We start from the raw sequence: 57,671 nt of genomic DNA, 5'->3' as shown, positions 1-57,671 counted from the left end.
AGTAGCGCTTGCGTTTTCCAGCCCCCCATAGGAGGTAGACGTTCAGCAAGACCCGCCTCCCATTCTTGCTCCGTAAACATAATCTTTCGAAAATTGGCTTCCACTGCGTGTTGATCCTTTAAAATCCCTTTGATCATCTGCCTAACGTATGCATCTGCCAAGCCGCGGTCAAACTCTTCTTTTGAGCGGGTAAAACGAGCCGTTGCACCGAACAGCACAAGGCCATCCACGTAACCTTTAGCCGCTAGTCTGAGCGCCAGTAAACCTCCGAGCGACCAACCTGATATCAGAAGCGGACCGTGTGCTACTCTCTCCCTGCAAACTGACCCTTCAATACCTAACATGTCTCTAACTGCTGTTTCAGTTAAACACAGGATTTCCTCTGGAGAATCCGCAACACTATAATCTACAGACATATGACGAAATTCAGGCAATAACAGGCGAAGACGGTCAAACACCGCATCAGGCATGCTCCATCCCGTTAGCCATAGTATGGTTCCACTTGTCTCCTGCTCAATTTGCAGTGGACTATTATCCAAGGCATTCATAAGCTCAGCACCCCTAACTGCAGCCCGATTTTACAGATTCGTGCACTGGCATCATTCAGTTCCTTAGGGGTATGGTCGGCAGATAAGGAGAAGCGGATTCGCGCTGTGCCATCAGGAACGGTAGGCGGTCGGATGGCAATCCCAGCAATACCGCCTGCTTCAAGTGCCTCACTGAAACGAAGAGCCCTTTCGTTATCACCGACAATTATCGGCACAATAGGGGAGTCCCCGGTCCCAACGTTAAATCCGGCATCACTAAGCGAAGAACGAAATAATGGACTTGCCGAGTAGAGGCGTTCCCGGCGCCAATGATCCGCTTGTACCAAAGTTAACGCTGTTGATATACCAGCTACCAGAGAAGGCGGCAATGCCGTTGAATAGATGAGCGGCCTTGCTTTGTTAACGAGAAAGCGGATTAATGTTCTGCTGCCGCAGACATAAGCTCCATATAAACCGAATGATTTGCTAAACGTCCCCATATGCACATCCACATCATGATGCAGACCAAGCTTAAAGCAAAGTCCTTCACCCCGTTTCCCGTAGATGCCCCCGCTGTGCGCCTCATCCACCATCAGCATTGCCCCGTATTCTTGTTTGAGCGCAACGAGCTCTTCCAAGTGTGCTTGATCACCATCCATTGAAAAGACGGCATCCGTGACAATCAGCTTACGTCGTTTATCCCGATATTTGTTCAATAATAGCTTCAGATGTTCCATATCATTATGCCGATATCGGGCATGTTCCGTGCGGCTCAGCACAATACCGTCCACGATGCTGGCATGGTTTAATTGATCACTAAAAACGACATCACCCCGGCCCACGAGTGCACGAATGACACCAGAATTAGCCATATAACCATTGGCAAAAACAAGCGCGGCTTCACTATGCTGCCAAGTGGCAAGCGCTTCTTCCAGACGACCATAAGGCGGTCGATTCCCAGTAACAAGACGAGATGCGCCCGAGCCTCCTCCTTCGGTAAGAAGCGTCTCGCGAATTGTATCGATGATAGCGGGATGTCGAGCAAGTCCTAGGTAGTCATTGGAGGCCAGGTTGAGGAGCACTCGGCCTCCTCTCCATGTATAACCAGGACAATCTGGAACCGCGGCACTATCACGCAAGTAACGTTCATTGGAGGCATCAGCCAATAACGCAAGTTCTTTTTCCATCCAGTTCATAGTCCGTGCCACCTTAGAGTGCATTTAACTCAATCTCAAAACCCAAATCTTCAATCATTTGATGATCATTTGATATTTCCTGACCTGCTGTCGTTAAATAATCACCTACAAAGAGTGAATTAGCAGCATACAGTGACAAAGGTTGCAATGTACGGAGGTTGATCTCGCGTCCACCCGCAACACGAATCTCTTTAGATGGACAGATGAGCCGAAATAGTGCCAGTACCTTAAGCGCCTTCATAGCCGGAGTGCGTCCTGCTCCTTCCAGAGGGGTCCCCGGTATTGCATTTAGGAAATTAATCGGAATTGAATCCGCATCAAGCTTACGGAGTGCCAAAGCCATCTCGACAATTTCCTGATTACTTTCACCCATACCGATAATGACACCGGAACAGGGGGACATGCCGTATGCTTTTACCTTTTCCACGGTTTCAATTCGCTGGTCATAGGTATGCGTTGTGGTTATGGATGGATAATTGGCCTTGCTTGTGTTCAAGTTGTGATTGTATCGGTGCACACCTGCTTCAGCTAAACGTTCTGCTTGACCGTCCTTCAAGATTCCTAGACACGCACAGATTTTAAGTGGCATCGTTTCACGGATTTCTTTTACCGCCTCTACCACTTGAACCAGCTCCTTATTCGTGGGACCTTTGCCTGAAGCTACAATGCAATAGGTTCCTGCTTTACGCGCCATAGCTTCATGTGCACCTGCAAGCAACGTTTCTTTGTCGAGCAAGCTGTATTTTTGGATGGGCGCCGTGGATACGATGGATTGTGAGCAATAACCGCAGTCTTCGGGACAAAAGCCGCTTTTAGCGTTGATGATCATATTCAGCTTCACTTTTTTGCCGTAAAAATATTGTCTCACTTGGAAAGCCGCGTGCATTAGCGGCAGTACCTCATCGTCGTTTGCTTCAAGCACGGCAAGTCCCTCTTCAATTGATAAACATTCGCCATTCAACGATCGTTTCGCAAGCGACGACCATTCTAGATTAGTTACCGTTGTTTTCAACTTCATTCCTCCTCCATGGATTGAACTGTTAATGCCTGTCTGATTGGTGTTAACTGGATCTTCTCTCGAATGACCTGGATCAACATTTCCGTATTTAATTCGTCCCTCAATCGGGGAAAACGTCCAAGAAAGGGGATGCCGCAATAACGTTCAATCAGCTCCGCGTTTGTTGTGATGCTGGAATCATTATAAATCTCGTCAGATTCACCATCGTTAAGAATAAAACCTACGACCTTAATCCCATGCTGCTGCAGGTATGACACTGTAAGAAGTGTATGATTAATCGTTCCTAGACCTGTCCGCGCTACGATCAGGGCCGGTGTTCGAAGTTCCGAGATCAAATCCACCACAAGAGAGTCTTTGGTCAGAGGGACAGCGACACCGCCTGCTCCTTCAATGAGTACCGATTCGTATCGATTTGCCAGCGGCTGACCCGCACTGATAATCTGCTGTAGCGTAATTTCCACCCCATCCTGCTTGGCAGCTAGCATCGGGGTCAGTGGAGCTTGGAACGTAAATGGCGCCACATGCTCGGCACGCTCATCAATCCCGGTGTATTGCAACAGGCGTTCTGCATCGGTTTCTCCGCTGCCAAGAAGTGCACCAGATTGCACGGGCTTCCAGACGCCTATATTCCGTTTTTCAGCTCGAAGCGCAGCCACAAGAGCCCCTGTAACGATTGTTTTCCCAACCCCAGTGTCCGTACCTGTTACGAATAATCCGCGAATTACATTCATGATTCCAAACCACCTTCGGTGACGTCAAAAATGGATTGCATCAAGATATCAATCATTGCTTCAAGCTCAGCCTCTGTGCTAGCAAGAGGAGGAATGAACACAATAACATTGCCAAGGGGTCTCGTAAGCATGCCAAGCTCTCTGGCCCGCTCCGTTACACGAACGCCGATACGTTCGGCCCAATCGTACGGTTCCCGAGTTGCTTTATCCCGTACAAGCTCAATTCCTAACATCAATCCCTTCTGCCTGATATCACCGACGTGTGGAGAATCTTTAAGTACTGAGAGCTTCTGCTCTACAAAAGCCGCCTTTGCTCTTACACCTTCCACCAGGTTACGCTCTTCAAATAGTTTCAAGTTAGCCAAAGCAACAGCGCAGCCGAGCGGATTACCTGTGAAGGAATGACCGTGGAAAAATGTTTTTTGCTCCTCATAATCGGCATAAAATGCGCTGTACACCTCATCTGTTGCCAGTGTCGCTGCCACAGGTAAGTAGCCTCCTGTAAGACCTTTGCCTATCACCATCAAATCAGGGGACACCTCTTCGAGATCACAAGCAAACATAGCACCTGTCCTACCGAAGCCTGTCGCTACCTCATCGGCTATGAACAGTACACCGTATGTACGGCAAAGTGCTGCCATCTCGCGTAGACAGCCCTCTGGCATAATAAGGATGCCACTAGCTCCTTGCACAATCGGCTCCACGATAATAGCCGCGATTTCATCTGCACTGGTTTCAAGTACATTACGCAATGCGGTTAACGTAGCTTCCATGGCTTCCCGCTCGCCGTCCTCATGTCGATAAATGTAAGGATATGGAATGACGTGAGTAGGAAATAGCATGGGACGGAACACATCATGGTACAACGGAATTGCACCGACACTCACCGCACCAATCGTATCTCCGTGATAGGCTTGATTCATCGTGATAAACTTCGTTTTACCGGTTTCTCCTCGGTTCTTCCAGTATTGAAACGCCATTTTCACTGCGATCTCAACACCCGTTGCGCCCGAATCGGAATAAAATACTTTATTTAATCCCTCTGGGGAAATCTCTACTAGTTTCTCAGCAAGTTCAATAGCTGGCACATTAGCCATTCCGAGTAACGTAGAATGTGCAACACGTTCCAACTGATCCGTTATGGCTTGGTTCAACTCGGGTATGTTATGTCCGTGAACATTAAGCCAAACCGAGGAGAAGCCATCATAATAAGCACGTCCCTGGACGTCATAGAGCATGACGCCTTCGCCTCGTTCAATGATGAGAGGATCAGAGTTATTGTAATCTTTCATCTGCGTAAAAGGGTTCCATAAATGGGCCTTATTTATAGCTGCAAGCCGTTCATAATGTGTCACAAGATATCACCTTCCGTTAGATCATTTCAATTGTTAACCAAAATAATTTATAAGGTTAACAATTGAATGTTGACATCTTATCAGACAAAAACTTTCCTGTAAAGAGAATCATTTCTGAGTTAAAACCCTCACCTCCACTCTGTATGAACGGATTGAACCCGGAACTTCGGCTCGTAAAGGGTTTGGCCTAATACAAAAAAACACGCCTGATTCGGCGTGTTTTGTCTAAAATACATATAAAAACAAAAAAACGGCATCTCTGCCGTTTGTGTTTAAGCTATTGTTAGAGATAACGGGAATAATCGCCAGCAGCGACTTGTTTTCCCTGAATTAAACCCTAACCTTATTACATCTTTCCAGTAAAAGTTGAATTTGGCGCTCCAGCCACTTTCCTAATAAAGGATGTGGAAGCAGTGTCTCACCACTATACGCGTAATCCAGTTCCTTCAGCCGACCCGGGATCGCCTTCATGGTGAAATAACCGGCACTCAAAAACAGCGGCGCCACAATAACCCGGCTCCCCCGCTCTTCACTCCAGTATTTCGCCTTGTCGTACACACTATCCGGATTTAGCAGCGCATAATCGGTATGAGCAACACCGCTTACTTCCTGCACCCGCTGTGCGAGTGAAGAAATGCCCGCTTCCCAGCGCTGACGGAATCCATCGTGAATACTCCCATGTCCGACTAACAGGATCGTCTCCTGTTCTGGTTGCTGCGACAGGGCCTTTACCTTGTCCCAGACCATAACCGCAATATCCGGGTCGTTATCCACAGGATAACCGAAGTGAATTTGTGCATTCACCTCGAATGGTTCCAGATCAGTCTCACGCTCCGGAGCGTCTTTGGCACCGATGGCATACTCAATCTCATCCACATGTGTACTACCGGACGAAACAAACAAAGGTACGACCAATATATCGGTTACGTCCTGTGCTTCCAGTCGGTTGATACCGTCCTGGATCAGGCGTCCCTCCACAAGCTCAAGAAACCCGGCTTCAACGGGCAAGGGTACAGGCAGATTCAACCGGGAGACCGCGTCATCGACGGATTCTACCCAGGTCTTCTCCTGAGAACCGTGACTAATGATGAGTACACCCGGTTTCTTCATCCTTAACGTCCCAGGCGTTCCAGCGTCATTTTATAACCGTCATTACCGTAGTTCAAGCAGCGTTTTACACGAGAGATCGTGGCTGTACTTGCACCTGTCTCAGCTTCAATCTGGTTATAGGTATTTCCTTTGCCAAGCATACGCGCTACTTCCAGCCGCTGGGACATGGATTGAATCTCGTTTACCGTGCAGAGGTCATCAAAAAACACATAACACTCTTCAATATCTTTCAGAGTCAAAATAGCCTCAAATAATTGTTCAATGCTTTTATCATTTAGCTTTTTCAGCTGCATTTCATCATCATCCCCTAGCGGTTACTGTGTACCTTCATTGTACCCAGCCTGAGTTGGTATTTCAAGCGTTAACGATTTCACGCACTACAGAATAAAAATACATGTTACCGCTTTCATATAGCATTAATGTCCTCCCTGCGCGCACAATCCCCCTCTATCTCACGATTTATCCCCTTTTTCCGCGTATATTTCCGATTAATTATGTAGGAATTGTTATGTTTAAAATGTGACAATTTTGTGTCCAAACCATATAATTCCACTGCGAACCTATCATACTCTCCTGCGCCCAAATCCGCAAATATCCCGTTTTACGGGATACTCGCCTACGCCGTCTCTCCGCTAATGACATACAGTATAGCAAAAGGGAGTTCCAACTCGGTCTGTTATGCACGTCCAGCAGCTGAAGGAACGCAATTCCGAAATCCAACATAGAAGGAACGTGATAGTTCATGCCACAGCATTATTATCACCGCCAGCCCGCTCCACGGCAGCGTCCGGCTTCCCATACGCAACGGCAGGCCCATACTACTGCCTATATGCCGCCACGGGCATTGAATGAAGCTCAGGTTCCACCCATGTATCCTGGAGTAGAGCCTTACTACCCTCAATTCCAAGAGGTTGAAGCATCCGGACTTGTGCCTTATAGTCCAGGTGGTCCCGGGGGACCCGGTGGAAACTTTTTCGGCGGGGGAGCTCCTGTTGCTCCCCCTGTTCCGGTGGAAGCGCCTGCGTCTTCCTCAGGCTTTTCCCTGGCCAACATCGGAGAACTGAAAGGAATGATCGACCGCTTCGGTGGAATTGATGGCATCATGAGTGGAATCGGCAAAATGCAAAAGGTCGTTGGCGGCTTCCAGCAGATGGCACCCATGATGAAACTAGTGATGGGGATTCTGCCTTTTGGAAAAGGAAAAAAAGGAAGCAGTGTTGCGGATAAAGATTATGAAGAGTATTCGCCACCTCGCTCACGCAAACGCCGTAAAAAAACGACCTCTGCTCCGCGCAAACGGAACACGAATAGTAAAACTGGCCGGAATAAATCCAATTCTACCAAACATCGTCCTAAAAAAAGCAAAAAGCTCTAACTCTTTTCCCAGGCGCCCTCTTACATAAGGGGGCGCCTTAATCCACTTCCATCTTATTCTCCCCTTCAATCCACTCATTCTTTCATATAAGAGAATATTCATAACCTTTTCTTAAGAACCTATGTTCTTATTCCCGTGAATTGAGGTATACTGTGTTATAGATAAAGGAGGCGGATTATGGAACTGTTTAAAGACAAATATACTCCCGCATTAATCGACCGGACAGGAGAAAGGTTACACCAATTCTACCCCAAGTTGGACAAGCAGCAATTTCGTGAACTTGTATTTGCCGAAGGCTGGGGAGAGCTGGAATTCAAAGCTCGTATCCGCCGCATTACGTCGGTATTGACCGAAGTGCTCCCTGACAACTATGAAGAGGCATTACACGTGATTGAACAGGCAGCACCACAGATGCGAGGGGTCGAGTATTTGTTCGTTCCTGATTTTATTGAAGTCAACGGACTTGCGCCGGAAAACTACGAACTATCCATGAAGTACTTGACCCTCTTCACACCTTATTCCAGTTCCGAGTTCGCGGTACGCCCGTTTATTGAACGCTACCCGATCGAAACGATGAAACGCATGATGGAATGGACGGGAAGTTCCAATGAACATATACGCAGGCTTGCCAGTGAGGGCAGCCGTCCACGTCTTCCATGGGGTTCCAAACTTCGGGAATTCATCACTGATCCCACCCCAGTACTTCCCATTCTGCATGAATTGAAGCAGGACGAGTCCCTGTATGTCCGAAAAAGTGTAGCCAATCACCTGAACGACATCTCGAAAGACCATCCAGAGCTGGTCCTGGATTTGGCCTCAAGCTGGTACGGACAACATGAACATACGGACTGGATCGTTCGTCATGCAAGCCGCTCATTACTGAAAAAGGGACATCCGAAGGCGCTGAGTCTCTTTGGTTATGTCGAGCAGGATGCGACACATATCGAGCATCTTCAGCTTGCAAGAGATACCGTGGCCATCGGGGAAGATCTTCATTTTTCCTTTGATGTCGTTAATGAAAGTGGTCAGTCACAGATGCTGCGAATCGAATATGAAATCGGATATATGAAAGCAAATGGCAAGCAGGCACCCAAGCGGTTCAAATGCTCTGACAAAACCTTCCCTACCGGAAGAACCAAGGTTGCAACGAAGCAAGCGTTCAAAGTCATTACGACGAGAAAGCATTACGCTGGTTTGCATACGCTAACGATTGTCGTTAATGGACAACCTACAGCTACAGCCACATTTGTATTGGAGCAAACAGAGTAACCTGCGAAGGGCCAGTAGCCATCCAACTTATCATAAAAAGGTAGCAAGGTTCTTTTATGATATAAATCCCATGTTAAAATTCAGCTCATAGCATCCATTCCTTGAGAAATTCCCCAAGGCGTCTTCAGTACTGAAGATGCCTATTACTTTTTCCATCCTGTTCGTAACAGCCAAATTCCCCCTCAAATAAAGTTATGCACATGATGCTTCTTCATTTACTTTTATCCACATGTGGACATCTATTCCGAAAATGAATCTATATGTACTCTTATTTGCCCTCTTATGCACATCATACACAGGCTAAAGAAGCGATCTGTGGAGATCGCTAACTCTTCACTTGCTATTCAGTTTCTATTCTTCCTTACTTAAACCAGCCCCGCTTCACGAACCAGGCCACCATGCTTCCGCCCAGAATAAACATCAACAGTAGCACAGCTCCATACCCAAACTTCCATTGCAGCTCAGGCATATAAGCAAAGTTCATACCATAGATCCCTGCAATCAGCGTCAGTGGCATAAAGACTGTTGTTATCACGGTGAGGGTCTTCATAATCTGGTTCATACGGTTGGAATTCAGCGAAATGTAACTGTCGCGCAGGTCAGCCGTCATCTCCCGATCAGCTTCAATCATATCCGTCAGCTTCAACAAATGGTCATAAATATCGGTAAAATATACGGTATGCTCTCCTGTTCTCTGCACATGCTGAGAATTGACTACCCGATAGAGCAGATCCCTCATAGGCACTACCGTCCGTCTAAGCTTCAGCAGTCGACTGCGCAAGTCGAACACCTGATTCATCAGGTCTTCCACCGACTCCTTGCCGCCCCGGTTCTCCAGTTCAGCCAGCTCATCCTCTATGGCAAACAGAGACGGGAAATAATGATCGACCAACTTGTCCATCACCGTATATGCCGCTGCCACCGGGCCTCGGGCCCAGATGGTTCGTTCGTGCGCATGATGCAGCAACCTCTCCCAAGCTTCATCGACTTCCTCCAGTGCCCCGTGATGAAAGGATACCAGGAAGTTCGCACCCAGAAACAGGTCCACCTCTTCCGCTTCCAATGTGGTCGGATTCAGTGCATGCAGCACGAGGAACTGCAAATTGTCATAATAATCGAGCTTAGGTCGCTGCAATACATGCATACAATCCTCAATAGCTAATGGATGAAAATGAAAATATGTATCGAGCAACTGGCTTTCCTCTTCGGAAGGCTGATTGAAATCTGCCCATACCCAAGCGTAATCCTGCAGATCCAGCTGTGTAAGCGGTACATTTACAGATACCTGATGATCCCGTGAGATGGCGAGTGTACGAATCATAAAATAGACCACGTCCTTGTCTTGTATCCTTTACGTTATTGTACAACTTTAACCACTGAACCGTCTCCTGCAACAGCCCATTATACACACGTTATCCTGCAAACGCGACAACAAAAAAAGCCAACCCTGTTGGCTTCTCTCATTTCCCTATCCACAGTTTCCTGTATCCACAGGAATATCTTCTTTTGGTTTATCATTCCACGGATGGCTATCCACATATCCAGCCTGTCCACACGTTCATGCACAGGCGTCTCTTCTTTTTGGTTGTATAATTGTCCACATATCCCGATATTCACATAGTTATGAACAGTTTGTCTGAAACCCAGAATTTGTCCCGGAACAGATTTTCGAATTAGAAAATGATCCAGTACAACAATCCTGCCAGCGCCCCGGTAATCGGAATCGTAATAAACCACGTAATAATGATACGTCCGGCAAGTCCCCATTTCACGGCTGAGAAACGTTTCGCGGAACCAACACCCAGAATGGCAGATGTGATTGCGTGAGTTGTACTCACCGGCAGGTGGAGCAAGGTTGCCGAGAAAATAACAGATGCGGCTGAAAGATCAGCTGCAAAGCCGTTAATCGGTTCAATTTTAAAAATTTTTGTTCCCATCGTTTTAATGATTTTCCAACCACCGATGGAAGTACCGAGTGCCATCGCTGTTGCCGCGGAGATTTTAACCCACAACGGAACATCCAGATGATCCTGTACGCCTGCTGCGACCAGTGCAAAAGTAATAATCCCCATTGCCTTCTGCGCATCATTGGTACCATGCGTAAACGCCTGGAGCGCTGCTGTGAAAATCTGTACCGTACGGAAACCTTTGTTCACATTATGCGGACTGCGTTTGGCAAAAATATATTTGAGAATGGTCATGACCACATAACCGATGGCAAATGCGATCAGAGGTGATAATAACAATCCTCCGACGATGTCAATGAATCCACTCCATTTGACTTTATCAGCGCCTGCGCCAACGAGTACAGCTCCTGCAAGGGCTCCAATCAATGCATGTGAGGAAGAGGACGGAATACCAAACCACCATGTAACCAGGTTCCAGATAATCGCCGCGATCAAGGTGACTATGACGACCTCAATCCCGTTATCTAGCGTGGTGGGGTCGGTTACACTCCCCCCAATCGTCTTCGCAACTCCCGTAAACATCATGGCACCGACAAAGTTCATCACCGCAGCCATAAGAATAGCTCGGCGTGGCGTCAGTGCTCGGGTCGAGACCGAAGTTGCAATGGCATTCGCCGTGTCGTGGAATCCGTTGATGAAGTCAAACGCCAGTGCAAGGAAGACGACTATACCCAATACCCAAATCGTTGTTTCCATTATTCTCTGGCTCCTTAAGAATTACGCATGATGATGGATTCAAGCACATTGGCAACATGTTCACAAGCATCCGTTGTCGTCTCAAGACGTTCATAGATTTCTTTGCGCTTGATCAATTCAATCGGATCAGGCACGGTAGCAAAAAGGTTCTTGATACAGTTGCGCAGCACTTCGTCGCCCTGGTTTTCCAGATCGTTCAGACGAATCGTGTACTCGCGAATCGCCAGCAATTTTTTCTGAGACAGCAAGTGAATGGCCTTCTGAATTTCGTAAGCCGATTGGCGCAAAATTTCAGCGAATTGAACAATATATTCGTCCGGGTCAGTCAGTTGGTACATATAGAAACGGGAAGCCGTTGCTTCAAGCCCGTCCAATACGTCATCAAGTGTTGTTGTCAGTTCCATAATATCATCGCGTTCGATCGGCGTGATAAATGTCTTGTTGAGCTCTGTAATGACGGTATGCACATAATCATCACACTGGGACTCGTACTTCTTCATTTCATTGGCAAAAAGAGTCACATCCTGAAGGTTGGAAACATGTTGGGAGAAATAATCAGCCGCTTGCACGACCGTATCTGCCATGTTCTCTAGTGTCTCAAAAAATATATCCTTCTTCTTCTTAAGCTTCATAGCTCTATCCCCTTTACGAGAAATTGCCGATAACCGATGAAACATGAAATGACAACCTTTGATATCTTATCATAAATGTTTCACGGTTTGTACATAAGGCATGATCCTTTTTTATATTCTTATCACATAAATCTGAAATGAATCTTAATTATTTGGAATGGCTGGAAAAATGATGATGAAATTTTACACTGAGTTTACATTTCTCTTCAAATTGGATTAATTTTCAATTTCGACATGCCCTGCAAAATCAGGCTGATTCGGAACGATACTAATAAAAGTCTTGCCAGGAATAAGAGCAACTTCGGACCCATTTTGCACAAATCGAATAATATCACCTGTTTTTTTGACCCACTGTCCTCGAATCATTTTGCCTTTTTGAAACAGCATGGCTTCACCGCCCTGCTCCAAATTAACGGAAATTCTACCCACATTGTCGAGCACCTTGTGATCTGCACCCGCTACAATAATATTGGCCGCTCCAATGGGATTGCCGTTATCCAGATCCTGATCTGCCTTTCCGTTCACCAATCTCATATATCGTCCGCTAACTTCATCATAATCATACGTGACCCGGTAACTCTCCAATAAATAATGAATATCGAATTGCTTGGCCACCTCTCCCGCGGACGTGGCACCTTCTTCGTTATACGTATATACAGGGGACTTAAAGTCGTGACTATAGCCTTTGGTATCCGCGCCTTCTCTCAGCTTGTCCGCCGACGTATATAGATTGTGCGGTGCTTTGCGATCGGAGGAACGCCAGAAATAAGGGCCGCTATTCGATATCTCATCCATATGCTGTTTCTGCTGCTTTTGTAAAATAGAATAGGCATCCGGGCTGCCACCCGCATGAACCAATACCCCATCGTAACTCTCACCAAGCTCGATCAGATACGGACGGATACTGCGCACGGGTCCAACCGTTTCTGCCCCGCCTTCACTTTGGAAGATGGCAATAAAACGGGTAATGCCTCCCTCAGCGAGCACTTCGATAATAATATCTGCCGCACTCAGACCTGACTGGGGCCGGGCTGCAGGTGCATTGTTAATCATAACTGCCAGCGGACGGCGCGTTACTGCTTCATCAACAGGCAGACCCGTCAGCGGTGCTGTGTAGAGCGACGTGGCAGGTTCTTCTGTCTCTTGTTCTTCCTGTATGGGTGTAGGAACGGACTCCGGCTTCGGAATCTGGACCATCTCCTTATTCTGGCAAGCGACCAGACTCAGGGCCAGAATAAGCAGCGACGCCGCTGACGTCGTTTTGTTCCATTTCAGTTGCTTCAATATATGTACCTCCTGGACGATATGGCTGAAATCTAGGCTGTAGTTGCTCTTATGTAAGTGACCATTTCACGTATTTCTTTCCATTTAATCACACACAGCACCATTTGTCTTCGATAAGGAGAGCATTTTCTACCCTGCATTTCACGTTTGAAACTTGAGACAGGATGAAAAATATGTCCTAAATGTGAACTTCTCAAACCTTACTTAAAATTTGAACTAGATTGTGATAATAATCACAAACAGAATGACTTTTGAACTATACAATAAAGACATCAAAGGTGATCACTTAGAAAAACAAAAAAAAAACAACACACACTAAATTCCATGAAGGAGTGGTTTATATGTTTAGCTTCAACCAATGGCTTAGAGAAAACAAAGTGGCAATGTGGATTTTGACAGTACTTCGGGTGTATATCGGTTACGACTGGATGACACACGGATGGGGCAAATTAACAGGTGGATTCCAAGCTGGCGGATTCCTTGCAGGCGCTGTAGGAAAAGCAACAGGTGAAAACCCAACCGTTCAAGCTTGGTGGGGAACATTCCTTGAGAACTTCGCGGTACCAAACGCAGGACTGTTCGACTTCATCATCCCGCTGGGTGAATTCCTTGTAGGTCTGGGTCTCATTCTTGGATGCTTTACAACACTTGCAGCACTGATGGCGATGGTCATGAACTTCGCGTTCCTCTTCTCGGGAACAGTAAGCACGAATGCTCAATTAGTTCTGATGGAAATCTTCCTTGTAGTCGCTGGTGCAAATGCTGGTAAAATCGGTTTGGATCATTGGGTAATGCCTTACCTTCGCGGATTGTTCACTCGCAATAAAGGCAGTCAGCCTAAAGATACACCAACGATAAATCATACACACAAAACAGCCTAAATATTAAATAGACATTTTCCGGTCCTGCTCCCCTCCCCCTGGAGAGCAGGACTTTTTTTGGTTTTTTATATATGCTTGTAGGTCAACTGACTTGCCCATCGACAGAAACACGTATTATGATGAACATATCGATCGATTACAATCAAAGGAGTACATGACATGCCAACCCAGCGCCGCCTTGAAACCGATGCCGACTTCCAGGAAGCCATGGAAATGAAGCATAAAGTTCGTGTTTTTAAAGATAATCACCAGATTGATTCCGGTGGCGTCATTATCCGTTTTGACAGCAATACCGTTGTTATTCAGTCCAGTGTAAGTGAACTGGCATATCACTCGCGTACAGCATGTGAGCTTTTTGAGATTCGCAAGTGATTATACTAAAATGCAGAATGCTCAGTCATAGAAAAAGGTTCCTGAGGCCCATTACGCTGGCCGCAGAAACCTTTTTTGGTTCAACTAATTCATAACCTAAGTCTGTCTGGTCGATGAACTAGGTGTATTTGCAAAATAAAACTCAAAGACTTATTCACATACTCTTGTTTGTTCCAAGTTATACGCCGTCACCAAACTGCCAGCAGTTTAAACTGATCGTACCGTAAGGATACGACTGGAATAGACGTTTTGCAGATCGTGACATATCAGCCGTACCCATAGCATAGAACAAAGGCGCAATGTGCTCCGTTCCATAAGATGGAACTGCTGTGCGGGCATGGGGCGCTTTTTTGTCATACTGAAACAGCTCTCTCGTATTCCACTGCTCAAGCCGCTCGCCAATCCAGTTATCGAATTCCACTGCCCAGTCTTGCGGTTCATCATTACTGCCAAGCATGCGCAAGTTATGAACCGTTCCGCCACTGCCAATGATCAGCACATTATCATGACGCAGCTGCTCCAGCATCCGGCCTATATCATACTGTTCCTGCGGGGAACGCAACGAGTCGACAGATACCGCAATAACAGGAATATTGGCCTCTGGATACATGTGTAACAGCGGTACCCATACCCCGTGATCCAATCCCCGGCCTCGAACCGGTTGATGTGGAAGATTACTACGAGTGAACAGAGCGCAGATCTCATTCGCAAGGTCTGGCTGACCAGGCGCAGGGTAATTCATTGTATACATATTAGAGGGAAATCCGTAAAAATCATGCAAGGTCTGATGTGTATCATCCATTGTCACAGACGGTTCGGGACGATCCCAATGCGCCGTAAATACAACAATGGCTTTCGGAGCCGGCAGCCTGTCTCCAAGCTGGTTCAAAAAGTGAGTGTAGTCATTGCTCTCCACCGCCAGAGCGGGAGAACCATGCGCAATGAATAGTGCGGGTAATGTCATTGCTGCCAACCTCCAGACACGGATAGGATGCTTACCCTTCTATTTTACCCCGAAGAAGGCGCTTTTCCAAGCTAACATCCCAATCAGATGCAATATGGACGCGCATGTTACCTTATGGACCGATCCATGTTGGCTATAGAATGCTCCAGCCTAATCATAGAGATTGATATTTAGCCCTCTTAGATCATCCAGTGCTGCCAATCCTGTTCAATCTTCTGACGCTCTCCTAGCCATTCTCTCGTACGCGTAATCAGCTGTTCACGCTCTTTACCGGAAGAGAAGGTATGATCGCCCTGGAAAATAATCTCCTTGTCGCAGCGGCCTTCCTGGCGCATCCAGAATACCTTTTGATACAGGAATGCGTAATCGACAGGAATGATCTCATCCGACGTGCCGTGCACCACCAGAACATCTCCGTTAAATTTAACGGCTTCCTGGTAAGGCTGATGTTCAGCCAGTGATTCAAAGAATGCTGGTGTAAACTTGTAGCCAAGATAATCAGCAGACCCCAGTTTCACCCCTTCATCGTACACATCACGTCCGGTAATCTTCACAATATCGTTGAACGGATATCCCACGGATGACCACATGACGAGATTCTTAACTCGTTTGTCGCGGACAGCAGTCAGCAGAGCAACAGCTCCACCCAGACTATGACCAATCAGCGTTACACGGGTTGGATCTACATCACTGCAATTTACCGCATAGTCCAGCACAGAACGTGTTTGGGTAATCATGGATTCAAGTCCTTCAGCTCCATACTCACCGCTGCTCTCCCCGCAGCCGATGTAATCGAAGCGCAGCACCAAATACCCATCTTCGGCCAGCTCACGGGCGGTCTTCACAAACAGACGATCTACACCGATCCGACTTCCTACGAATCCATGGCAGATGACAGCAAGAGGCACGCGCTGTTGGTGATTTCCCTCCTTGATGTCTTTAACGACCGGATAATGAATCGTGGCTGTTAATTCTTCCTGCCCATGACGAATACTGATCTGACGCTCCATGCCTATTTCCCCTTTCCATTCTTCCCTGCTCATGTTCACTTTGTTAATTATATATAAATCCGATAAGTTTAATGTGTATTAAGATGATATTAGTATATTATCATCCTGTGAACCTCAAGTCAACGTGAGGAAATGTCCATTTCCAGACGTACCTTGTCTACATTTTATCGGTAATTCCGCAAAAAAAATGAGCCAAGCTGACAACAGCTGACTCGAGTCATTCCTAATATTTGAGGCCACTACTCATAACTGCGACGGAACATCTCATGGGTCTCTACTCGACCCTGCCATTCATGTTCATGAACCAAATTTGAGCTCCCCCAGAAGCTCCCTGATTGAAAGGTTCCTTCTGAATACTCTTCCGCATACTCCGCATCCTCCAACGTCTCCTCCATTGGCACAACCTCATCCGTTACTCCTCGGGAGTTGCTGTTTAGCAGCAGCTTCCTTGTTAATTGTTCTGTTTGTTGATCCATCCCTGCCACACTCCAATCCCTGGTTTCTGTTGGAAATGCTACTATTGTGGTGGAATCGGGTACACTTTATTCATTCTTCACACAATCGTTAGAACTGGATGAGCACTTACGCATATTAACGGCGGACCACGGAGAACCTAAGCCATATATCATAGCCAACATTTGCCTCCGATTCCTTCTGGCGAAAGGGTTGAATTCATGGAACACATCTTGGAATGGATTCGTAGTCACGGAAAACTGGTGCTGCTATGCACCTGTGTCATTCTGGCCTGCGCAGGGCTATGGTCGAATCGTAAACAGTTGTTTTATAAGGAATGACTTTGCGAAACGAGAGCCCTTCCCGTATACTAAAATACCGTCAGGGTCTCCAGATTCACCGGGGATCAGAACGTGTGTAGACAGGGGGAGCAATCATTGGGGATTTCCTATAAGAAGTTGAAAGAAATACAGAATCGGCAAATGACCGAAATGAGTAAGATGACACCGGAACATGTAAAACTGTTCGATCAGATCAGCACCATTGCGCGTCAAGCACCTGCCGATGAGAGAACGCAGGAAGAATGGATTCTCTCGGCTGGAAGATCCATCGTACAAGCTCAGCGTGACGGCAAGCCTGCTCGCGAGTTATATGGACCTGATATGCAAAAGGATATCTATTCACAACTAGGAGTAGCAGACAATAATCCGGCTGCAACTGCTAGTGAATCTAATATGGACTCATCCAGAGCTTCAAGTACGGCCGTACGGGGCTCCGGAAGCAAATCCAATACAACCAGTACGTCAGCCAAGAAGACAGCAGCAGTTGAAGCCGAACCTGCGAAGACTCCAGATCAAGTTAAGCGGACACCCAAATGGTACTTCATGATCTCTTGGGCAGCTTTGTCTTTTGTCATGCTGATTCAAGGTGCGGTTGGGCTATTTATTGGCTGGACGGGTGGAGATACGGAACCATTTAGCCATATCAGCCTGTTCTCCCTGATCGTTGCGGCGGTTGGGGGTATTGCACTGGTTGAAATGCTTCGTCGCCTTGCTGAGCGTCCAGATGATCAGGGAGCAGACAAGACTGCCAGACCACAGGTCAATCTTCGCGGGATCGCCATCTATATCGTTATCGTTGTGCTTGTCTTATTTGTAGGATATCCGCTGCGTGACAGCCTTCCCGTATTTACGCTGGCTCCGTGGATTAGTCTCGTAATCGGGATTGTAGGATTGGCTACGTTGAGACCACTATTCGGACAAAAGAAAGCATAAGGATGTTGGTGCCCTTTGTGGGCAGAAGCATTGGGTATATCCCAGTTATGTGGTGTGCGAAGATGAAGTACGACAATTCGGTGATGAAATAGAATATCGAGTGTCAAAAAAGGGGCCCTAATGGCCCCCAACCAGCTGTTGAGAAATTCTCGACAGCTATTTTTATTTTCAGACGTAAACCTCATAATGCTTTTTATCTAGCAGAGGTATAAATAATCACTTACCACGCCTTATAATAAATAACCTTATACTATGGCCACTAGCTAGTTTGAAACTGATCCTATCCTCCGAAAGGAATGGCTTGTCATACTCCATACAGATCTTCCACAGGGCCCGTAGAGTCTCTCTCCATTTTGAGCTGAATGCGATGCTTGATTTCCTTGCCCGGAGTCTCTCCGAACTCTCGCTTATACATGCGGATAAAGTAGTTAACTTCCATACCAACTGTCTCCGCAGCCTCTCTTACACTTGCTTGTGGGTGCTTGTCCAACCATTCGGACGCCTTCTGCAAACGCAATCGCTGCATGTACTGATGTCCCGTTATCCCATGCCTCTGGTGAAATAATCGGTTCAGGTGCTGCACCGAATAACCAACGGCTTCAGCTACATGCTTCAGCAGCAGATCATCCTGGTAGTGCGTTTGCATCAGTGACACAGCTCGGGTGAATGCTTCATTTGCCGATTCCGACTCGCGCTCAGAACGTGTTAATGATCCACTCCGTGCTACTCGCTCCCCTGTCTCCTCACGCAGAGGGAGAATGGACCGGGACATGTCCAGAATAAGCTGATAGATGATCGTTGAACTGTTCCACATTTCAGTCATCCCAACGCCCAGCGAGTGCCAGATATCCGTAAGACGTGACCAAAACTGTTCAAATTCGAACAAACGCAGTGGCCCCATCGCCAGTAGCCCCGCCGACCGAAGCACCGCCCCCGCCGCCTCTCCACCAATGCCAATATATCCAAGCTCCCCGTGTGTTTTGGAATGCGGAATATACTCATGAGCCACCCCAGGTTCCATCACGAACAGTTCACCCGCCGATATTGTCCACGCTCCTTCACCTGGAACCTTAAATTCCCCTTTGCCGCTGCGTAATAAAAAAAGCTGATACACCGGAAATCCATCCGGTCTAAACTGAACTTTTTCTTCTTGTGTCCCCACACAATACAGATACAGAGGCAACCGGGAATCCGGCAGGCCGGTCAAGCGAAATGCAAGCATCCCATCAGTCCTTTCGGATCATGCTCTTCTTTCTCCTATTATCCATCGGTTGCCCCGTTGCAGCAACGGCCAAAGGAACCTTTTTGGTGACAGGATTTTATAGTGCAGTATATTTGATTCAGAGAATTCACTACATTAGCAGAACAACCTTTGAGATTAAGAAAAACTCCCCTTCACTTTTGGAAAGGGAGCCTGAGTTGTTAACATAACTGAAAGATAAAATTGTTGGTTCTCGGAGTGACCGTTCCGGTTACGGATCGTTCTTTCGATCGCTCTTGTCTCCAAATTTATTTGATTCAACCTTTATAAGGTTTAAATTCGGAGACAAAGGCGAGCGCTACCGCTTCTTCAGAATCGATTCCGTCCCCTTCACTACTTCTGGCGCTTAACAAAACAAACTACTCATCAAAGCATCAAACTCTTTACAATTATTGAGGTGGAGTTTCTCCAGTAGGAGTTTGACTACCATTATCCGGATTGGACGTAGGAACTGCCGGAATAGTAAATGTAGCTATATCTGACCTTGTGGTTGTATATTTCGCAGAGTCACTAGACACGGAAACCACTCTGATTTTATATTTTCCTGGTTTGAAAACAGCTCCATCCGAATCCATTGAATTACTGGTAATGTTAACGTTCGCTGTTGATGGATTGCCAGCCCCACTATTCACAGTGGCTACTCGACTACCAAGGCCGTTATCGAATGTGGTGCTATCATTTTGGACAATGTAAACATCATAGCCTGCAATTCCAGTTTCATTGCTAGGCTTGGTGAAACTTACACTAATCGAAGTATCGGTTGCCGTTGCCTTCACATCTGCAACCTTCTCTACAAATGTTGGTGACTGTTTTTTAGCATTAATTATGAAAGTAGCTTTAGCTATGCTTGAATCACGTTTGCTGTCGGAGGACTCTGATAAAATATATGCAGTATACGATTTACCTGCTTCAATATTTTTACCGTTAATGTCAAGCAGAGCATTTGAAAGTAAAACCGGACTTCCATTTAACTCTACAGATCTACTATCATTAGCTAATGCAATATTCTTTGCCATACTTAGATTAAATGTGCTTCCAGTCGGGGCAATCATTACAACATAACGACTGATCCCTACCTTTGAAGCTGGTTCCGTATATTTCAAAGTTACATCCGTTGCATCGCCAGCAGCCTGCTCTTCATTTTTAACTTCTACATCAGTGATTTTAACTGCTCCAACAGCACTTGTTACAGACAATTTAATATCAGCATAAGCTGTGGACAGCACATTGGAAGAATTGCTGTTATTGCTTACTGCGAGCACAAATATACGATAGTTTTCATCATTTCGAATATCTGTACCATCTGTTGCTTTTACATCCTTTAAAGTCAAAGTATAATTTCCGCTTCCGCTAGCTTTATTCACAACTTTATAGTTTGGATTCCGATTTGCTTCTGCCAAATCGAACCCACCCAAATTCGCCGTTTTGACTGCGAAAACACGGTAATGATAAACATTAGTCTCATTAGACGATCTATTAAATGTCACCTGCAAATCACTACCGTCTCCATTATCTCCGATGTCCGCTGCATTCACGTAGGTCGGAGCGGCCACAGTCGAGTTCTGTACTAGCGTAATTTGTGAAGAATAAGATGACAATGCATTCTGGCTGGAATTGCCGCTATTGCTTACCGACAGGACGAACACACGATAAGAAACACCATTAGAGATTCGAGATCCATTAGTATCTACCGCGCTGCTCGGAAGAGTAAATGACTGATTTCCACCAGTCTTATTCACCTGATAATAATTGTTCGATGCATTAGCCGCGCTCAGTGTGAAGCTACTTGCATAAGCAGAACGTACCACATATACCCGATACGCTGAAACGTTAGTTTCATCCGAAGCTCTATTAAACGAAACCTTCAGGTCACGTCCATCGTTGTAGTCACTCACATCAGCCACACCGATGTTGCTTGCAACTCCAGCATTACTATTCGTTGTCAGTCTCAGCAGCGTTGACGAGGAAGACAGCGCATTGGTATATCCATTCTGCTGGTTGCCTACAGCCATAACATAGATCCGGTAGTCTTGCAGATTTGTTACGTTATAACCACTTGTGTCCTTCATGGAGGATGGCAGTGTTGTTGTAATGTTGTTGCCTGTTTTGTTCACGTTATAGTACAAGCTGGAAGACAGATTGCTCGCCGTAGTCAGATTAAAGCTGCTGGATACCGAGTTCCGCACTACAAAAATTCGATAATTAGCAACTTTTGATTCATCGGATGAACGGTTGAAGCTCACCTGAATGTCACGACCGTCTCCATAATCCGAATTATCTCTCACAGATGTGATAACTGGTGCCGTTGCTGTGTTTACGCCCAGCGTAAGTGAAGATGATACTGTGGACAGTTTATTGTCTGCTGTTGCCGCATTGGAGCTCACAGATACAATGTAGACGACATAGGATGTGCCGTTTTTGATCAATTCCCCCGATGTATCACGTGTCGAGGAACTTAACTGGGTTTTGACCGCTGTGCTGTTACCTTTGTAAATAATGGTTGAATTCGAACTGGACACATTATTTGCTGTAGTTAGATTGAATGAAGAAGCGTCTTTCGCCTTAACTACAAAAGCACGGTAATACGTAATATTGGATGTGGTACTCGGCTGTGTGAAGTTAATTTCCAAGTCACGTCCATCGCCATAGTCACTGATATCTGCGATCCGCAGACCTGTGACAGGTTGAACCGTCGTTTTCACATTGTTTAATTTCAAAGACTGGGAAGACCACGCCAGCAGATTTTTGTAGCTGTTGTTGCTATTTCCCACCGTGAGTACATATAAACGATATGTTTCATTAGAATTCAACAGATCCCCGTTAACGTCACGGGTCTGTGCATTAAGTGTCAGTCTAGGGTTACTACCATTTGGAGTAACGGATGTATAGTTCGAAGCAGGCACAGCCGATGCCGCAGACTCAGTAAAGCTGTTCACATCACGTGTTTTTACCAGCATAATCCGATATGCCGACACAGCCTTCTCGGACGTCGGACGTGTGAAGCTTACGGTCAGGTCACGACCATCCCCATTGCTTCCTGACACAGCACCGTAAATATTCCATGCTGCATATTGCGTCTCATCCACAGGAGGAGTGGACGTTGTTTTGATATCTACCCGCTGATTACGGGAATTCCAGAATACTTTCTCTCCAAAAGCTTCACTGACAAAACGAATCGGAACCATTGTATTTCCTTTGATGGTGTTCGCTGGCACATCCAGTGCGATCGCTTCGCCGTTGATGTAAGCCGTTTTGGAACCCAGCGTCAGCGAGACTTCTTGGTCACCCCGGCTAGCCTTAATGGTTTTAGTTCTGTTGGTGTACTCTACTGTTGCATCCAATCCTTCAAAGATGGACCGCAAAGGAACCAATACACGTCCACCTTTCATGACAGGTGCCTGTGCGGACGAGAGCTCCGCATCGTTAATATAAATACTGATTCTTGCAGCTGCATCCATAACTGACGTTGGTAGTGCAGACATTAACATGGCCGATACGGCCAGTGCTGACATCACCTTTTTCACTTGACGTCCTCCCGCTTTCTTCATATCCAATATCCCCATTCTCTTCATTATTTAAGTTAAAATGTGATCGTTGGTGAATTTCATTTTATTCCTGTAATTTCCTGTGCACATCTAAGACGTATGAACATCAGTAAAAGTTTCCAATCCCACAAAAAATATTTTCGCAGAAATGTCCTTACACCATCTACCCTCCAAAGGTTAAAAATAACAGAATAATTTGTCATTATTCCGCAACAACATCCTTCCCAAATTCGTTTAATGTATAGTGAATAACAACCTATTATTTTTAAAATTACGGGAGGTTCACACAGATGACATCATCGTATTTATATGGACAACGCAAAGGGATGCGATTCTTCCTCACATTCCTTACCATTGCTGCAATTTTCACAGGAACCGCAGCTACATCCGGAGTTGCTACTGCCGCTCCTTCAAGCCCGGATACCAAAGTAACCACCAGCAGTTCAACCGCCATATATAAAACATTTCAGTCCATGCTCAAAAAAAAGAACGGCTTACCCGCCGCTGACACCTTTCTGGAATCCAATATCAAAAAAGTAACAAAGCATCACGCCACCCTAATGGTGCTTCAATTGGAGAATGCACGCCTGAAGAATCTAACCTCCATGACGGACCGCTTGCTCGTTCCTAACGTTCAGGACAAGATGCTCAAGGCATACCAAACGAACGACAGCTTCACCAAACTCATGGAGCGTACCCAGGACTCCGATCTGCGTGCACTATTAAAAGAAGCCCGAGACAGCGGCTATCGCCTCGTCATGCTAGAAGGCTCTCTCTATCCCATCATGAATTATGCGGCACTCGTGAAATATACCTCTGATATTACAGAGGATATTTCAAGCTACATCATCATCATGATGAAGGAAACGAAAAACTTACCAGCGGATGACGGTGCTCTGGTCATTGGCTATCAGGAAATTCTCCTTCGAGCACTCAGCCAGGAAAGATTCCTGGAGCTTTATCCGAAATCGAATCGGGCCAAGCAGGTGCAGGATTTGTTGAACAGTTATACCCTGTATACCTTTTATGGGCTGAACAATACACCGCTCTTTGATTATGAAACGAACAAAATGGTAGCGAACGCCCAGAGAGGGTACAACGGCGTCTTGCAGCGTCTTGCATCCGTCGATAGTGAATTCCTCACCAAGCTGGATGCCTTTATGGATGTGGTTAAGGAAGCAAAGTATGAGAAAACAGCTGCGGTGGAGAAATGGCTAGAACAGAATGTTCCGACCGGGGCGGATGCCGGCAATTAAATAATTCATGATATTAATCACCTAAAGCACAAGAAAACCGACATAGGATTCGCTCCCATGTCGGTTTTCTTTGGATTCTATCGATGAATTGAATCTCCTATACCAGGCTAACTCAGATTCAAGAACTACAGAATTGGCTTGACCATATGGTTATACTCATGTCCACCAATGACAATTACTTCATCCTTGATATAGCCCTGGCGTTCGTACAACATTAAGGCACGACCATTGTCACGTTCAACAATGAGGGACACCTGGGAGTGTCCAAGTTCCCTCCCCTGCTGCTCAAAAGCAGCCATCAATGCCTTGCCGATACCCTGTCCCTGATACGCTTCGCTTACGGATAGAGTATCTAGATAATACTCCCCGGGACGGGTTTCTTTGACCAACGTATATTTCTCATCTGTACTCCGACCAGGCCGATCCAGTATTGGCTGATCCAGAAGATCTGCTTCACCGCCATCATACGCTACCAGTATTCCAGCGACCTGTTCGTTCTGCTCCATTACCGTTATATTGCGATAACTGATCCGATTGTCTTCCTGTACGTAAAATTGCTGCAATATCTGCATCGCTTTCTCATGCTCACCTTCACCCGCCAGAGCATAGGCAATATCACCAATCGCCTGATAAAGCAGAGGAATGACTTGTGCCGCTTCTTCTTTGCGAGCAGGTCTCAACAGAGGCTGTGCCTCACTACGGTCCGACTTCACATTGGATTGATTCATCAGATTAACATGTTGAACAGATTGAGATTTTTGTTCAGCTCGGTATACGCGAGGCCTTTACGATTCATACGTTCAATCAGCGGCTGGTAATCTTCCTTGTACATCAACTCGATGCCCACCAAGGCAGGTCCATTTTCCTTATCATGCTTCTTCGTATATTCAAAACGGGCAATGTCGTCATTGGGTCCCAATACTTCCACAAGGAATTCACGCAAAGCTCCCGCACGTTGTGGGAAATTGACCATGAAATAATATTTCAAACCTTCGTAGATCAACGAACGTTCTTTGATTTCCTGCATCCGATCGATATCATTGTTGCCGCCGCTGATCACACAGACAACCGTCTTACCCGCAATTTGTTCGCAATACTGCTCCAGTGCAGCAACCGCTAGAGAACCGGCAGGCTCCACAACGATAGCATTTTCATTATATAGCTCCAAAATGGTGGTGCAGGCTTTGCCCTCAGGCACCTTCACAATGTCATCCAACGTTTCACTACAGATGTCGAAGGTCAGGTCACCAACACGTTTCACCGCAGCACCATCCACGAATTTATCAATATCATCCAACGTGACAACCTGCTTACGGAACATGGCTTCACTCATGGAAGCCGCGCCAAGTGGTTCTACGCCAATGATACGTGTTTCCGGGCTAACCGTCTTCATGTAGGTTCCAACACCGGCAGCCAGGCCGCCACCACCGATTGTGACGAAAACATAATCCGCTTTTTCATCCAGACTCTCCATGATTTCCATCGCCACCGTACCATTACCTGCAATGATCTTCGGCTGGTCGAACGGATGGATAAACGTCATGCCCTGTTCATTACAGGCACGCATAGCTTCTTCATAAGCATCATCATACGTATCACCTGTCAGCACAACTTCGACATTATCTCCACCAAATCGACGTACCTGTTTCACCTTCTGATTAGGAGTTGTGCTAGGCATGAAGATTTTGCCATGGATGCTAAGCGCGTTACAGGAAAAAGCAACGCCCTGCGCATGGTTACCTGCGCTCGCGCAGACAATGCCTTTCTCCAGTTGAGCCGGAGTCAGACTACGAATCATGTTGTAAGCTCCACGAATTTTAAACGAACGTACCACCTGCAGATCTTCCCGTTTAAGATACACATTACAGTTATATTTGGCCGACAATACAGCATCCCGCTGTAAAGGCGTTCTTACAATGACTTCACGCAGCACATGATGTGCGCGCACGATATCTTCCATGCCAACACCGGTACGGCCGGGATTGGCAGTTCCCGTTGGTTCTTGTTCCACTGGTTTCATCTCTTATCCACACTCCGCTTATCTTGGTTGGCAATGCAAGCATTGCTTTTTCTTTTTATTGTATCACTTTTGTTCTGTTCTTGCGCCTGAGCTCGCATCATTTACCATTCGCAATATTTCATCAACAATGACTTGGGGATCTGTAAACATGACCATATGGCTGGATTGATCGGCTCCAATCCATTTTGCATTCGTTAAAGTACTCACAGTCCGGCGGTGTGCCTCGATAATAGCGGGTCTTATTTTACGTTCTCCCATGCCCGTTTTCGTACCTGAGATGATGCTAACTTCCAAATCACCAAGATCGAGAGGAGTAACCAGCAAGGAAGCCAAGTCATTCAGAAAAGGTTTCGACTCTGCAACCATAGTCTTAGCCGCCTGTACAGTGAAATCCTCTGAACGGTGATCCCTGACAATATCGTCAGGCTGAACACTTCCAGGTCTGCTGCCTAATAATCTGTACAATCCTGTACGTGCCATGAGTGGAATTAGGAGACTGTTCAAGGCAAAATTGAATTTGGCTGCTTTGGAGAAGTACAATTGGCAATGCTCGTCTGAAGGATCAACCAGGATGATCCCCCTTAATCGTGACAGGTTCGAGGCCGCAGCCGCTCGTACAATGGGGCCTCCCCAGCTGTGCCCTACTAATATGAACGGACCAGGTCCCAATGCAGTCAGCAGATCGTCCAGGTCTTCTGCTATTCTACGAAGTTTGCGCGGAGACGAATCAATTTCACTTCGTCCTGCCCCCGACCTGTCGTACACAACAGCATGTGCATATTCAGCAACTGCAGGTGCTACCAGCCCCCAAGTCGATCGTGAGAAGCCCATACCGGACTCAAATACAACGGTCAGATCGCCTGTTCCTCTGGACATATAATGTAGTTTGCGACCATCCCGTGTCTGAATAAATGCACTTGAACCAAAAGAATGTGAACTATGGTTAGGCTTCATCTTCCCCTCCTGATTACACGCATAGTCATAACAAACCGAATCTAATTGAAAATCATTATCAATTACTTGATTATAGATTATTCCATACTTTAGGACAAGGCATAGTGTCGCTCTGATTCATTAAAAAGTGGATCGTTGGAAATTGGCACGAGTAGCATGCTGCTCGGTTCGTTAAACCTTAAAAACGGCAAAAAAGGGATGTCCCCGTCATTTTCATGACCTATGGGACATCCCTTTTAAAATGCCAGTCAAATTTTTTAAGCCTGAGTCTTAAACCAAGCCGCAGCAGCCTCCGCCTCGGTACGGGTCAACTGATGCCCCTGACCCTCCCAGTGCATGTGCACAGCTGCACCTGCACCGCTAAGTAGTGAGGCCAATTCATCCGTTTCACGTTTCGGCACAATTGGATCATTCTCTCCTGCGCCGATGAATACAGGCAGCCCCTTCAGGTCTGGCAATTCCAAACCACGAAGCGGTACCATCGGATGGTGCAGAATCGCTCCTTTGAATACGTCAGCCTGATGGAAGATCAGACTTGCTGCAATGTTTGCTCCGTTGGAATAGCCCAGTGCGAAGACATTGGCACGATCAAAGCCATACTCCACAGCAGCTGCATCCACAAATGAACCCAATTCCGCTGTCCGTGCAATGAGATCTTCTTCGTCAAACACCCCTTCCGCCAAACGGCGGAAGAAACGGGGCATTCCATTTTCAGATACGTTACCACGCACCCCCAGAATACCAGCTCCTGGGGCAATCATCTCGGCCAGACCTACCAGATCGTTCTCCGTTCCACCTGTCCCGTGCAGCAACAAAAGGGTGGGTGCATTTGGCTGAGAACCTGCTTTATAAATATGTTTCATTGTATTAGTAGTACTCATGATTTGGACTCTCCTTTCCATTCACGTACTTGAATAGGTGGCAGCAACTGTTCAATCTGCTCACGCTGTGGTTCGTACCATTCAGGCAGCATCAGCTTTTGGCCCATGCTCTCCTGTGGTTCATCCCGTGCAAATCCTGGAGGATCAGTAGCCAGTTCAAACAGTATACCTCCCGGTTCCCGGAAATACACAGCGTTGAAGTACTGACGGTCAATGACAGGAGTTGGATGATATCCCGCATTTTGAAGCTCCTGCTGCATTTGTTCGTGCTCGACATAATCTTTTGCACGCCATGCGATATGGTGAACCGTCCCTGCTCCGCCAATTCCCCGCTGGATTCCAGTCGATTGAATGTCGATCAGTTGACCGATATCACCGCTCGCCTGCAGACGAATGATTCCACCCTCTTCCCCTACCTGTTCCAGACCGAGCATCGTTGTCAGCACTTCCGTTGTTTTGTCAGGTACATGGCTGAATAATACAGCTCCACCAAAACCTTTGATAGCATGTTCCGACGGTACACCGTTGAATGCCCACTGGCTTGGCTGGCCTCCTTTTCGCTCGACCAATTCGAGCAACAGACCGCCTTTATCGAAGAAGCGAATGTACTGCTCGCCAAATCTTGTTTTATTTTCAAAAGGAATATCGAAGGAGGTCAGACGTTCTTTCCAGAATGGCAGACTGCCCATCGGAATCGCATATACAGTTACGCCAGTCTGTCCTGCACCGATGACACCTCTTCTGGCATTTTGTTGAGGGAAGAAGGTGATAATAGTACCCGGTGCCCCATCCTCATTGCCATAATACAGATGGTACACATCCGGTGCATCAAAGTTAATCGTTTTTTTCACTAGTCTCAGTGCCAATACACCTGCATAAAAATCAACATTCTTCTGTGCATCATCTACAAAAGCCGTAACGTGATGGATTCCTGAAGTTCTGAACATAATCTCCACTCCCTTAGTTTTATTTGGTTCATTGTTATATTTAGCAGTTTGTTATGCATTGCTTTTTGTTATTTATCTTTAAATTAAGATTCTTTAAATTTATATTAATCCATTGGCCCTAAATAAGCAAGCTTTTGTTTTAAAGTTAAGATATATGCTTTTTTAACCTGCTGAATTACGCCTGAGTATACTGAGATGGACAAAAAACAGGCCCCGATCACTCGGAAACCTGTTTTCCTTAAATCTTATTCAATTGCTTGCCACCACAAAACATCAATCCTTGAAACTTCGTATTACGCTTTAGTTAATTTTAATCGCTTAGACGGTTGAACCAGATCTTTGCCATCATACTCATCCTTGATATCCCCAACAATTTCTTCAAGAATATCCTCCATCGTAACCAGACCAACTGTTTCCCCTTCTGCATTATGCACTGATGCGATATGGGAACGACTTTGCTGCATCTGGACCAAGACATCCTTAATCGGCGATAACTCCGAAAATTTCAACATGTCGTGTACAAACGTATCCATGTTGAAAGCCCGGCCTGCGGCAACACTCGTAAGCATTTCCTTTGTATGAATAAATCCAACGAAGTGATCCTGATTTCCTTTTTCGATCACCGGGAAACGTGTATATTCATGCTGCTTTAGAACCTCAATCATACGTTCCAGCGGCATTTCTTTGTCCAGCGTGACGATTTTTTCTTTGCGGATCATAATCTCCTGAAGCAAACGTTCATCAAAAGCAAAAATGTTTTTGAGGTAGTCCAGCTCTGTTTGATTAATTTCTCCACTCTCATAACTCTGCGCCATAATCAGCTTCAGTTCCTCTTCGGAGTGAACTGTATCGTGACCGGCTGGTTTTATACCGAAGATGCCAAGCAATAGACGGGCAGCCCCATTCAGCGCGTAGATGAACGGATTCATGATCTTACCAAACCAATACAGCGGTGGTGCAAGCAATAGTGTCATCTTCTCTGCAAACTGGATCGCCAGTGTTTTCGGTGCCAATTCACCGATAACCACATGCAGGAACGTGATGATTGCCAAGGCAATCCCGTACGAAAGTACCGTAGACAACGCCGCTGGGACTTCCAATCGCTCAAACAGCGGATGCAGCATTTTCTCAACAGTGGGTTCACCCAACGCACCCAATACCAGTGCTGTGATCGTGATACCCAATTGACACGCAGATAGATAATAATCCAGATTGTGAGCCACTTTTTTGGCCAACACCGCTTTTTTGTTCCCTTCCAAGATCAGCTGATCTATTCGGGACATCCGTACTTTCAGAATTGCAAATTCCGCTCCAACGAAAAAGGCGGTCAATCCTATAAATACGGCTACTAAAAATAAGTTTAAGGCTATTATTCCGTCCAATGATTTCCCTCAATCTGAGGGATTCACCTCCAAGTAAAATTTATATTAAGGTTGCACGAGTGACGTTCCGGTGACGGCTCGTTCTTCCGATCGCCATTGCCTCCAAATTTCCCTAATTGTTGTTTTCAAAGGTTTAAAATTGGTTTGCAAACGCGAACGCTACGCTTCTTCAGAATCGATTCCGTCCCCTACACTGCTACGTTGCCAAAACATTTAAATTCTGAGGGCAGTAGCCAAATGGGCAGTCATACCCTAGATTACAGTCATGATCGAACCAACATCACGCCAGGTCACTGGCAGATTCATCGACCTGAGTACCGTATACACGTTCAAGCAGAACCTGCTTAATGTGAAAATTTTCTGCGTCTACAACGGTCCAGACGTAATCACCGTGTTCTACCGTATCACCTTGTTCCACACCGACACCCTTCTGGAATTGAATCCATCCGGCCACAGTATCCATTTCTTCGTTGCCTTCAAAAACAATCCCAAACTGCCGCTCCAACTCATCCAGCAGCACCCGGCCGTTAATGAGATATTGGTTCTCTCCGGTTACCTGAATGTCAGCAACTTCATCAGCATCGAACTCATCACGAATCTCGCCGACAAGCTCCTCCAGAATATCCTCCATTGTAATGATACCCGAAGTACCTCCGTATTCATCCACGACCACAGCCATGTGCACTCGTTCCTGCTGCATCTTGATCATCGCATCCTGGATACTTGTAACTTCAGAAACGAAGGGAATCTCCCGAACAAAATCGATAAGTTGGTGCTCCCTAAGGGCAACCATGTCAGGCAAAATCTTTTTCACATTCACAACACCGACAATTCGGTCCTTGTCCCCATCCTCGATGACGGGATAACGTGAATAATTATGCTCATCCAATATCGGAATGATATCGTCATAAGTCATATTCTGATTAAGTGTCACAAGCTCTGTCCTCGGAACCATGATATCTTTGGCATCACGCTCATCGAACACGAATACGTTTTCCAGATATGAAAGCTTGGTCTTGTTGTTCTCGTCTCCTTCATAACTCTGGTTCATGATGATTTTGATCTCATCCTCCGAGTAGGCCTGTTCATGTCCGGCAGGCTTCACGCCAAATGCCCTAAGAAGCACGCGGGATGCACCATTCAGCGCCCAAATGAAAGGATACATAATTTTTCCGAACCAATATAGCGGTGGCGAGAGCAACAGCGTCAATTTTTCCGAAAATTGAATCGCCATCGTTTTGGGAGCCATCTCCCCAACCACAACGTGCAGGAACGTGACAAGGATAAAGGCAATCGCATAGGAAGCAACCGCCGATATGGAAGCTGATACGTCCAGATAATTAAATACCGGGTATAACAACCTTTCAACGGTTGGCTTACCGAGCGCTCCCAATCCAAGGGCAGTTACGGTAATACCGAGCTGACAGGCTGACAGATAATAATCGAGGTCCGAGACTACTTTTTTGGCCAATATGGCTTTTTTATTCCCCTCGGCAACCAGTTGATCCACTCTTGATGTACGAATCTTAACCACAGCGAACTCAGATGCAACGAAAAAGGCGGTCAACGCAATCAAGATAATGAGTAATACAATATTTAATATGGTGATTATGTCCAATGATTTCCCCGATTCTCAGGGATTCACCTCCAGAGATAGTTACAGCGTCATCGGTTAACTTGGTTAACCATTCAACAGCTGATTGACGTTCAATATGGCGTATGCCTTATATGAAATCGATAAATGATAAATTGTGTATAGGTTGTACTTTGACCTTGTAAAATTGCAAAACAGGAATTCAGGATGAAGTCAATCACTTATAGAAACTACTTCACTAAAAACAGGGTTCCCCCTCATGCTGTCATTGTTTCTCGATTTACTCCACCAAAATTCTCCATTTGGACAGTTTACAATATCGCCTTCCCAATAGATATCCACCTCCCCTCTTATTCATTCCTGTTTCAGAAAAGTATAACATGTTCTACGCCAAACCATCCAGTTGCACGTTATGGTTTGGAATATAGATTATAAAATGAGTTCACAAAATAAACTTTTATGTATGTGGTCTTTCTCGCATCTACAGTTCATTTTATGTGATATGGTTCACATAATTAGTATAGACCAGTTTATAGAAATGGTACCCTTTACTTTAGTCGATTAAACCTGCTATAGGCCTCTAAGTACAACCATTCTTCTTTGCCTTATCCGGACAGTAACAAGTCCAGCAATGAAACGATAATTATGTATACGTTGAAAAGGACCCGCAGGATGCAAACACCTTTTTTCGGTGTACATCTTTACGGGCCCTTAGGTTTCACTTTATCAAGTTACAATTCATTAGAATTAGTTATACCAACGCTTTGGCAGCAATATCAGAACGTTGATGTTTACCGTCAAAATGGATACGTTCCGCTTGAGCGTAGGCTTTGTTTCTAGCTTCGGCAATATCAGAACCAAGACCCACAACGCCTAGAATTCGTCCACCATTGGTGACCCATTCTCCAGATTCATTGCGTGCTGTTCCAGCATGGAATACCACTGCTTCGTCGACTTGATCCAGTCCTTCAATGACAACACCTTTTGCATATGGACCAGGATAGCCTCCAGATGCAAGCACCACACATACAGCGGCTTCGTCGCTCCATTCAATCTCGATATCCGCCAATTTCCCATGCACAGTTGCCCAGAAAATGTCGAGCAGATCACTCTTCAGACGCGGCAATACAACCTGTGTCTCGGGATCACCGAAGCGCGCGTTGAACTCAATCGTTTTGGGTTTACCATCTGGTGAAATCATCAGCCCGGCAAACAATACACCTCGGAACGGGCGCCCTTCGGATACCATCGCTTTGGCTGTTGGTTTGATAATCGTCTCTACCGCTTCTTCAATAATGGAGGCTGGAATGTGTGGCAATGGTGAGTACGTACCCATTCCGCCCGTGTTTGGCCCCTGATCATTGTCGAATACCGGTTTGTGATCTTGTGCAGCAGCCATCGGACGAACGGTCTCCCCATCGACAAAAGCCAAAATCGACATTTCCTGACCTGCCAAGAATTCTTCGATGATGACTTTGGCTCCTGCTTCACCAAATACTTTCTCCACCATAATGCTGCGGAGTGCCTGGTCAGCCTCATCACGGGAATAGGCTACGGTAACGCCTTTTCCAGCCGCCAACCCATCGGCCTTGATTACCACAGGGATGGCCTGCTCATTCAGATAAGTCTGCGCTTGCTCGTAATTGTCGAACTTCTCATAGGCTGCAGTCGGAATATTGTATTTGTGCAGCAGGTCTTTCATGAACGTTTTGCTGCCCTCAATCTCTGCTGCATTGCGGCGTGGTCCAAATACCGGAATACCTGTTTTATCAAAAGCGTCCACAATGCCGTCTGCGAGCGGATCGTCTGGCCCAATAACAACCAATCCCACGTTAAGCTCCACGGCGAGTGCCGTCAGTTTATCGAATTCATTTACCGCAATCGGATGACACTCGGCGAGCTGCGCAATGCCCGCATTTCCTGGAGCACAATGAATCTTGCCTGCCTTCGGGCTTTTCGCCAGTGCCCATATGATTGCGTGTTCCCGGCCACCGCCGCCCACTACCAGAATATCCATTAGCGTTGTTCCCCCTCCGTGTATAACTGGTTTTGTAATACTATTACGTGTTGAAATATCCTAAAAAAGAAGGGGTGTACCATAAGTCATAAGCATGACAGGCGACACCCCTTATTAAACCTTTTTCGCTCTAGTGTTTGAAGTGACGAACGCCAGTGAAGACCATGGCAATGCCGTATTCATTCGCTACTTTGATGGACTCTTCGTCCTTGATCGAACCACCTGGTTGAATAACGGCTGTAACTCCAGCTTTGGCTGCAAGTTCCAGTGTATCGCCCATTGGGAAGAACGCATCGGATGCCAGAATGGCTCCCTTGGCTAGTTCTCCAGCTTGTTCAATAGCAATCTTGGCTGCGCCGACACGGTTCATTTGCCCTGCGCCGACACCTACAGTCATGTCGTTTGTTGCAAGCACGATTGCATTGGATTTCACGTGCTTAACCACTTTCCAGCCAAACAACAGCTGTTTCAGTTCTTCTTCGGATGGTGCACGATCTGTAACTACCTTGAGCTCGCTTGCTTCAATAGAATGCACATCACTTTGTTGCACAATCATACCGCCGTCGATGGAGGTAACTACGAACTTACTCTCCCGATTACGGGCAGCGTTCAGTTCACCCGTTTTGAGCAAACGAATATTTTTCTTTTTGGTCAGGATGTCGAGTGCCTCTTGTGTAAAGTCAGGAGCCAGTACGATTTCCAGGAAAATTTCACTCAGTTTAGCCGCTGTATCGCTATCGATAATGCGGTTGGCTGCCACGATTCCACCAAAGATAGAGGTTGGATCAGCCGCATAAGCTTTTCCATAAGCCTCGTAGATGCTTTCGCCAATACCCACGCCGCAAGGATTCATATGTTTAACCGCCACAACTGCCGGTTCTTCAAATTCTTTCACAATCTGCAAAGCTGCGTTCGCATCGTTGATATTATTGTAGGACAACTCTTTGCCATGCAATTGCTCGGCTGTTGTCAACGTATCTTGGGCTGCCAGCGGTTTGCGGTAGAATGCCGCCTGCTGATGTGGATTTTCGCCATAGCGCAAATCCTGGAGTTTTTCGTAAGTAACCGTCAGACGCTCTGGCAGTGGATCACCGTTCAGGTTGGAGAGATAATCGGAAATAACTGCATCGTATGCCGCTGTATGGCGGAACACTTTTGCCGCAAGCCGTTTGCGTGTCTCGAGTGTGGTCTCCCCATTGCTGCGGACCTCTTCAAGCACCTTGCCATAATCTGCTGTGTCTACAACAACACTAACATAAGCATGGTTTTTGGCAGCAGAACGAAGCATGGTTGGACCACCAATATCGATGTTCTCGATTGCGTCCTCATACGTTACGTCCGGTTTGGCGATGGTGTCCTGGAACGGATACAGGTTTACAACAACGAGGTCGATATAGTCCAGTCCATTCTCCTCCATCTGGCGCTTGTGCTCTTCGCTGTCACGAACAGCCAATAAACCACCATGCACTGCTGGATGCAATGTTTTAACACGTCCGTCCATAATCTCCGGGAATCCGGTCACATCCGAAATTCCGATGACAGGTACGCCTTCCTTCGACAACAGACTGCTTGTACCTCCTGTCGAAATAATCTCCACACCCATTTGCGACAGCTCGCGGCAAAAATCCACGATGCCTGTTTTATCCCATACGCTGACCAGCGCTCTTTTGATACTCACAATATGCTCCTCCTTTAATGTCCCATGGCTTCGCGTTTCATGGCGAAACACAACCGATTTATTTCCCGAGAAATATCACAAAATGCGTACCAATTTTCGACTTCTGTTATACAAGTTGAACCAAGATGTTTACACGAGACACTCCGATGACAGAACAACCTTCTAATCGCAGTTATCCCCAGATTTTTGATTCCCTTTTCTTAAAGGGAAAATCCGGTGATAAAGCGTATGCTTCCGATGCAGCTTTCTTTCAGAAAGCTTTTAGGCGAACGCTTCGCTTCTTCAGGTTTTTTCTATCCTCTCCGTTAATGTGTAAAAAAATTTTCAACTTATATCAAACCGGTTTGTTAACAGTGACGTGACGTCCGTCTAACTGAACCAGACCTTGCGCAAACCAGGAAACAACCTCGGGGTATAACTGCTGTTCGGCCGCATGAATAGAACGGCTGATTGACTCAGGCGTATCATCTGGCAAAATAGGAACAGGGTGCTGGGCAATAATCGGCCCTGTATCCATTCCCCCATCCACAAAGTGGACGGTAACCCCGGTGATTTTAACGCCATATTCCAGTGCCTGCCCTATGGCATCTTTGCCTGCAAACGCTGGCAACAATGACGGATGAATGTTAATCAATCTTCCTGCATAGCGATCCACGACTACCGAAGTCAACAATCTCATGTATCCGGCAAGAACAACCAGGTCAATGTTTCTGGATTCAAGAACTTCCACGATCTCAGCCTCGTAGGCTTCGCGGGAATCATAATTTTTAGGAGTAAACAGATGGCATTCCACGCCTGCCTCCTGCGCCCGCTGCACCACACGTGCAGCCGGTTTGTCACATACCAGCAGATCTATGGATGCCCCCAGCCCTCCATTCCGTGCTGCATCAACCAATGCTTGAAAGTTCGACCCTTCACCAGAGGCAAATACAGCAATACGGTAGTTCGCCATTAAACATCCGCTCCCGTGAAGGTTACTCGCGCATCTCCTTCGGTCACACGTCCAATGATGTACGCTTCTTCACCCGATGCTTTCAGTTGTTCCAATGCTTCAACTGCGTCAGCTTCATTCACGACCAGCACAAGTCCGATCCCCATATTAAACGTGGTGAACATGTCGCGGTTCGAAACGGAGCCCTTTTCTTGCAACAGATTGAAGATTGGCAGAATCGGCCAAGAACCATAATCAATATCTACATTCACGCTGCTTGGCAGCATACGCGGGATGTTCTCGATGAAGCCACCACCAGTAATGTGGGCCATGCCTTTTACTTTTACCTTTTCAAGCAGGGACAGGAGTGGTTTTACATAGATTTTCGTTGGTTCCAGCAGTGCATCACCCAGCTTGCCGCCCAATTCAGCGACTTCATCCTGCAAGCCCAATCCGGCTTGTTCTAACAAAAGTTTGCGTACCAAGGAGAATCCGTTACTATGCACTCCGCTGGATGCAAGTCCGATCACTGTGTCGCCAGGAGAGATCGTTGTACCGTTAATGATTTTCACTTTGTCCACGATACCTACGGTAAATCCGGCAATATCGTATTCACCCTCACTGTACATGCCCGGCATTTCAGCCGTTTCCCCACCGATTAATGCACAACCGGATTGATGACAGCCTTCTGCGATTCCCGCAACAATGGCTTCGATTTTCTCCGGTATGACTTTGTCACAAGCCAGATAGTCGAGGAAGAACAGCGGCTCTGCACCCTGTACCACTATGTCGTTCACACACATGGCTACCGCGTCGATTCCGATGGTATCATGACGGTCCATGGCAAATGCGATTTTCAGCTTAGTTCCTACACCGTCTGTACCGGATACAAGCACCGGCTCATCATATTTATCTTTGTTCAAACCGAACAGGGCGCCAAAGCCTCCCAGATCTGTCATCACTTCCGGACGGAAGGTACGCTTCACGTGTTTTTTCATCCGTTCAACCGCTTCGTTGCCTGCCGCGATATCGACGCCGGCGTTTTTGTATGCTTCGGACAAGTGGAATCAGCTCCTTATTTTTCGCCCCTCCTAAATCCTCCCGCCCGGGAGGACCCCATAGGACCTTGGCAGGCCCTCTGGACACCCGCCAAACAAGCGGTGCAGGGGTGGCTGGTATGATCTTGCTATGGTTGGTTCGTTCGTGTGCTCGCGTGGTTGTTCGCCGATTCCGCTGGCCGAAGGCCATCGGTCGGCGAACCCCGCTCGGCTGCGCTGCGGGGCAAGCCCGCGGGGGCAGCTGCTTCGCTTGGCTGCCCTGGCCCCTATTGCTCCGCAAGGCGGGGCTAAGGGCCGGGCTGCGCTCGGGGGCAGCTGCTTCGCACTGCTGCCTTGGCCCCTGTTGCTTCGCAAGGCGGGGCTAAGGGCCGGGCTGCGCCCGGGGGCAGCTGCTTCGCATTGCTGCCTTGGCCCCTGTTGCTTCGCAAGGCGGGGCTAAGGGCCGGGCTGCGCTCGGGGGCAGCTGCTTCGCTTGGCTGCCCTGGCCCCTATTGCTCCGCAAGGCGGGGCTAAGGGCTCGGGCTATGCCCGGGGGTAGCTGCTTCGCATTGCTGCCTTGGCCCCTGTTGCTTCGCAAGGCGGGGCTAAGGGCCGGGCTGCGCTCGGGGGCAGCTGCTTCGCTTGGCTGCCCTGGCCCCTATTGCTCCGCAAGGCGGGGCTAAGGGCTCGGGCTATGCCCGGGGGTAGCTGCTTCGCCTGGCTGCCCGGCCCCTGTTGCTCCGCAAGGCGGGGCTAAGGGCCGGGCTGCGCTCGGGGGCAGCTGCTTCGCTTGGCTGCCCTGGCCCCTATTGCTCCGCAAGGCGGGGCTAAGGGCTCGGGCTATGCCCGGGGGTAGCTGCTTCGCACTGCTGCCTTGGCCCCTGTTGCTCCGCAAGGCGGGGCTTAAGGGCGCGGGCTACGAGTTACGTTTGTCTCGCAGGATAACAGCTAGCAGCTGCAGCCAAATTTCTCTTCGCCGCCGAAGTCGAGGCGGGTTGGGTAATCGTTATCAAAACATGCAAGGCAAAGCCCGCCTTTATAGTCATCCTGATTATCTCCCTGAATCGACGTAATCAGCCCATCCGGGCTGAGGAACGACAGGGAGTCCGCGTTAATTTCACGGCAAATTTCTTCCACCGACAGCTGGGAGGCAATCAATTCGCGACTGTCAGGCGTATCAATGCCGTAGAAGCACGGGTTTTTGAACGGTGGTGATGTAATGCGTACATGCACCTCTGTTGCTCCGGCATCACGCAGCATGTTCACGATCCGGCGGGAAGTGGTTCCCCGTACGATGGAGTCGTCAATCATGACCACGCGTTTGCCTTCTACCACACGGCGCACAGCGCTCAGTTTCATCTTCACGCCTTGTTCCCGCAGTTCCTGGCTTGGCTGGATAAACGTACGTCCGGTGTATTTGTTTTTGATCATACCCATCTCATACGGAATACCCGTCTGCTCGGCGTAGCCGATTGCTGCAGAAATACTGGAGTCTGGTACACCTGTTACCAGATCTGCATCGACAAACGACTCAATCGCCATCCGACTGCCCATCCGTTTACGCGCAGCGTGCTGGTTTGCACCATTCATGTCACTGTCCGGACGGGCAAAGTAAATATACTCCATCGCACACAGTGCCTTGCGGTGTTTGTGATGATCGAAGCGGTCTTCATGAAGACCATCCGCATCCAGCACCAACAGTTCGCCCGGTTCAATGTCACGAATCAACTCTGCACCAATCGTCTCCAGCGCACATGTTTCGGATGCAAACAGATACGCATCTCCCAATTTACCCATTGTGAGCGGACGCAGACCATGGGGATCAGAAGCAACCAGCAACTTGTCGTTGGTCATGATCAGAAATGCATAACCACCCACAATCCGTTGGAACGCATCCTTTGCGGCTTCTACCAATCCTTTGGAAGATCTCGCGATTAGATGGGCAATAACTTCGGTATCACTGGTCGTTTGAAAAATGGACCCGCCCTGCTCCAATTCACGCCGAATCGTTGGCGCATTTACGATATTTCCGTTGGTTGCTACAGCCAGATCACCATCGCGGTATTTAAATACCAATGGTTGTGCGTTCGTCAGCTTACTGTCACCACTGGTTGAATAACGAACGTGTCCGATGGAGATATCCCCGGTCAACGTCTGCATCAGGTCTTTGGTGAAAACTTCCTTCACCAGACCCATACCACGGTGGTAGTGAAACTCGTTACCGTCACTTACACACATCCCTGCACTTTCTTCACCCCGGTGTTGAAGGGCATGCAAGCCATAATAGGATAGTGATGCGGCGTCAGGATGTTTGAACACCCCGAATACTCCGCATTCTTCCTTTAATTTGTCGAGTCCTTCCTTGCCGGACCCTTCGTTATAATAATCACCTGTCCACAATGGTCCTGTCGTCAGTTCATGAGACATGGAATCGCATCCTCCCAGACCTGAGCTAAACCTCCTACAGGTTCGTTCACGGCTGATGTTCCGTTCAATTCAATTGTCAGGTTACTTCCTTCTACACGTCCAATAACAGCTACAGGCACACCACGTTCACGTACAAAAGCTTCCAGCTTACCTGCTTGCTCAGGCGAAGCCGACAGCAGAATACGAGATTGACTCTCACTGAACAGGGCGTGATCTGCACGCAATGCCGTCTCAACATTAACCTGTGCACCCACGTTACCGCTGATACAAGACTCTGCGAGTGCAACAGCCAAGCCGCCTTCAGACAAGTCATGCGCAGAGCGAACGAGACCGGATTGAATTGCTTCCAGCACGGTTCCCAGCAATGCTTTTTCCGTTTGCAAGTTCAGTTCTGGTGGACGACCTTCCGTTTGACCATGAACCGCGTATTGCAGCTCGCTACCACCCAGTTCAGCTTTCGTTTCACCGAGGAGGATGATAACATCACCTTCGGATTTGAATGCTTGTGTCGTGATATGATCCGTATCATGAACGAGACCTACCATACCGACAACTGGCGTTGGATAGATGGAGCCTTTGGCGTTTTCGTTATACAGACTTACGTTACCACCGATGACCGGCGTATCCAGCACACGACAAGCTTCCGCCATACCGTCTACCGCTTTTTCCATTTGCCAGAAAATATCCGGCTTCTCCGGGTTACCGAAGTTCAGGTTGTCCGTGATTGCCAATGGCTCTGCACCGGAACATACAATGTTACGCGCTGCTTCACTTACGGCAATCCGTCCACCTACTTCAGGATCCAGATAAACATAACGTCCATTACAGTCCGTTGTCATCGCGAGACCTTTGCGTGTACCACGAATCGTAACTACGGCTGCATCCGAACCAGGACGAACGGCAGTGCTTGTACGCACCATGTAGTCATATTGATCATAAACCCACTTCTTGCTCGCCACGGTTGGGGATGCCAACACTTGTTTCAATGCACCGCCGAGATCCGACACTTCATCATAACGAAGGGTGTCGATAGAGGCACTTTGCTCGTAGTAAGCAGGTACAGAAGAAGGTTTGTCATACACCGGACACTCGTCAACCAGTGCTGTTACCGGCATGTCTCCAACCACTTCGCCATGGTGAATCAATTTCAGACGTCCATCATCCGTTACTTTTCCGACTTTTGCACAGATAACGCCCCAACGTTCAAAGATCTCCATCGCTTGCGCCTCATCCTTAGGCTCAACGACAAACAGCATCCGTTCCTGGGACTCGGACAGCATCATCTCATAAGGCGTCATGCCTTCTTCACGCTGTGGCACCTGATCCAGATACAGTTCCAGACCATTGCCCGCCTTACTTGCCATTTCCGCACTGGAGCATGTCAGACCTGCTGCGCCCATATCCTGAATACCAAGCACGATACCGGTATCGATTAATTCGAGGCAAGACTCCATTACGAGTTTTTCCATGAACGGGTCACCGACCTGAACCGCTGTCCGTTGGGACTCGGATTCTTCCGTCAGTTCAACTGATGCAAAGGTCGCTCCATGAATACCATCCCGGCCTGTTGGCGGCCCTACATAATACACTGGGTTCCCCACACCTTTAGCTACGCCGCGCTGGATTTTGTCATGATCAATCAGACCCACACACATGGCGTTAACCAGCGGATTTCCTTCGTAGCTCTCATCAAACATCACTTCGCCACCAACGGTAGGAATACCGATACAGTTTCCGTATCCAGCAATACCTGATACGACATGCTCGAACAAATATTTAACGCGGTCACTCTCCAGCTTGCCAAAACGAAGGGAGTTCAGTATAGCTACTGGTCTTGCGCCCATGGAGAAGATATCACGGATAATGCCGCCCACACCTGTTGCCGCACCTTGATAAGGCTCAACCGCGGAAGGATGGTTATGGCTTTCAATTTTGAATACAACGGCCTGGTTATCACCGATATCCACGATACCGGCACCTTCACCCGGACCCATCAGGACACGTGGTCCAGTGGTTGGGAAACGGCGCAGCAATGGCTTGGAGTTTTTATAAGCACAGTGCTCGGACCACATTACACTGAACACACCAATTTCCGTGTAGTTTGGCTTACGCCCCATGAACTCACAGATCAGCTCATACTCGCTGTCAGACACGCCCATTTGTGCGTAAAGTTTATGTTCTGCGACCTGTTCTGCTGTCGGTTCCTTAGCGGATAGCTGCTGCGTCATGCCGATCCCTCCATGCTTTCAAAATAGATGTAAACATACGTTTGCCGTCTTCCGAACCCAGCAGTGAGTCCACCGCGCGCTCTGGATGTGGCATCATACCAACCACGTTTCCACCCTCATTACAGATTCCCGCGATATCACCCAGGGAACCGTTCGGGTTGCTGCCATACGTAAAGACGATCTGGTTGTTTGCCTGCAAACTCGCGAGTGTTTCCTCGTCACAGTAATAGTTTCCTTCACCGTGAGCAATTGGAATAACAATCTCTTCCCCAGGTGCATAGTCACGTGTAAATGGAGTATCTGCATTCGCTACTTTCAACACCGTATCGTGACAACGGAATTTCAGCGACATATTGCGGATCAATGCACCTGGAAGCAATCCCGCCTCAGTGAGGATCTGGAATCCGTTACAAATGCCGAGAATATATTTACCTTGTTCAGCAGCCTTAGCTACCTCATTCATTACGGGTGCAAAACGGGAGATCGCTCCGCAGCGCAGATAGTCACCATAAGAGAAACCACCTGGAACTAGGATACAATCATAAGCCGATAGATCTGTAGCCGTATGCCATACATAATCAACCTCTTGTCCAATTGCATCTTCTACTGCTTTGTAACAGTCGATGTCGCAGTTGGAGCCAGGAAACACAAGAACTGCAAATTTCATGGGATTAACCCTCCAATTCGTAGCGGTAATCTTCAACAACGGTGTTGGCCAGCAGCTTCTCACACATGACTTTCAATCGTTTCTCCGCTTCCGCACGATCTGTTGTATCCAGGTTCAGTTCCATGACTTTACCGATCCGTACACTTTCCACTTCGTTGAATCCCATGGAATGCAGGGCTCCTTGAACGGCTACGCCTTGCGGGTCGAGTACGCTTTGCTTAATAGTGACATATACGGTTGCTTTGATCATGATCCTTATGTTCCTCCTCAGTAATGAACGGGATAAATGCTTTACGCTGTTAAAAAAGTGACTTGGGGAGCTTGCTCCGGGGCGGATTGTTCTTTCCGGTCGCTGTTGTCCCCAGGTTTTTTGGATTGTTTTGGCCCGCTATGCGGTCAAACCCCGGGGACAAAGGCGAACGCTATCGCTCCTTTAAGAACAATTCCGCCCCTCCGCTAGTCCATGCGACGTTTTTTAAAGGCCTAAACCTTTTACGTTGCACGGTGTGTAATGGTCTAGTCTGACCATTACGTGAAAACAGTGAATGGTCTATAAAATAGTTTAGTAATCAATGAATTTAATTCTCGTAATTTTTTCAGGCTTCCCTACCTGTGAGAAGCCTCCGCACTTAATTGCCTCATCCCCAGTTTGAAACTGGCGGAGGGAAAGATTTGAGCTGGAGAAACGAAGTGCTCGCCTTTGCAACCGGAATGTTTCCTTTTGAAAAAAGGATTCCAATCAAAACATTCCGGGGGCAACAGCGATCGAAAGCCAAACTTTCCCGTAGCGAGCTCAAACGTCCCTTACTCAAACTTACTTTTCCGTTAGACGGTTATAAATATCGACGTACCTTGCGGTTGTGGCCTCCACTACCTCTTGTGGCAGCGGATCAGGTTTGCTGTTCTTGTCCCAGTCGCTGCCTAACAGATATGTGCGTACCGGCTCTTTATCCATGCTATCGATCTCGATGTCGAGTTCGTAATTCTCTTTGGCCCAGAAGCGAGAAGCGTCTGGCGTGAAGATTTCATCGATCAGAATAACTTTGCCATCGACCATACCGAACTCGAATTTGCAGTCTGCGAGAATGATTCCCCGCTGATCGCAATAGTCGCGAGCAAATTCGTAGAGACGCAGGCTCTTTTCCTGAAGCTCAATCGCCAGAGCATCTCCGACAAGTTCTTTCATTCGGTCCATCGGGATGTCTTCGTCGTGACCGACATCGTTTTTGGCTGCCGGGGTAAAGATGGGAACGTCTAGCTTGGCGTTTTTGCGAAGTCCATCCGGCAGCTTGATGCCGTTGACCTCTCCGCTTTTCTCATATTGTCTCCATCCGCCACCGGTAATGTATCCACGCACCACACATTCAATATCAATGCGCTCGGCTTTGCGGGTCACCATGATGCGGTCTTTGAGCAGTTCAGGATCAGTAATGATATCGCCCAATTGGTTTACATCCGTATGCACCACGTGGTTATCCATCATGTCGCCCGTCAGTTCAAACCAGAAGCTGCTCAGTTTATTAAGCACATTGCCCTTCTCGGGAACGGCTGGGTCCAGCACATAGTCAAATGCCGAAATCCGATCCGTAACCACGATGAGAAAATGTTCACCCAGATCGTACAACTCACGTACTTTTCCCTTATATAACAAAGGAGCTTTAACGAGATCTGCCGCAGTGGACAGCGCCATGGAGGCTCACCTTCTTTCAGGAGATGTAAAATATAAGTTCCATTTCCCTAATCTCGCTAACCACTCCGAATGCAGAACAACCTTTCGATCGCTGTTATTCCCGGATTTTTTGATTCTACTTTTCCAAAGTGAAAATCCGGGAATAAAGGCGAGCGCTTCGCTTCTCCAGGTTTTTTCTGCCTTCTTCGTTCCAAGCGTGATCACATAATCAACCTATATTTAAGTAGTAATTAGTCGTTCAAACCAAGCTTTTTGAAGATGGTGTCTACGTGCTTCAGGTGCCACGATGGGTTGAACGCATCTGCGATTTCATCTTCGCTTAGCACTTCAGTAATTTCCGGTGTGGATTTTACGATATCCTGGAACTGGCGTTGTTCTTCCCATGCTTGCATCGCACGTGGTTGAACGGTATCGTATGCCTGCTCGCGGCTGAAACCTTTGTCGATCAACTTGGTCATCACTCGACCGGAGAATGGTACGCCGAAGGTGCGCTCCATATTACGTTTCATATTTTCAGGGAATACCGTCAGATTCTTCACGATGTTACCGAAACGGTTCAGCATGTAGTTCAGCAGCATCGTTGCATCCGGCAGAATGATACGCTCTACGGAAGAGTGTGAGATATCACGCTCGTGCCACAGTGTCACGTTCTCGTATGCCGATACCATATGTCCGCGAATGACGCGGGACAGACCGGAGATATTTTCACTACCGATTGGGTTACGTTTGTGCGGCATTGCCGAAGATCCTTTTTGACCCTTTGCAAATGCTTCTTCCACTTCACGGAATTCACTCTTTTGAAGCGCACGCACTTCTGTAGCGAACTTGTCCAGAGATGTTGCGATCAATGCCAGTGTAGCCATGTATTCTGCATGACGGTCACGTTGCAGCGTTTGAGTCGAGATCGGTGCAGGTTTCGTACCCAGCTTCTCGCAGACAAATTCTTCAACAAATGGATCGATGTTTGCGTATGTGCCAACTGCTCCCGAGATTTTACCGTACTGTACGTTGTCTGCCGCGTGGCGGAAACGCTCCAGATTCCGTTTCATTTCTTCATGCCAGAGTGCCATTTTCAGACCAAACGTCGTTGGCTCCGCATGTACCCCATGTGTACGTCCCATCATTGGCGTATGCTGATAAGTCTTCGCTTTGTCACGTAAGATTTCGATAAAGTTCACAATGTCACGTTCCAAAATTTCGTTTGCCTGACGCAATACATATCCGAGAGCCGTATCAACGACATCCGTGGAAGTCAGTCCGTAGTGCACCCATTTCCGCTCAGCACCCAGACTTTCAGATACCGTACGTGTGAAGGCAATAACGTCATGACGTGTTTCCTGTTCAATCTCGTAAATGCGGTCGATGTCAAAAGAAGCGTTCTGACGAAGCAAGGCTGCTTCTTCCTTAGGAATGACTCCAAGCTCTGCCCAAGCTTCACATGCACAAATTTCAACTTCCAGCCATGACTTGAATTTGTTCTCCTCCGTCCAAACGGCTCTCATTTCGGGTCTGCTATAACGTTCGATCATAAATTTGTATTCCTCCAAAGATTAGTTTGTTCAATCCATTGTAATCCTTCTTCGACATCCTGACAGAGCAAATTGACATGCCCCATTTTCCGTCCTGTCTTCGCTTCGGTCTTACCATATATATGAAGCTTAGGAATTACACCGAGTTCCAACGCTTCCGCGTCAGCCTGACCCGTTCTGGCAATAATACCTTCCAGATGTTCTCCAAGCACATTGACCATAACAACCGGGCTCAATAATGAAGTATCTCCAAGCGGCAATCCGCAAATCGCACGAATATGCTGTTCAAATTGTGATGTGGCACAGGCCTCCATCGTATAGTGACCGGAATTATGCGGCCTAGGGGCCAGCTCATTCACGTAAAGTCTTCCATCTGCCGCAACAAACAATTCCACTGCCAGCAATCCAACGGCTTGGATGGATTGAGCCACTGCTGCCGCCAACTTCTGCGCCTCAATCTGTATTTCAGCCGCCAATCTTGCTGGTACGATCGAAGCATGCAAAATGTTGTTCACATGAATGTTCTCCGCAGGCGGGAACGTCTTAATTTCCCCATTCGTGCTGCGTGCAACAACGACTGAAATCTCGCAGTCAAATTTAATAAATTGCTCCAATACCAGTTCCGCACCGGTAGCTGCGAGTTCTTCATAGGCAGCTATCGCCTGATTTGTTTCTCGTATAACCCGCTGACCCTTGCCGTCATATCCACCAGTCACCGTCTTCAGTACACAAGGAACACCAAGTTCACTCACGGCCGCCTTCATTGTGTCCTTACTTGTAATTTCCCGATAAGGGGCTACACGTACACCAGCCGCCTCAATGGCTCGTTTTTCTCGTAAACGATGCTGGGTTGTGTACAATAATGCACTTCCTTGCGGTACATAGGATTCCCGTTCTAGGAGAGAAGCAACATCTGCATCTACATTCTCGAACTCATATGTGATTACATCACATTGCCGAGCCAGTTCGAGTGCAGCCTTTTCATCGTCATATCCCGCTTCAATCTGATCGGCAATTTGTCCACAAGGAGCATCTGCTGCCGGATCAAGTGTAACGAACCGATAACCCATCGCTGTTCCGGCAAGTGTCAGCATCCGTCCAAGCTGCCCGCCTCCGAGAACACCAATGGTTGTTTTTCCTGGGAGCAAGACACGTTCTGCTTTGCCTGCTGATCCGGGTTGTATTCTTGTACTATTCATATTTCGTCACTGCTTTCGAGCACTTCTTGTTTGATTCGCTCTCTGCGGGCTTCGCTGCGACGTTGGACATCCTGGTCAAAAGCACCGATGATCTGAGCCGCAAGCAATCCGGCATTCGTTGCACCTGCTTTGCCAATCGCTACCGTTGCGACGGGAATGCCACCAGGCATCTGAACAATGGACAGCAAGGAATCGAGACCATTTAGCGCCTTGGATTGCACGGGAACTCCAATGACCGGAAGCATCGTTTTGGAAGCGACCATACCGGGCAGATGAGCTGCCCCACCCGCACCCGCAATGATAACCTTGAATCCACGGTCAATCGCTTGCTCCGCATATTCAAACATCAAATCTGGTGTGCGATGCGCGGATACGACTTTTTTTTCATACCCAATCTCCAGCTCGTCCAGCACCTCACAAGCATACTTCATCGTTTCCCAATCCGACTTACTGCCCATAATTACAGCCACCTGTACTGACATGAATACATCCAACTCCCGTCTGAGCGTTTTGGTTTCATCCTGTTGCTTCTCGTTTATTGTGAAATGAAAAAATCCGCTACCCTCGAAAACATCACATTTTCTCCGGACACCGGACTCCAAGAAATACGTATCCCGCATTTGGGCATGCCAAAGGCAGGCTTGCTGTCCGCATCTGATTTCATGCGTCTCTCAGCCGTATCTCCTCGTAGTCCGGAAATTTACGGTTCCCGGGTAGATACTTCCGGGCCCTATTCCCGGCGTTATACGAGCAAATATCTATTTCAACAAATTAATTCAATAAAATTGAAAAATCCACATCTTTCGAACCTACTCGACCTTATATATAACTGATCGACACATCTAACATTCTAACAATCCCCTACAGCTAATGTCAACTTAAAGACGAACATTTAACATATTGACAAATTTAATGTTCGGAAATAACCGATCATTCAGAGATACTGCATCCCTTTTATTCCAAAAAAGAAAGCCGACCCCTCTTCAACCTATCGAAGACAGCCGGCTTTTCTCTATTATGTGTATACACACATTCTATAATTATTTCACGATAAGTACCGGAACTTGAGCATGCTGCACTACGTTATGACTAACGCTGCCCAAGACAAATTCCCGAATTCCACCAAGACCACGACTACCAATAATGATAATGTCCGATCCGTTCTCTTTGGCATAATCGAGAAGGACCTCGGCAGCAGCTCCTTGAATCAGATCGACGTTCGCTGTAACGCCAGCAGCCTGAATCCGCTCTTTCGCTTCATCCGTTGTTTGCACCGCCAGATTATAGTAGTCATTATTCAATGAAGGTGGCAAAGGTGCCAATCCTTCCCCGATGAATACACGTGGAAAGTCAAAGGCATGGATAACATCCAAGACAGCACCCGGAGAAACTTTGGCTAACTCAATTGCACGATCAAGTGCTTTATTTGAAGCTTTCGAACCATCATATGCTACTAGTATTTTGGAGAATAACATGTAAATCCCGTCCCTTCCTTTATATGTAGAACATTCGAAGCCAGCTTCGGTCTGACATAAAATACAAGAACCATGTAACTCCTTAAACGTCCCCAGGTCAAAATGAACCATTTATAAGAAACATTTTACATAATCATTCTAGCCACTCACCTGGAGTACAGCAGATCCCAACCATTCAATCCGTACCTTATTGCAGGAAATACCCATATATTACCGCATTTAGGAATAACAACAACGGAATGCCGATCGTAAAACTGGGATGTTTGGTCTTGTGACGTTTACGATACATTGCAATCCATACCCCCAATGCCCCACCAATAAAGGCCAGCAGAAACAGCGTTCGTTCGGGTGTACGGTCTCGACGGCGCTGCGCACGTTTCTTGTCGTCCGACATGACCAGGTAACCTACGACATTGATAAATAAAAACCACAGTATCAATCCGGTTTGCATATAATTCTAGCGGTCCCCCTGTCCCGGGACATCTCCCTGTACCTCCATTATAGTCCTCTGAAGGAACATGATCAACGCGAGAAGGGAACCGCAAAGATATTTAGAAGCAATGAATCCCGAATACCAAACTTATGACTCCTGTTTAGGAATACCATTCAGGTTTGGTGCTCTTTTTGCTGCCTTTTCGGGACGTACAGAGATACTCTCTTCCTGAATGCTGTCTTTGTTCTGCTGATTATGAATCTTCTCTGGTTTGTTATGTGGCATCTGCGTATCACCTCCTAGGCTTACGTTGCCTGAAAAAGGAGAATCTTATACGACAGTCTTACTCTCCCTTTTTCTCCATGGCTGCCTTCAACAGTTCTCCCAAATTGGAACCGATCGACTCCTGTTTCGCATATTGTTTGACCAGCTTTTGCTGATCACGTTTGTTCACATGCTGTTTGTCTTTATCCAATGTTTCCGTTATGCCGCAAGGCAGACATTGCACGTACAAACCTGCCTTACCCTCTTTAATTTCCATCTTTTTGTGACACTGTGCACAGCGACGGTTGGATAATCGTTTCTCCGCCGAACGACGATATCCGCAATCCTCTGTTGGACACACGAGGAACTTGCCGCGTTTGCCTTTCTTCTCCAGTAAGCGGGCATTACAATCCGGGCAGTGACTATTCGATACATTATGTGGCTTGTACTCCGCTTTGCTACCTTTTACTGTAGATACAAGCTCTTTCGCCATCGAACGGATGCTCTCCAGGAAAGGCTCAGGCTTCCCTTGTCCACGGGCGATTCGTTCCAGCTCAGCTTCCCAGCGAGCTGTTAACTCCGGTGAACGCAGCTGTGGAGCAGCCAGTTCAATCAGCTGTTTTCCTTTTCCCGTTGGATGCATGCTGTTCCCTTGACGATCAATGGTGTCGGAACTGACCAGCTTCTCGATAATATCCGCTCGTGTAGCCGGAGTGCCCAGTCCATGCTTCTCCATTTGGGAAAGCAGCGCTGCCTCTGTATACCGTTTGGGCGGCATCGTCCGTCCACTTTTGATATGACAACGTTGAACCGTCACGGACTGACCTTGCTGCACGTCTGGCAAAAGCGCACGATCATGGTCTGAGGAATCGTCAGCACGATCATCATCCTCATCGCTATAATCTCCGCCGTACACTTCCCGCCAGCCGCTTTCTTTCACCGTTGTGCCTTTCACATGAAAAGAATCGTTGCCCACCTGAACAGTGATCGCAACAGAATCGTACTTCGCAGCCGGATAGAACAAGCTGATAAAACGGCGTACGATCAGATCGTATAACTTACGTTCCTCTGGATTCAGCTGATTGAGGAGAACCGTCTGTTCTGTTGGAATGATCGCATGGTGATCCGTTACCCTGCTGTCATCCACGATACGTTTGGTGATATTCAGATTTTTGCGCAACAACGGACGAGCCAGAGACGCATAGGGGCCAATCGCTACACTATCCAGTCGTTCTTTCAGCGTTCCCGTCATATCCGATGTCAGGTAACGGCTGTCTGTACGTGGGTAGGTTACCAGCTTGTGCTGTTCATAAAGACGCTGCAGCACATTCGATGTTTGCTTGGCGGAAAAACCATATTTCCGGTTGGCATCCCGTTGTAATTCCGTCAGGTCATAAGCCAGCGGATGCGGCTCAACCTTTTCACTTTTTTTCACTTGGGCAATCGAACCCTTACGACCATCAATTCGTTTCTTCAATTCTTGTGTCTCTTGCGGATCAAAGATGCGTGAATCCCCACCTGCAGCGCGCCATACCGCCTGGAAACCTCCCAGATCGGCCGTTAACGTCTCATACTCTTGGGAACGGAATCCGTTGATCTCATTTTCCCTGTCCATAATCATGCCAAGTGTAGGGGTCTGTACCCGTCCAGCTGACAATTGTGCATTAAATCGAACCGTCAATGCACGAGTCACGTTAAGGCCGATCATCCAATCGGCTTCTGCCCGGCAACGTGCCGATTCATAAAGACGATCAAACTGGCTGCCTGGCTTCAGTGATGCAAATCCATCCTTGATGGCCTTGTCCGTCTGGGATGATATCCACAGCCGTTTAAACGGCTTTTTCCACTGGGCCATTTGCATAATCCAGCGAGCCAGCAATTCACCCTCACGTGCTGCATCCGTTGCAATGACCAATTCACCAACATCCTGACGTTTCATCAGCTGCTGTACCGCTTTGTATTGATGGTTGGTCTCTTTGAGTACCTTCAGCTTGGTGCGATCAGGCAGAATCGGCAGATCCTCCAGATTCCAGGTTGCATACTTTTTGTCATAGTCCTCTGGTTCAGCCAATCCAACAAGATGCCCAAGCGCCCAGGTCACGATATATTTCGGGCCTTCCATATAGCTTTTATGTTTATCACGCGCTCCCATCACTCTGGCTATTTCTCGTGCCACAGATGGTTTTTCAGCGAGTACTAATGTTTTCAATCCATATCTTCCTTTCTTTGATAAACCTATGACTCTCTTGCTTCTATCGTAATTAAAAGAGTTCTTCTACTTCTATCTTTTCATTATATCATTTCATGGTATTGGTTTGCTTTGGCTTCACAAATAACGATTTGTCCCATAAGATGCCTATCTTCCGGCTCTCATGTCATATTAGTTAACACAATATTCTTCGACATTTTTCTTCCGCGCATGGAATTAGGAGCATTTGGTAGGTTCTATAGCGGAAAAATAGTATGTATACGTTTTTTTGGATAAATATGAGTGTTGTAAGAATACCTCACATGTACTTAGAATGTGAAAAAGCAACTATATCAGATTCGCCAACACACATCATTGATACACAGGAAGGGAGCGTGGATGCATGACTTATCATGGATCTGTATTGAAAAAAAGTGGGGCCTTGTTACTGGCCGGAGCGGTTGTTGCCTCAACATGGGGAGGAACGGTTCCCTCAGCGTCAGCTGCAACGGCAACGCCTTCTAGCAAAACTACGGTTGCAGCCGTAACAGCTGGTAAGGCACCTGTCACAGCAGTAGCATTTGTTCAAGCTATGGAAGAAGCGGCTACACTTGCAGGTGTTCCTTTTTCCATGGACAAACTTTCCGGCACAACAGTACAGCGTAAAGATGCTGCTTTAGCTTTGCAAACCTGGCTGAAGCTGGAGTCCACTCCAGAATCTTTCAAGGATGTTCCGGATCAGGCGAGCTTTGCCGGTGCCATTGGTGCGCTGAACACGGCGGGGTTGATGAAAGGATATACCGACGCCCTCTTCCTTCCTAATGCAGTACTTACCCAAAATGATGTCGCTATATTGAAAGACCGCATTTATAACTACATAAAACCATTTGTTCTGGAGGAAGCAACCATTACGGATCTCCAGGCTGCCATGACGCAAGGAAAGCTGACATCCAAAGAACTCGTGCAGAAGTACTTGGATCGCATTGAAAAATATGATGATCAGGGTGTGAGCATTAACGCAGTCCTGACGTTGAACCCGGATGCCCTCAAAATCGCTGAAACGTTGGACGAAGAACGTGCAGCTCAGGGTGCCCGCGGACCTTTACATGGTATTCCGGTTTTAGTTAAAGATAACTTCGATACCAACGATATGCCTACAACCGCAGGTTGTATCTGTTTGAAAGATTCCGTACCTGCTCACGATGCTGAACAAGTGAAGAAACTCAAAGCAGCCGGGGCCATTATTTTGGGCAAAACCAATCTGCATGAATTCGCATTCGGCATTACCACGTCCAGCTCACTGGGTGGACAAACACTGAATCCTTATGCGCTGGATCACTATCCAGGCGGGTCAAGTGGTGGTACGGGTGCCGCCATTGCCTCAAACTTTGCAGCTGCGGGCATGGGTACTGACACCGGCGGATCAATCCGTATCCCTTCCAGCTTCAACAGCCTTGTCGGTATTCGTCCAACAATCGGACTGTCCAGCCGTGAAGGAATCATCCCTCTTGCATTGACACAGGATGTCGGTGGTCCTATGGCTCGTACCGTAAGTGATGCCGCAATTATGCTGGATGCTACAGCCGGCTATGACAAAAATGATGTCGCTACAGCTTATGCTGTAGGCAAAATCCCTTCCAGCTACACAGACTTCCTGGATGTAAACGGTCTGAAAGGTGCACGGATCGGTGTGGCCACCGAACTCATTCCAAGCACCAAAGCTGAAGAAAAAGCCGTCGCTGACGTGATTAACAACGCAGTAGAAGAACTCAAAACGCTGGGAGCTACGGCAGTCCCGATCAGCATTCCAAACCTGGCGGAAATCAACAAATACCCAAGCTTGAGTGGATACGAGTTCAAATTCCAACTTAATGACTATCTGGAGTCTCTTGGTGACGAAGCCCCTTATCACAGCTTGTCCGAGATTATTGCTTCCGGACAGTTCGACAAGTCACAAGAACAGTCGATGAAGACTCGTGATGCACGGGAAACGTTGGAGACTGCCGAATATAAGGACATCGTCCTGAAACGTACCCAAATCACACGTGAGTCCTTGTTGAAAGTTATGGCGGACAACAACCTGGATGCCATCATCTATCCTACGTCCACGCAAGCCGCTGGTGTTATTGGCGAAGGACAAAACTCCGGGGGTAACAACCGATTGAGCCCATTCTCTGGCTTCCCGGCAATTACCGTACCTGCTGGATTTACAACTGAAGGTCTGCCGGTAGGTATGGAATTCCTGGGCCGCGCCTTTGATGAAGGAACCTTGATTAAGCTGGCTTACAGCTATGAGCAAGGGACTCATCACCGCCAAGCACCAAAGCTCACTCCATAAATCGTTCATGGGATTAAGAAAATTTTTAAACATAAACGTACACCTCATGGATTACATGAGGTGTACGTTTATTAAGTTTACTCAGTTATACAATTTTAAATTGATCTTACCATCATTTGTCGACTACAATAAATAGGATGTAATTCTAATTTTAAAAATCATAGGAGGTTCGAATGAGGTATCCAAAGTGTAGTATTTTCATTATTATTCTGACACTCAGTTTATCACTGTTCACTACGTCACTAGCAAACGCAGCTTCAAGCTCAAGCAAATATGAATGGGCCAAACCATCTGTTGAATTTATGGCATCTCATAAGGTCATGCAGAACTTTAAGCAAGAAGAGAAGAATTTAAGCAAGAACGTATCAAAAGCAGAACTTACTCGTATGATTTACCTCTTATTCCAAGAGTTCCGGGTAGATAGCAGTAAAGATGTAGAAATCCCTGGTGTTCCTGCAACCAGTACATATTATCAAACTTTTAGAGACGTATACGGTAGTATCCCTAGCAATCCCTCAGGATTAATTGCAGCAGCAGATAAAATCAATTACAACAATGGGACATTTACATATCAACCTAGTAAGATCTTATCTCGCTGGGACTTATTAATTACACTAAATACTCTTTTTCCGGATATCGGTTACTCCGTCGATGAAATGTCAGAGAAAGAATCACTCACCAAACTGCAAACATTCAAGGATATTCACAAAAGATATTTTAATTCCTACGATACTTATGAAAAATGGAAATATGCTTACCAACCATTAGCACCCGAATTTGGCATTATTAAATCCAAAAATGAAAATCATTTAGGTTCCGACCTTGATTATGTAAAACGTGATGCTCTGCTCGGATTTTCCCAGCAGGGCGTGATGAAGCCCAATTCCAAAGGATACTTTTATCCAAATCAAAAGGTAACTTTAGCCGAAACGACAGTGATTCTACATCGGATTTATAAGTATTATGGCGGAACAGGTTATGTGCCAAAGCCATCCAAAGATGAAGATGTCACCAATGGAACAAGCTTGTTTTTGTACAAGGATGATGTATCAACAATGAGTACTTCAGATGATTTTGCTCTAGTTAATGCAGATCACGTTCCAACACTTTATCTCGCTTTGAGCGCTAAAGCACCTGTGGATCTGAAAGTAATAGTAAACGGAGAAGCTATGTTCTACACTTATGAGCGACTAAGTATTTTGGATGCGCCTATTATCATCCCGTTTGATGGAGCTTACTTCGCTGAGATCTTTCCAATACTGCGAAGTACTGGTGAATTGGTTCATGATGTTGAAAGCATACAGTTAACATACTATGTATCTGATAAACTTGTCGATTTCAATTCAATTGAACCTTTATCTTGGCAGTAACAATATGGGGTACAGCTCTTCTAGAGAGCTGTACCCCTTTTGTCTAGTAACTATAGCGATATTTAAAGCTAAGGACTCATACATTTTCGAGGACGGCACTGTATATATATTTTATCCCTCATTTGCTGAAGGACTGTCCGGTACACTCCATCTAAGCACAAGACCTGCGTAGGTCAGGCCGCCTCCAAAACCAAACAGGGCTATTTGATGCCCATGCTTTAATTTCCCTGCGTCTACTGCAAGCTGTAAAGCGAGCGGAATGGAAGCTGCCGAGGTATTTCCCCTGTACTCAACACTTGTTAAAGTGCGTTCCAGCGGAATAGGACCGCGTTCACAAACCGCTTCAATCATTCTTAGATTCGCACTATGGGGTACAAACCAATCGATCTGCTCCGGCTTCATCTCTGCTTTGGCTATAAGCCCACTCAATTGTTCTGGAATCGTGCGTACTGCCCACTTATAGATTTCTCTGCCATTCTGGACAAGGCATCCCTCACCCTGCAGAGGTACACCATTCATCTCAGAAGAAAGACCACTCTTATAGAGATGAATACCGCCTTCTCCACTCGTACCTGAGATGGCTGCCATAAAGTCACCTTTTCCAGCAGCTCTTTCTACCAAAAAGGCTCCTGCCCCGTCGCCGAACAATACACATGTCGTACGGTCTGTATAATCGGTAATCTTGGACAACGTCTCAGCTCCAATAACCAACACTTTGTGATACATGCCACTGGTTACCAGACTGTCAGCCAGCTGTAATCCATACGTAAACCCCGCACATGCCGCATTCAAATCAAGCACTCCCGTATGTGGAATCTTGAGATTCGCCTGTACTCTGGATGCTGTGCTCGGGAATGAATATTCAGGTGTGCTGGTAGCAACCAAAATCATATCCACATCTTCTACACTAACTTTATAACGACGTATCATATCTTCTACAGCCTTGGTGGCCAGATCAGATACAAATTGATCATCTGCTGCAATGCGCCGTTCTCTCATCCCTGTACGCTGTACAATCCATTCATCACTCGTGTCGACCAGCTTCTCCAAATCAGCATTACTTAATATTCGATCCGGTACATACGTACCCATTGCGGTAATGGTTGACATTGATTGATTCATACCGGTAGTCACCTCGTTTGTTTTTTTATTATTATAGCACTAAGTATTAGTACTTGGTACTAATTTTAAAAAATATTTATTATGATTCAGTCGTCAGTTGATTATTTTAAGTGATCTCTTCATCCTATTACCCAGAGTCATGCAAACTATCGCATGCATTTTTGATGAAGAATTGTGGATATCCTCTGAGTAACATGAAGAATGCCTTAATTAAATGCGTTTTCTATAGACAGTCCATTCCAACAGGAGGAAAATAAACAGATTGCCCTACATTACTAAGGAATAGAGATGATGTATACCATGAAAAATGAATTTAATATCCTTGCGATTTCCGGAAGCCTGCGCAATCAGTCCTCCAATACGTTACTAATGCATGCCATGATTAAGCTAGCTCCTCCTAACCTTAAGTTTGGAGTATATGGTGGATTAAATGATCTACCGCATTTTAATCCTGACCTCGATGTCGAGGAAGGTCCTGAGTCCGTGCAGAATTTGAGAGCCCAACTGAAGCATTCGGATGGAGTCCTCATCTGCACGCCCGAGTATGGAAACGGAGTTCCTGGGGTCTTAAAAAACGCATTAGATTGGATTGTATCTTCAGGAGAATGGCTCAATAAACCCACCGTTGCCATCGCTGCTTCTCCAAGCCCCATGGGCGGTGACAAAGCCCATGCTTCACTATTGCTGACGTTAAACATGATTAATGCTCAAGTCTTACATGAGGCCTCTCTAACCATTCCTCATATTACATTGAAGATGAATAAACAAGGAGTCATCATTGATTCAGAGACCCATTATGCATTGGAGAACTCCCTTTTAAGCCTAGGGGATGCATGCAACCAAATGATTAAATAGAAAGAACCTGCTTAAATTAATCTGACTATAAAAGATTTAGCACATTCACATAAATTGAAATGAAAAAACAGCCCTGGATTTTCTCCGGGCTGTTACGGTTTATATTAGATACTTATTAAATACTTCGTATAAAACAAATAAAAACCACCACCGAATAACATCGGCAGTGGTTCTTTGCTTGGCGGCGTCCTACTCTCCCAGGACCCTGCGGTCCAAGTACCATCGGCGCTAGAGGGCTTAACGGTCGTGTTCGGGATGGGTACGTGTGG

The 57,671-nt window shown here is 46.9% G+C and carries 49 protein-coding genes, 1 rRNA gene and 1 riboswitch (1 of these 51 running past the window's edge); of the genes, 9 read left to right on the top strand and 41 right to left on the bottom strand.

Annotation, left to right across the window (positions count from 1 at the left end):
- From BLS14_RS28765 to BLS14_RS28735, 7 genes are all read right to left on the bottom strand, one after another.
- Positions 1–548, bottom strand: the 5' portion of a protein-coding gene (locus BLS14_RS28765; RefSeq protein ID WP_256336736.1) for an alpha/beta fold hydrolase. Its footprint begins 250 nt before the window's first position; 548 of the gene's 798 nt are visible here — the first part of the coding sequence; its start codon is at positions 546–548; the stop codon falls past the left edge of the window.
- Entirely contained in the window at positions 545–1,723 is a 1,179-nt protein-coding gene (gene bioF, locus BLS14_RS28760) for an 8-amino-7-oxononanoate synthase (protein ID WP_090955193.1), read from the bottom strand. Before bioF ends, BLS14_RS28765 begins: the two co-directional genes overlap by 4 nt.
- 13 nt (positions 1,724–1,736) lie before the next feature.
- Complete coding sequence (bioB, locus tag BLS14_RS28755) at positions 1,737–2,735, bottom strand: biotin synthase BioB (protein ID WP_090955191.1); 999 nt, start codon at positions 2,733–2,735, stop codon at positions 1,737–1,739.
- 2 nt (positions 2,736–2,737) lie between these two features.
- The gene (gene bioD, locus BLS14_RS28750; RefSeq protein ID WP_090955189.1) at positions 2,738–3,472 is read right to left on the bottom strand and encodes a dethiobiotin synthase; all 735 of its coding nucleotides are present in this window, start codon (positions 3,470–3,472) and stop codon (positions 2,738–2,740) included.
- Complete coding sequence (gene bioA, locus BLS14_RS28745) at positions 3,469–4,827, bottom strand: adenosylmethionine--8-amino-7-oxononanoate transaminase (protein WP_072735710.1); 1,359 nt, start codon at positions 4,825–4,827, stop codon at positions 3,469–3,471. Before bioA ends, bioD begins: the two co-directional genes overlap by 4 nt.
- Positions 4,828–5,157: 330 nt before the next feature.
- A complete protein-coding gene (locus BLS14_RS28740; RefSeq protein ID WP_090955187.1) occupies positions 5,158–5,937 on the bottom strand; it encodes a sirohydrochlorin chelatase in 780 nt (259 codons plus the stop codon).
- Between the two features lie 2 nt (positions 5,938–5,939).
- Positions 5,940–6,230 carry a YerC/YecD family TrpR-related protein gene (locus BLS14_RS28735; protein WP_017690665.1) on the bottom strand — a complete coding sequence of 97 codons (291 nt, stop codon included), beginning with the start codon at positions 6,228–6,230 and terminating at the stop codon, positions 5,940–5,942.
- 449 nt (positions 6,231–6,679) lie between these two features.
- Here BLS14_RS28735 and BLS14_RS28730 point away from each other — a divergent pair, with 449 nt between their 5' ends.
- Both BLS14_RS28730 and BLS14_RS28725 read left to right on the top strand, forming a co-directional pair.
- Positions 6,680–7,312, top strand: a complete 633-nt coding sequence (locus BLS14_RS28730) for a hypothetical protein (RefSeq protein WP_079697190.1) — start codon at positions 6,680–6,682, stop codon at positions 7,310–7,312.
- A 177-nt stretch (positions 7,313–7,489) separates the two neighbouring features.
- Positions 7,490–8,581, top strand: a complete 1,092-nt coding sequence (locus BLS14_RS28725; RefSeq protein WP_090955185.1) for a DNA alkylation repair protein — start codon at positions 7,490–7,492, stop codon at positions 8,579–8,581.
- A gap of 361 nt (positions 8,582–8,942) precedes the next feature.
- On the opposite strand, the gene corA is transcribed toward BLS14_RS28725, so the two are convergent.
- From corA to BLS14_RS28705, 4 genes are all read right to left on the bottom strand, one after another.
- Entirely contained in the window at positions 8,943–9,902 is a 960-nt protein-coding gene (gene corA / locus BLS14_RS28720) for a magnesium/cobalt transporter CorA (RefSeq protein WP_063568080.1), read from the bottom strand.
- Positions 9,903–10,254: 352 nt separating this feature from the next.
- Positions 10,255–11,244: an inorganic phosphate transporter gene (locus tag BLS14_RS28715; RefSeq protein WP_063568079.1), complete on the bottom strand. Its 990-nt coding sequence runs from the start codon at positions 11,242–11,244 to the stop codon at positions 10,255–10,257.
- 14 nt (positions 11,245–11,258) lie between these two features.
- On the bottom strand, positions 11,259–11,876 hold the full coding sequence (locus BLS14_RS28710) for a DUF47 domain-containing protein (RefSeq protein WP_063568078.1): 618 nt from the start codon (positions 11,874–11,876) through the stop codon (positions 11,259–11,261).
- 216 nt (positions 11,877–12,092) lie between these two features.
- Positions 12,093–13,160 carry a DUF3048 domain-containing protein gene (locus BLS14_RS28705; RefSeq protein WP_063568077.1) on the bottom strand — a complete coding sequence of 356 codons (1,068 nt, stop codon included), beginning with the start codon at positions 13,158–13,160 and terminating at the stop codon, positions 12,093–12,095.
- A gap of 341 nt (positions 13,161–13,501) precedes the next feature.
- Between BLS14_RS28705 and BLS14_RS28700 the strand changes: the two genes are divergently transcribed.
- On the top strand, positions 13,502–14,041 hold the full coding sequence (locus tag BLS14_RS28700) for a DoxX family protein (protein ID WP_064642274.1): 540 nt from the start codon (positions 13,502–13,504) through the stop codon (positions 14,039–14,041).
- Positions 14,042–14,200: 159 nt separating this feature from the next.
- Positions 14,201–14,413: a hypothetical protein gene (locus BLS14_RS28695; protein WP_063568075.1), complete on the top strand. Its 213-nt coding sequence runs from the start codon at positions 14,201–14,203 to the stop codon at positions 14,411–14,413.
- 178 nt (positions 14,414–14,591) lie between these two features.
- Here BLS14_RS28695 and BLS14_RS28690 read toward each other — a convergent pair whose 3' ends face one another.
- The 3 genes from BLS14_RS28690 to BLS14_RS28680 form a co-directional block, all read right to left on the bottom strand.
- Complete coding sequence (locus tag BLS14_RS28690) at positions 14,592–15,377, bottom strand: DODA-type extradiol aromatic ring-opening family dioxygenase (RefSeq protein WP_090955184.1); 786 nt, start codon at positions 15,375–15,377, stop codon at positions 14,592–14,594.
- A 179-nt stretch (positions 15,378–15,556) separates the two neighbouring features.
- Entirely contained in the window at positions 15,557–16,387 is an 831-nt protein-coding gene (locus tag BLS14_RS28685) for an alpha/beta hydrolase (protein WP_063568073.1), read from the bottom strand.
- Between the two features lie 239 nt (positions 16,388–16,626).
- Entirely contained in the window at positions 16,627–16,863 is a 237-nt protein-coding gene (locus tag BLS14_RS28680) for a hypothetical protein (RefSeq protein ID WP_079697186.1), read from the bottom strand.
- A 414-nt stretch (positions 16,864–17,277) separates the two neighbouring features.
- On the opposite strand from BLS14_RS28680, the gene BLS14_RS28675 reads away from it, so the two are divergent.
- Positions 17,278–18,114: a DUF1129 family protein gene (locus tag BLS14_RS28675; protein WP_090955182.1), complete on the top strand. Its 837-nt coding sequence runs from the start codon at positions 17,278–17,280 to the stop codon at positions 18,112–18,114.
- 304 nt (positions 18,115–18,418) lie between these two features.
- Here the strand turns inward: BLS14_RS28675 and BLS14_RS28670 are convergent, their stop codons facing one another.
- Together BLS14_RS28670 and BLS14_RS28665 are read right to left on the bottom strand one after the other, a co-directional pair.
- The gene (locus BLS14_RS28670) at positions 18,419–19,336 is read right to left on the bottom strand and encodes an AraC family transcriptional regulator (RefSeq protein ID WP_090955180.1); all 918 of its coding nucleotides are present in this window, start codon (positions 19,334–19,336) and stop codon (positions 18,419–18,421) included.
- A 428-nt stretch (positions 19,337–19,764) separates the two neighbouring features.
- Complete coding sequence (locus tag BLS14_RS28665) at positions 19,765–22,923, bottom strand: copper amine oxidase N-terminal domain-containing protein (protein WP_176854825.1); 3,159 nt, start codon at positions 22,921–22,923, stop codon at positions 19,765–19,767.
- A 287-nt stretch (positions 22,924–23,210) separates the two neighbouring features.
- On the opposite strand from BLS14_RS28665, the gene BLS14_RS28660 reads away from it, so the two are divergent.
- Positions 23,211–24,176 (top strand): hypothetical protein, encoded by a 966-nt coding sequence (locus tag BLS14_RS28660; protein WP_090955176.1) that lies wholly within the window; start codon positions 23,211–23,213, stop codon positions 24,174–24,176.
- Between the two features lie 125 nt (positions 24,177–24,301).
- On the opposite strand, the gene BLS14_RS28655 is transcribed toward BLS14_RS28660, so the two are convergent.
- From BLS14_RS28655 to BLS14_RS28550, 23 genes are all read right to left on the bottom strand, one after another.
- Positions 24,302–24,904: a GNAT family N-acetyltransferase gene (locus tag BLS14_RS28655; RefSeq protein WP_090955174.1), complete on the bottom strand. Its 603-nt coding sequence runs from the start codon at positions 24,902–24,904 to the stop codon at positions 24,302–24,304.
- Positions 24,904–26,196, bottom strand: coding sequence for a threonine ammonia-lyase IlvA (ilvA, locus tag BLS14_RS28650; RefSeq protein WP_090955172.1), 1,293 nt, complete (start codon positions 26,194–26,196; stop codon positions 24,904–24,906). Before ilvA ends, BLS14_RS28655 begins: the two co-directional genes overlap by 1 nt.
- A gap of 63 nt (positions 26,197–26,259) precedes the next feature.
- Positions 26,260–27,150: an alpha/beta fold hydrolase gene (locus BLS14_RS28645; RefSeq protein WP_090955170.1), complete on the bottom strand. Its 891-nt coding sequence runs from the start codon at positions 27,148–27,150 to the stop codon at positions 26,260–26,262.
- Between the two features lie 257 nt (positions 27,151–27,407).
- The gene (locus BLS14_RS28640) at positions 27,408–28,013 is read right to left on the bottom strand and encodes an alpha/beta hydrolase (RefSeq protein ID WP_090955301.1); all 606 of its coding nucleotides are present in this window, start codon (positions 28,011–28,013) and stop codon (positions 27,408–27,410) included.
- Between the two features lie 14 nt (positions 28,014–28,027).
- Positions 28,028–28,978 carry a ring-cleaving dioxygenase gene (locus tag BLS14_RS28635; RefSeq protein WP_371121678.1) on the bottom strand — a complete coding sequence of 317 codons (951 nt, stop codon included), beginning with the start codon at positions 28,976–28,978 and terminating at the stop codon, positions 28,028–28,030.
- A 293-nt stretch (positions 28,979–29,271) separates the two neighbouring features.
- Complete coding sequence (locus BLS14_RS28630) at positions 29,272–30,360, bottom strand: hemolysin family protein (RefSeq protein ID WP_063568065.1); 1,089 nt, start codon at positions 30,358–30,360, stop codon at positions 29,272–29,274.
- 280 nt (positions 30,361–30,640) lie between these two features.
- Complete coding sequence (locus BLS14_RS28625; RefSeq protein WP_090955168.1) at positions 30,641–31,978, bottom strand: hemolysin family protein; 1,338 nt, start codon at positions 31,976–31,978, stop codon at positions 30,641–30,643.
- 727 nt (positions 31,979–32,705) lie between these two features.
- Entirely contained in the window at positions 32,706–33,971 is a 1,266-nt protein-coding gene (gene purD, locus BLS14_RS28620; RefSeq protein WP_063568063.1) for a phosphoribosylamine--glycine ligase, read from the bottom strand.
- Positions 33,972–34,101: 130 nt separating this feature from the next.
- Positions 34,102–35,649 (bottom strand): bifunctional phosphoribosylaminoimidazolecarboxamide formyltransferase/IMP cyclohydrolase, encoded by a 1,548-nt coding sequence (gene purH, locus BLS14_RS28615; protein WP_090955166.1) that lies wholly within the window; start codon positions 35,647–35,649, stop codon positions 34,102–34,104.
- Positions 35,650–35,983: 334 nt separating this feature from the next.
- Positions 35,984–36,601 (bottom strand): phosphoribosylglycinamide formyltransferase, encoded by a 618-nt coding sequence (purN, locus tag BLS14_RS28610; RefSeq protein WP_063568061.1) that lies wholly within the window; start codon positions 36,599–36,601, stop codon positions 35,984–35,986.
- Positions 36,601–37,641, bottom strand: coding sequence for a phosphoribosylformylglycinamidine cyclo-ligase (purM, locus tag BLS14_RS28605; RefSeq protein ID WP_090955164.1), 1,041 nt, complete (start codon positions 37,639–37,641; stop codon positions 36,601–36,603). The genes purN and purM overlap by 1 nt, the downstream gene beginning before the upstream one ends.
- A gap of 924 nt (positions 37,642–38,565) precedes the next feature.
- Positions 38,566–40,044, bottom strand: a complete 1,479-nt coding sequence (gene purF / locus BLS14_RS28600) for an amidophosphoribosyltransferase (protein WP_079697175.1) — start codon at positions 40,042–40,044, stop codon at positions 38,566–38,568.
- Positions 40,029–42,272 (bottom strand): phosphoribosylformylglycinamidine synthase subunit PurL, encoded by a 2,244-nt coding sequence (gene purL, locus BLS14_RS28595; RefSeq protein WP_090955162.1) that lies wholly within the window; start codon positions 42,270–42,272, stop codon positions 40,029–40,031. Before purL ends, purF begins: the two co-directional genes overlap by 16 nt.
- On the bottom strand, positions 42,250–42,939 hold the full coding sequence (gene purQ / locus BLS14_RS28590) for a phosphoribosylformylglycinamidine synthase subunit PurQ (RefSeq protein ID WP_024633543.1): 690 nt from the start codon (positions 42,937–42,939) through the stop codon (positions 42,250–42,252). Before purQ ends, purL begins: the two co-directional genes overlap by 23 nt.
- A gap of 4 nt (positions 42,940–42,943) precedes the next feature.
- Entirely contained in the window at positions 42,944–43,189 is a 246-nt protein-coding gene (purS, locus tag BLS14_RS28585) for a phosphoribosylformylglycinamidine synthase subunit PurS (protein WP_017690695.1), read from the bottom strand.
- A gap of 564 nt (positions 43,190–43,753) precedes the next feature.
- Positions 43,754–44,629, bottom strand: a complete 876-nt coding sequence (locus BLS14_RS28580) for a phosphoribosylaminoimidazolesuccinocarboxamide synthase (RefSeq protein WP_063568204.1) — start codon at positions 44,627–44,629, stop codon at positions 43,754–43,756.
- A 230-nt stretch (positions 44,630–44,859) separates the two neighbouring features.
- A complete protein-coding gene (gene purB / locus BLS14_RS28575; protein ID WP_090955160.1) occupies positions 44,860–46,158 on the bottom strand; it encodes an adenylosuccinate lyase in 1,299 nt (432 codons plus the stop codon).
- Positions 46,155–47,357 (bottom strand): 5-(carboxyamino)imidazole ribonucleotide synthase, encoded by a 1,203-nt coding sequence (gene purK, locus BLS14_RS28570; protein ID WP_090955158.1) that lies wholly within the window; start codon positions 47,355–47,357, stop codon positions 46,155–46,157. Before purK ends, purB begins: the two co-directional genes overlap by 4 nt.
- The gene (gene purE, locus BLS14_RS28565) at positions 47,354–47,839 is read right to left on the bottom strand and encodes a 5-(carboxyamino)imidazole ribonucleotide mutase (protein WP_063568218.1); all 486 of its coding nucleotides are present in this window, start codon (positions 47,837–47,839) and stop codon (positions 47,354–47,356) included. The genes purK and purE overlap by 4 nt, the downstream gene beginning before the upstream one ends.
- A 186-nt stretch (positions 47,840–48,025) precedes the next feature.
- A riboswitch (purine riboswitch) is annotated at positions 48,026–48,127 on the bottom strand.
- Positions 48,128–48,397: 270 nt separating this feature from the next.
- Positions 48,398–48,832: a universal stress protein gene (locus BLS14_RS28560; RefSeq protein WP_024633549.1), complete on the bottom strand. Its 435-nt coding sequence runs from the start codon at positions 48,830–48,832 to the stop codon at positions 48,398–48,400.
- A 187-nt stretch (positions 48,833–49,019) separates the two neighbouring features.
- Positions 49,020–49,283 carry a DUF1294 domain-containing protein gene (locus BLS14_RS28555; protein WP_063568208.1) on the bottom strand — a complete coding sequence of 88 codons (264 nt, stop codon included), beginning with the start codon at positions 49,281–49,283 and terminating at the stop codon, positions 49,020–49,022.
- Between the two features lie 129 nt (positions 49,284–49,412).
- Complete coding sequence (locus BLS14_RS32830; protein WP_162842470.1) at positions 49,413–49,550, bottom strand: hypothetical protein; 138 nt, start codon at positions 49,548–49,550, stop codon at positions 49,413–49,415.
- A gap of 58 nt (positions 49,551–49,608) precedes the next feature.
- Positions 49,609–51,738 carry a DNA topoisomerase III gene (locus tag BLS14_RS28550; protein ID WP_090811723.1) on the bottom strand — a complete coding sequence of 710 codons (2,130 nt, stop codon included), beginning with the start codon at positions 51,736–51,738 and terminating at the stop codon, positions 49,609–49,611.
- Positions 51,739–52,120: 382 nt separating this feature from the next.
- Here BLS14_RS28550 and BLS14_RS28545 point away from each other — a divergent pair, with 382 nt between their 5' ends.
- Both BLS14_RS28545 and BLS14_RS28540 read left to right on the top strand, forming a co-directional pair.
- Positions 52,121–54,055 carry an amidase family protein gene (locus BLS14_RS28545; protein ID WP_090955156.1) on the top strand — a complete coding sequence of 645 codons (1,935 nt, stop codon included), beginning with the start codon at positions 52,121–52,123 and terminating at the stop codon, positions 54,053–54,055.
- 173 nt (positions 54,056–54,228) lie between these two features.
- Positions 54,229–55,425, top strand: a complete 1,197-nt coding sequence (locus tag BLS14_RS28540; protein ID WP_090811719.1) for an S-layer homology domain-containing protein — start codon at positions 54,229–54,231, stop codon at positions 55,423–55,425.
- Positions 55,426–55,536: 111 nt separating this feature from the next.
- Here the strand turns inward: BLS14_RS28540 and BLS14_RS28535 are convergent, their stop codons facing one another.
- Positions 55,537–56,547 (bottom strand): ketoacyl-ACP synthase III, encoded by a 1,011-nt coding sequence (locus BLS14_RS28535; protein WP_090955154.1) that lies wholly within the window; start codon positions 56,545–56,547, stop codon positions 55,537–55,539.
- A 291-nt stretch (positions 56,548–56,838) separates the two neighbouring features.
- Here BLS14_RS28535 and BLS14_RS28530 point away from each other — a divergent pair, with 291 nt between their 5' ends.
- The gene (locus BLS14_RS28530) at positions 56,839–57,402 is read left to right on the top strand and encodes an NADPH-dependent FMN reductase (RefSeq protein WP_090955152.1); all 564 of its coding nucleotides are present in this window, start codon (positions 56,839–56,841) and stop codon (positions 57,400–57,402) included.
- 176 nt (positions 57,403–57,578) lie between these two features.
- Here BLS14_RS28530 and rrf read toward each other — a convergent pair.
- Positions 57,579–57,671 (bottom strand): 5S ribosomal RNA (gene rrf / locus BLS14_RS28525); the annotation flags it as partial.

Source organism: Paenibacillus sp. OK060, assembly GCF_900101205.1.
GTDB classification, from domain to species: Bacteria; Bacillota; Bacilli; order Paenibacillales; family Paenibacillaceae; genus Paenibacillus; species Paenibacillus marchantiae.
The sequence above is the reverse complement of the archived record's forward strand: the minus strand, read 5'-3'. Positions and strand labels throughout refer to the sequence as shown.

Excerpts from the sequence above, each read along its gene's own strand:
- BLS14_RS28645 (WP_090955170.1), bottom strand. The coding sequence starts at position 27,150 with ATGAAGCCTAACCATAGTTCACATTCTTTTGGTTCAAGTGCATTTATT.
- bioD (WP_090955189.1), bottom strand. The coding sequence starts at position 3,472 with ATGAATGTAATTCGCGGATTATTCGTAACAGGTACGGACACTGGGGTT.
- BLS14_RS28735 (WP_017690665.1), bottom strand. The coding sequence starts at position 6,230 with ATGCAGCTGAAAAAGCTAAATGATAAAAGCATTGAACAATTATTTGAG.
- purS (WP_017690695.1), bottom strand. The coding sequence starts at position 43,189 with ATGATCAAAGCAACCGTATATGTCACTATTAAGCAAAGCGTACTCGAC.
- BLS14_RS28555 (WP_063568208.1), bottom strand. The coding sequence starts at position 49,283 with ATGCAAACCGGATTGATACTGTGGTTTTTATTTATCAATGTCGTAGGT.
- purD (WP_063568063.1), bottom strand. The coding sequence starts at position 33,971 with ATGGATATTCTGGTAGTGGGCGGCGGTGGCCGGGAACACGCAATCATA.
- BLS14_RS28690 (WP_090955184.1), bottom strand. The coding sequence starts at position 15,377 with ATGACATTACCCGCACTATTCATTGCGCATGGTTCTCCCGCTCTGGCG.
- purE (WP_063568218.1), bottom strand. The coding sequence starts at position 47,839 with ATGTCAGTACAGGTGGCTGTAATTATGGGCAGTAAGTCGGATTGGGAA.
- BLS14_RS28740 (WP_090955187.1), bottom strand. The coding sequence starts at position 5,937 with ATGAAGAAACCGGGTGTACTCATCATTAGTCACGGTTCTCAGGAGAAG.
- ilvA (WP_090955172.1), bottom strand. The coding sequence starts at position 26,196 with ATGAAACCAGTGGAACAAGAACCAACGGGAACTGCCAATCCCGGCCGT.
- BLS14_RS28715 (WP_063568079.1), bottom strand. The coding sequence starts at position 11,244 with ATGGAAACAACGATTTGGGTATTGGGTATAGTCGTCTTCCTTGCACTG.
- purQ (WP_024633543.1), bottom strand. The coding sequence starts at position 42,939 with ATGAAATTTGCAGTTCTTGTGTTTCCTGGCTCCAACTGCGACATCGAC.
- BLS14_RS28695 (WP_063568075.1), top strand. The coding sequence starts at position 14,201 with ATGCCAACCCAGCGCCGCCTTGAAACCGATGCCGACTTCCAGGAAGCC.
- purN (WP_063568061.1), bottom strand. The coding sequence starts at position 36,601 with ATGGCGAACTACCGTATTGCTGTATTTGCCTCTGGTGAAGGGTCGAAC.
- corA (WP_063568080.1), bottom strand. The coding sequence starts at position 9,902 with ATGATTCGTACACTCGCCATCTCACGGGATCATCAGGTATCTGTAAAT.
- BLS14_RS28640 (WP_090955301.1), bottom strand. The coding sequence starts at position 28,013 with ATGAAACATATTTATAAAGCAGGTTCTCAGCCAAATGCACCCACCCTT.
- purB (WP_090955160.1), bottom strand. The coding sequence starts at position 46,158 with ATGATCGAACGTTATAGCAGACCCGAAATGAGAGCCGTTTGGACGGAG.
- purL (WP_090955162.1), bottom strand. The coding sequence starts at position 42,272 with ATGACGCAGCAGCTATCCGCTAAGGAACCGACAGCAGAACAGGTCGCA.
- BLS14_RS28660 (WP_090955176.1), top strand. The coding sequence starts at position 23,211 with ATGACATCATCGTATTTATATGGACAACGCAAAGGGATGCGATTCTTC.
- BLS14_RS28655 (WP_090955174.1), bottom strand. The coding sequence starts at position 24,904 with ATGAATCAATCCAATGTGAAGTCGGACCGTAGTGAGGCACAGCCTCTG.
- BLS14_RS28635 (WP_371121678.1), bottom strand. The coding sequence starts at position 28,978 with ATGTTCAGAACTTCAGGAATCCATCACGTTACGGCTTTTGTAGATGAT.
- BLS14_RS32830 (WP_162842470.1), bottom strand. The coding sequence starts at position 49,550 with ATGCCACATAACAAACCAGAGAAGATTCATAATCAGCAGAACAAAGAC.
- BLS14_RS28560 (WP_024633549.1), bottom strand. The coding sequence starts at position 48,832 with ATGTTATTCTCCAAAATACTAGTAGCATATGATGGTTCGAAAGCTTCA.
- BLS14_RS28700 (WP_064642274.1), top strand. The coding sequence starts at position 13,502 with ATGTTTAGCTTCAACCAATGGCTTAGAGAAAACAAAGTGGCAATGTGG.
- purF (WP_079697175.1), bottom strand. The coding sequence starts at position 40,044 with ATGTCTCATGAACTGACGACAGGACCATTGTGGACAGGTGATTATTAT.
- BLS14_RS28680 (WP_079697186.1), bottom strand. The coding sequence starts at position 16,863 with ATGGATCAACAAACAGAACAATTAACAAGGAAGCTGCTGCTAAACAGC.
- BLS14_RS28710 (WP_063568078.1), bottom strand. The coding sequence starts at position 11,876 with ATGAAGCTTAAGAAGAAGAAGGATATATTTTTTGAGACACTAGAGAAC.
- BLS14_RS28540 (WP_090811719.1), top strand. The coding sequence starts at position 54,229 with ATGAGGTATCCAAAGTGTAGTATTTTCATTATTATTCTGACACTCAGT.
- BLS14_RS28530 (WP_090955152.1), top strand. The coding sequence starts at position 56,839 with ATGTATACCATGAAAAATGAATTTAATATCCTTGCGATTTCCGGAAGC.
- BLS14_RS28685 (WP_063568073.1), bottom strand. The coding sequence starts at position 16,387 with ATGGAGCGTCAGATCAGTATTCGTCATGGGCAGGAAGAATTAACAGCC.
- purK (WP_090955158.1), bottom strand. The coding sequence starts at position 47,357 with ATGAATAGTACAAGAATACAACCCGGATCAGCAGGCAAAGCAGAACGT.
- bioF (WP_090955193.1), bottom strand. The coding sequence starts at position 1,723 with ATGAACTGGATGGAAAAAGAACTTGCGTTATTGGCTGATGCCTCCAAT.
- BLS14_RS28545 (WP_090955156.1), top strand. The coding sequence starts at position 52,121 with ATGACTTATCATGGATCTGTATTGAAAAAAAGTGGGGCCTTGTTACTG.
- BLS14_RS28580 (WP_063568204.1), bottom strand. The coding sequence starts at position 44,629 with ATGGCGCTGTCCACTGCGGCAGATCTCGTTAAAGCTCCTTTGTTATAT.
- BLS14_RS28725 (WP_090955185.1), top strand. The coding sequence starts at position 7,490 with ATGGAACTGTTTAAAGACAAATATACTCCCGCATTAATCGACCGGACA.
- BLS14_RS28665 (WP_176854825.1), bottom strand. The coding sequence starts at position 22,923 with ATGAAGAAAGCGGGAGGACGTCAAGTGAAAAAGGTGATGTCAGCACTG.
- BLS14_RS28535 (WP_090955154.1), bottom strand. The coding sequence starts at position 56,547 with ATGAATCAATCAATGTCAACCATTACCGCAATGGGTACGTATGTACCG.
- BLS14_RS28730 (WP_079697190.1), top strand. The coding sequence starts at position 6,680 with ATGCCACAGCATTATTATCACCGCCAGCCCGCTCCACGGCAGCGTCCG.
- BLS14_RS28670 (WP_090955180.1), bottom strand. The coding sequence starts at position 19,336 with ATGCTTGCATTTCGCTTGACCGGCCTGCCGGATTCCCGGTTGCCTCTG.